At 70.8% G+C, this 55,512-nt stretch carries 55 protein-coding genes and 2 pseudogenes (2 of these 57 running past the window's edge); 32 read left to right on the top strand and 25 right to left on the bottom strand.

Annotated features, from left to right (window positions below; genetic code table 11):
- The 14 genes and pseudogenes from cpaB to ACZ32T_RS06905 form a co-directional block, all read left to right on the top strand.
- On the top strand, nucleotides 1-437 hold the 3' portion of the coding sequence (gene cpaB, locus ACZ32T_RS06970; protein WP_467268177.1) for a Flp pilus assembly protein CpaB. Its footprint begins 268 nt before the window's first position; the window shows 437 of its 705 coding nt (coding positions 269-705); its start codon lies beyond the left edge, outside the window; the stop codon is at nucleotides 435-437.
- 7 nt (nucleotides 438-444) lie between these two features.
- Nucleotides 445-1,719: an AAA family ATPase gene (locus ACZ32T_RS06965; RefSeq protein WP_467365764.1), complete on the top strand. Its 1,275-nt coding sequence runs from the start codon at nucleotides 445-447 to the stop codon at nucleotides 1,717-1,719.
- Complete coding sequence (locus ACZ32T_RS06960) at nucleotides 1,716-2,120, top strand: pilus assembly protein (RefSeq protein WP_467365762.1); 405 nt, start codon at nucleotides 1,716-1,718, stop codon at nucleotides 2,118-2,120. The genes ACZ32T_RS06965 and ACZ32T_RS06960 overlap by 4 nt, the downstream gene beginning before the upstream one ends.
- 6 nt (nucleotides 2,121-2,126) lie before the next feature.
- A complete protein-coding gene (locus ACZ32T_RS06955; protein ID WP_467365760.1) occupies nucleotides 2,127-2,534 on the top strand; it encodes a TadE/TadG family type IV pilus assembly protein in 408 nt (135 codons plus the stop codon).
- Nucleotides 2,535-2,565: 31 nt separating this feature from the next.
- Nucleotides 2,566-3,903 carry a CpaF family protein gene (locus ACZ32T_RS06950; RefSeq protein ID WP_203182205.1) on the top strand — a complete coding sequence of 446 codons (1,338 nt, stop codon included), beginning with the start codon at nucleotides 2,566-2,568 and terminating at the stop codon, nucleotides 3,901-3,903.
- Nucleotides 3,904-3,913: 10 nt separating this feature from the next.
- Nucleotides 3,914-4,849 (top strand): type II secretion system F family protein, encoded by a 936-nt coding sequence (locus tag ACZ32T_RS06945; RefSeq protein WP_467268168.1) that lies wholly within the window; start codon nucleotides 3,914-3,916, stop codon nucleotides 4,847-4,849.
- Between the two features lie 13 nt (nucleotides 4,850-4,862).
- Nucleotides 4,863-5,750, top strand: coding sequence for a DUF5936 domain-containing protein (locus tag ACZ32T_RS06940; RefSeq protein WP_467268166.1), 888 nt, complete (start codon nucleotides 4,863-4,865; stop codon nucleotides 5,748-5,750).
- Nucleotides 5,751-6,287: 537 nt separating this feature from the next.
- Nucleotides 6,288-6,515 (top strand): hypothetical protein, encoded by a 228-nt coding sequence (locus ACZ32T_RS06935; RefSeq protein WP_467365758.1) that lies wholly within the window; start codon nucleotides 6,288-6,290, stop codon nucleotides 6,513-6,515.
- A gap of 38 nt (nucleotides 6,516-6,553) precedes the next feature.
- A pseudogene (locus ACZ32T_RS06930) lies at nucleotides 6,554-7,162 on the top strand (pilus assembly protein TadG-related protein); the annotation flags it as partial.
- A complete protein-coding gene (locus tag ACZ32T_RS06925) occupies nucleotides 7,162-7,776 on the top strand; it encodes a hypothetical protein (protein WP_467365756.1) in 615 nt (204 codons plus the stop codon). The pseudogene ACZ32T_RS06930 and the gene ACZ32T_RS06925, both read left to right, overlap by 1 nt.
- On the top strand, nucleotides 7,776-8,435 hold the full coding sequence (locus ACZ32T_RS06920) for an OmpA family protein (protein ID WP_467365754.1): 660 nt from the start codon (nucleotides 7,776-7,778) through the stop codon (nucleotides 8,433-8,435). The genes ACZ32T_RS06925 and ACZ32T_RS06920 overlap by 1 nt, the downstream gene beginning before the upstream one ends.
- Nucleotides 8,436-8,585: 150 nt before the next feature.
- Nucleotides 8,586-9,851 (top strand): hypothetical protein, encoded by a 1,266-nt coding sequence (locus ACZ32T_RS06915; protein WP_467365752.1) that lies wholly within the window; start codon nucleotides 8,586-8,588, stop codon nucleotides 9,849-9,851.
- 37 nt (nucleotides 9,852-9,888) lie between these two features.
- The gene (locus ACZ32T_RS06910; protein WP_467365750.1) at nucleotides 9,889-10,485 is read left to right on the top strand and encodes a GNAT family N-acetyltransferase; all 597 of its coding nucleotides are present in this window, start codon (nucleotides 9,889-9,891) and stop codon (nucleotides 10,483-10,485) included.
- Nucleotides 10,486-10,528: 43 nt separating this feature from the next.
- A complete protein-coding gene (locus ACZ32T_RS06905; RefSeq protein WP_467365748.1) occupies nucleotides 10,529-11,818 on the top strand; it encodes a hypothetical protein in 1,290 nt (429 codons plus the stop codon).
- Here the strand turns inward: ACZ32T_RS06905 and ACZ32T_RS06900 are convergent.
- Nucleotides 11,806-11,997 carry a hypothetical protein gene (locus ACZ32T_RS06900; protein ID WP_467365747.1) on the bottom strand — a complete coding sequence of 64 codons (192 nt, stop codon included), beginning with the start codon at nucleotides 11,995-11,997 and terminating at the stop codon, nucleotides 11,806-11,808. The two genes, ACZ32T_RS06905 and ACZ32T_RS06900, sit on opposite strands and share 13 nt — an antisense overlap.
- A 10-nt stretch (nucleotides 11,998-12,007) precedes the next feature.
- Nucleotides 12,008-12,859 (bottom strand): DUF5753 domain-containing protein, encoded by an 852-nt coding sequence (locus ACZ32T_RS06895; RefSeq protein WP_467365745.1) that lies wholly within the window; start codon nucleotides 12,857-12,859, stop codon nucleotides 12,008-12,010.
- Between the two features lie 328 nt (nucleotides 12,860-13,187).
- Between ACZ32T_RS06895 and ACZ32T_RS06890 the strand changes: the two genes are divergently transcribed.
- Nucleotides 13,188-13,607 carry an ATP-binding protein gene (locus ACZ32T_RS06890; protein WP_467365744.1) on the top strand — a complete coding sequence of 140 codons (420 nt, stop codon included), beginning with the start codon at nucleotides 13,188-13,190 and terminating at the stop codon, nucleotides 13,605-13,607.
- A 357-nt stretch (nucleotides 13,608-13,964) separates the two neighbouring features.
- Here the strand turns inward: ACZ32T_RS06890 and ACZ32T_RS06885 are convergent, their stop codons facing one another.
- Nucleotides 13,965-14,189 (bottom strand): putative quinol monooxygenase, encoded by a 225-nt coding sequence (locus ACZ32T_RS06885; RefSeq protein WP_467365742.1) that lies wholly within the window; start codon nucleotides 14,187-14,189, stop codon nucleotides 13,965-13,967.
- Nucleotides 14,190-14,405: 216 nt separating this feature from the next.
- On the opposite strand from ACZ32T_RS06885, the pseudogene ACZ32T_RS06880 reads away from it, so the two are divergent.
- Nucleotides 14,406-14,543 (top strand): annotated as a pseudogene (locus tag ACZ32T_RS06880) (MmyB family transcriptional regulator); the annotation flags it as partial.
- 12 nt (nucleotides 14,544-14,555) lie between these two features.
- Here ACZ32T_RS06880 and ACZ32T_RS06875 read toward each other — a convergent pair.
- Entirely contained in the window at nucleotides 14,556-15,476 is a 921-nt protein-coding gene (locus ACZ32T_RS06875) for a hypothetical protein (protein WP_467365740.1), read from the bottom strand.
- Between the two features lie 334 nt (nucleotides 15,477-15,810).
- Nucleotides 15,811-17,055: a S1 RNA-binding domain-containing protein gene (locus ACZ32T_RS06870; RefSeq protein WP_467365738.1), complete on the bottom strand. Its 1,245-nt coding sequence runs from the start codon at nucleotides 17,053-17,055 to the stop codon at nucleotides 15,811-15,813.
- Between the two features lie 400 nt (nucleotides 17,056-17,455).
- On the opposite strand from ACZ32T_RS06870, the gene ACZ32T_RS06865 reads away from it, so the two are divergent.
- On the top strand, nucleotides 17,456-18,163 hold the full coding sequence (locus tag ACZ32T_RS06865; RefSeq protein ID WP_467268386.1) for a 2-phosphosulfolactate phosphatase: 708 nt from the start codon (nucleotides 17,456-17,458) through the stop codon (nucleotides 18,161-18,163).
- Between the two features lie 83 nt (nucleotides 18,164-18,246).
- Entirely contained in the window at nucleotides 18,247-18,681 is a 435-nt protein-coding gene (locus ACZ32T_RS06860; protein WP_467268141.1) for a VOC family protein, read from the top strand.
- 35 nt (nucleotides 18,682-18,716) lie between these two features.
- On the opposite strand, the gene ACZ32T_RS06855 is transcribed toward ACZ32T_RS06860, so the two are convergent.
- Entirely contained in the window at nucleotides 18,717-19,997 is a 1,281-nt protein-coding gene (locus ACZ32T_RS06855) for a benzoate/H(+) symporter BenE family transporter (RefSeq protein ID WP_467365736.1), read from the bottom strand.
- A gap of 417 nt (nucleotides 19,998-20,414) precedes the next feature.
- Between ACZ32T_RS06855 and ACZ32T_RS06850 the strand changes: the two genes are divergently transcribed.
- A complete protein-coding gene (locus ACZ32T_RS06850) occupies nucleotides 20,415-21,599 on the top strand; it encodes a hypothetical protein (protein WP_467268137.1) in 1,185 nt (394 codons plus the stop codon).
- A gap of 76 nt (nucleotides 21,600-21,675) precedes the next feature.
- Here the strand turns inward: ACZ32T_RS06850 and ACZ32T_RS06845 are convergent, their stop codons facing one another.
- Nucleotides 21,676-22,065: a DUF192 domain-containing protein gene (locus tag ACZ32T_RS06845; protein WP_467365735.1), complete on the bottom strand. Its 390-nt coding sequence runs from the start codon at nucleotides 22,063-22,065 to the stop codon at nucleotides 21,676-21,678.
- Between the two features lie 104 nt (nucleotides 22,066-22,169).
- Between ACZ32T_RS06845 and ACZ32T_RS06840 the strand changes: the two genes are divergently transcribed.
- The 3 genes from ACZ32T_RS06840 to ACZ32T_RS06830 all read left to right on the top strand — a co-directional run bounded on the left by ACZ32T_RS06840 (nucleotide 22,170) and on the right by ACZ32T_RS06830 (nucleotide 24,421).
- Entirely contained in the window at nucleotides 22,170-22,961 is a 792-nt protein-coding gene (locus ACZ32T_RS06840) for a prepilin peptidase (RefSeq protein WP_467268133.1), read from the top strand.
- Between the two features lie 81 nt (nucleotides 22,962-23,042).
- Nucleotides 23,043-23,861 carry a class I SAM-dependent methyltransferase gene (locus ACZ32T_RS06835; protein ID WP_467365733.1) on the top strand — a complete coding sequence of 273 codons (819 nt, stop codon included), beginning with the start codon at nucleotides 23,043-23,045 and terminating at the stop codon, nucleotides 23,859-23,861.
- Nucleotides 23,862-23,965: 104 nt separating this feature from the next.
- Nucleotides 23,966-24,421 carry a hypothetical protein gene (locus ACZ32T_RS06830; RefSeq protein WP_467268130.1) on the top strand — a complete coding sequence of 152 codons (456 nt, stop codon included), beginning with the start codon at nucleotides 23,966-23,968 and terminating at the stop codon, nucleotides 24,419-24,421.
- A gap of 10 nt (nucleotides 24,422-24,431) precedes the next feature.
- Here the strand turns inward: ACZ32T_RS06830 and ACZ32T_RS06825 are convergent, their stop codons facing one another.
- Nucleotides 24,432-25,607, bottom strand: coding sequence for a winged helix DNA-binding domain-containing protein (locus ACZ32T_RS06825; RefSeq protein ID WP_467365730.1), 1,176 nt, complete (start codon nucleotides 25,605-25,607; stop codon nucleotides 24,432-24,434).
- Nucleotides 25,608-25,950: 343 nt separating this feature from the next.
- Nucleotides 25,951-26,988 carry an L-glyceraldehyde 3-phosphate reductase gene (gene mgrA / locus ACZ32T_RS06820; protein ID WP_467268126.1) on the bottom strand — a complete coding sequence of 346 codons (1,038 nt, stop codon included), beginning with the start codon at nucleotides 26,986-26,988 and terminating at the stop codon, nucleotides 25,951-25,953.
- A gap of 231 nt (nucleotides 26,989-27,219) precedes the next feature.
- Between mgrA and ACZ32T_RS06815 the strand changes: the two genes are divergently transcribed.
- The 4 genes from ACZ32T_RS06815 to ACZ32T_RS06800 all read left to right on the top strand — a co-directional run bounded on the left by ACZ32T_RS06815 (nucleotide 27,220) and on the right by ACZ32T_RS06800 (nucleotide 32,237).
- A complete protein-coding gene (locus ACZ32T_RS06815) occupies nucleotides 27,220-27,981 on the top strand; it encodes an isoprenyl transferase (protein ID WP_250288137.1) in 762 nt (253 codons plus the stop codon).
- A gap of 309 nt (nucleotides 27,982-28,290) precedes the next feature.
- The gene (locus ACZ32T_RS06810; RefSeq protein ID WP_467268124.1) at nucleotides 28,291-29,613 is read left to right on the top strand and encodes a PhoH family protein; all 1,323 of its coding nucleotides are present in this window, start codon (nucleotides 28,291-28,293) and stop codon (nucleotides 29,611-29,613) included.
- Nucleotides 29,614-30,002: 389 nt separating this feature from the next.
- Nucleotides 30,003-30,713 carry an aggregation-promoting factor C-terminal-like domain-containing protein gene (locus ACZ32T_RS06805; protein ID WP_467268122.1) on the top strand — a complete coding sequence of 237 codons (711 nt, stop codon included), beginning with the start codon at nucleotides 30,003-30,005 and terminating at the stop codon, nucleotides 30,711-30,713.
- A gap of 132 nt (nucleotides 30,714-30,845) precedes the next feature.
- Nucleotides 30,846-32,237: an AI-2E family transporter gene (locus ACZ32T_RS06800; RefSeq protein WP_467268120.1), complete on the top strand. Its 1,392-nt coding sequence runs from the start codon at nucleotides 30,846-30,848 to the stop codon at nucleotides 32,235-32,237.
- A gap of 58 nt (nucleotides 32,238-32,295) precedes the next feature.
- Here ACZ32T_RS06800 and ACZ32T_RS06795 read toward each other — a convergent pair whose 3' ends face one another.
- Together ACZ32T_RS06795 and ACZ32T_RS06790 are read right to left on the bottom strand one after the other, a co-directional pair.
- Complete coding sequence (locus ACZ32T_RS06795; protein WP_393767293.1) at nucleotides 32,296-32,829, bottom strand: alkyl hydroperoxide reductase; 534 nt, start codon at nucleotides 32,827-32,829, stop codon at nucleotides 32,296-32,298.
- Nucleotides 32,830-32,841: 12 nt separating this feature from the next.
- On the bottom strand, nucleotides 32,842-33,396 hold the full coding sequence (locus tag ACZ32T_RS06790) for a peroxiredoxin (RefSeq protein WP_018100933.1): 555 nt from the start codon (nucleotides 33,394-33,396) through the stop codon (nucleotides 32,842-32,844).
- Nucleotides 33,397-33,528: 132 nt separating this feature from the next.
- Between ACZ32T_RS06790 and ACZ32T_RS06785 the strand changes: the two genes are divergently transcribed.
- On the top strand, nucleotides 33,529-34,488 hold the full coding sequence (locus tag ACZ32T_RS06785) for a LysR substrate-binding domain-containing protein (RefSeq protein WP_467365728.1): 960 nt from the start codon (nucleotides 33,529-33,531) through the stop codon (nucleotides 34,486-34,488).
- A 40-nt stretch (nucleotides 34,489-34,528) separates the two neighbouring features.
- Here ACZ32T_RS06785 and ACZ32T_RS06780 read toward each other — a convergent pair whose 3' ends face one another.
- The 5 genes from ACZ32T_RS06780 to ACZ32T_RS06760 form a co-directional block, all read right to left on the bottom strand.
- Nucleotides 34,529-36,862, bottom strand: a complete 2,334-nt coding sequence (locus ACZ32T_RS06780; protein WP_467268112.1) for an ABC transporter permease — start codon at nucleotides 36,860-36,862, stop codon at nucleotides 34,529-34,531.
- A complete protein-coding gene (locus tag ACZ32T_RS06775) occupies nucleotides 36,859-37,545 on the bottom strand; it encodes an ABC transporter ATP-binding protein (protein WP_467268110.1) in 687 nt (228 codons plus the stop codon). The genes ACZ32T_RS06780 and ACZ32T_RS06775 overlap by 4 nt, the downstream gene beginning before the upstream one ends.
- Nucleotides 37,542-38,066: a PadR family transcriptional regulator gene (locus ACZ32T_RS06770; RefSeq protein ID WP_467268109.1), complete on the bottom strand. Its 525-nt coding sequence runs from the start codon at nucleotides 38,064-38,066 to the stop codon at nucleotides 37,542-37,544. Before ACZ32T_RS06770 ends, ACZ32T_RS06775 begins: the two co-directional genes overlap by 4 nt.
- 235 nt (nucleotides 38,067-38,301) lie before the next feature.
- Complete coding sequence (locus tag ACZ32T_RS06765; RefSeq protein WP_467268107.1) at nucleotides 38,302-38,559, bottom strand: type II toxin-antitoxin system antitoxin; 258 nt, start codon at nucleotides 38,557-38,559, stop codon at nucleotides 38,302-38,304.
- Nucleotides 38,556-39,527 carry an SPFH domain-containing protein gene (locus ACZ32T_RS06760; RefSeq protein WP_467268105.1) on the bottom strand — a complete coding sequence of 324 codons (972 nt, stop codon included), beginning with the start codon at nucleotides 39,525-39,527 and terminating at the stop codon, nucleotides 38,556-38,558. Before ACZ32T_RS06760 ends, ACZ32T_RS06765 begins: the two co-directional genes overlap by 4 nt.
- Before the next feature lie 222 nt (nucleotides 39,528-39,749).
- Between ACZ32T_RS06760 and ACZ32T_RS06755 the strand changes: the two genes are divergently transcribed.
- Entirely contained in the window at nucleotides 39,750-41,984 is a 2,235-nt protein-coding gene (locus ACZ32T_RS06755; RefSeq protein ID WP_467268103.1) for a transglycosylase domain-containing protein, read from the top strand.
- A gap of 63 nt (nucleotides 41,985-42,047) precedes the next feature.
- Here ACZ32T_RS06755 and ACZ32T_RS06750 read toward each other — a convergent pair whose 3' ends face one another.
- From ACZ32T_RS06750 to ACZ32T_RS06735, 4 genes are all read right to left on the bottom strand, one after another.
- A complete protein-coding gene (locus ACZ32T_RS06750) occupies nucleotides 42,048-43,988 on the bottom strand; it encodes a SpoIIE family protein phosphatase (protein WP_467268101.1) in 1,941 nt (646 codons plus the stop codon).
- 380 nt (nucleotides 43,989-44,368) lie between these two features.
- A complete protein-coding gene (gene fomD, locus ACZ32T_RS06745; RefSeq protein ID WP_467268099.1) occupies nucleotides 44,369-45,088 on the bottom strand; it encodes a cytidylyl-2-hydroxypropylphosphonate hydrolase in 720 nt (239 codons plus the stop codon).
- A gap of 39 nt (nucleotides 45,089-45,127) precedes the next feature.
- Nucleotides 45,128-46,537: a class II fumarate hydratase gene (locus ACZ32T_RS06740; RefSeq protein WP_467268384.1), complete on the bottom strand. Its 1,410-nt coding sequence runs from the start codon at nucleotides 46,535-46,537 to the stop codon at nucleotides 45,128-45,130.
- Between the two features lie 180 nt (nucleotides 46,538-46,717).
- Nucleotides 46,718-48,382, bottom strand: a complete 1,665-nt coding sequence (locus ACZ32T_RS06735; RefSeq protein ID WP_467365726.1) for a fumarate hydratase — start codon at nucleotides 48,380-48,382, stop codon at nucleotides 46,718-46,720.
- 204 nt (nucleotides 48,383-48,586) lie between these two features.
- On the opposite strand from ACZ32T_RS06735, the gene ACZ32T_RS06730 reads away from it, so the two are divergent.
- The gene (locus ACZ32T_RS06730) at nucleotides 48,587-49,258 is read left to right on the top strand and encodes a DUF1707 SHOCT-like domain-containing protein (RefSeq protein WP_467365724.1); all 672 of its coding nucleotides are present in this window, start codon (nucleotides 48,587-48,589) and stop codon (nucleotides 49,256-49,258) included.
- A gap of 160 nt (nucleotides 49,259-49,418) precedes the next feature.
- Nucleotides 49,419-49,784: a WhiB family transcriptional regulator gene (locus ACZ32T_RS06725; protein WP_356713135.1), complete on the top strand. Its 366-nt coding sequence runs from the start codon at nucleotides 49,419-49,421 to the stop codon at nucleotides 49,782-49,784.
- 58 nt (nucleotides 49,785-49,842) lie between these two features.
- Here ACZ32T_RS06725 and glpX read toward each other — a convergent pair whose 3' ends face one another.
- On the bottom strand, nucleotides 49,843-50,874 hold the full coding sequence (glpX, locus tag ACZ32T_RS06720) for a class II fructose-bisphosphatase (RefSeq protein WP_467268092.1): 1,032 nt from the start codon (nucleotides 50,872-50,874) through the stop codon (nucleotides 49,843-49,845).
- A gap of 144 nt (nucleotides 50,875-51,018) precedes the next feature.
- On the opposite strand from glpX, the gene ACZ32T_RS06715 reads away from it, so the two are divergent.
- Nucleotides 51,019-51,573 (top strand): DUF4245 domain-containing protein, encoded by a 555-nt coding sequence (locus ACZ32T_RS06715; protein ID WP_467268090.1) that lies wholly within the window; start codon nucleotides 51,019-51,021, stop codon nucleotides 51,571-51,573.
- A 91-nt stretch (nucleotides 51,574-51,664) separates the two neighbouring features.
- Here ACZ32T_RS06715 and ACZ32T_RS06710 read toward each other — a convergent pair whose 3' ends face one another.
- The 4 genes from ACZ32T_RS06710 to ACZ32T_RS06695 form a co-directional block, all read right to left on the bottom strand.
- Nucleotides 51,665-52,255, bottom strand: coding sequence for a malonic semialdehyde reductase (locus ACZ32T_RS06710; protein WP_356716075.1), 591 nt, complete (start codon nucleotides 52,253-52,255; stop codon nucleotides 51,665-51,667).
- A 122-nt stretch (nucleotides 52,256-52,377) separates the two neighbouring features.
- Complete coding sequence (locus ACZ32T_RS06705; RefSeq protein WP_467268087.1) at nucleotides 52,378-52,632, bottom strand: exodeoxyribonuclease VII small subunit; 255 nt, start codon at nucleotides 52,630-52,632, stop codon at nucleotides 52,378-52,380.
- A gap of 61 nt (nucleotides 52,633-52,693) precedes the next feature.
- On the bottom strand, nucleotides 52,694-53,905 hold the full coding sequence (gene xseA, locus ACZ32T_RS06700) for an exodeoxyribonuclease VII large subunit (RefSeq protein WP_467365723.1): 1,212 nt from the start codon (nucleotides 53,903-53,905) through the stop codon (nucleotides 52,694-52,696).
- A 30-nt stretch (nucleotides 53,906-53,935) separates the two neighbouring features.
- Nucleotides 53,936-55,279: an APC family permease gene (locus ACZ32T_RS06695; RefSeq protein ID WP_467268085.1), complete on the bottom strand. Its 1,344-nt coding sequence runs from the start codon at nucleotides 55,277-55,279 to the stop codon at nucleotides 53,936-53,938.
- Nucleotides 55,280-55,356: 77 nt separating this feature from the next.
- Between ACZ32T_RS06695 and ACZ32T_RS06690 the strand changes: the two genes are divergently transcribed.
- Nucleotides 55,357-55,512, top strand: partial view of a 4-hydroxy-3-methylbut-2-enyl diphosphate reductase gene (locus tag ACZ32T_RS06690; protein ID WP_467268083.1) — the start only. 834 nt of this gene lie beyond the right edge of the window; the window shows 156 of its 990 coding nt (coding positions 1-156); the start codon lies at nucleotides 55,357-55,359; its stop codon lies beyond the right edge, outside the window.

Genomic DNA, 55,512 nt, shown 5'->3' with positions numbered 1-55,512 from the left:
AGCTGCAGAAGGGTTCCCTGATGCAGTCCGACATGATGGTGAGGAGCCCGGAGCTGAAGCCGGGCGAGCAGGAGATCGCCATCATGATCGACGCCGCGACGGGAGTCGCGGGCAAGATCCGGCCGAACGACAAGGTCAACATCTACGCCACGTTCGCGGGCGAGCGGGACGGCGAGGCATCCCAGTCCAAGGTCATCGTCTCCAACGCGAAGGTCCTCGACGTCGGTGAACTGACCGCCCTGGAACCGAGGAAGGACGACAGGAACCAGGCGACCGAGGCCGTCCCGATCACCTTCGCGCTCAACACGCTCGACACCCAGCGCGTCGCGTACGCGGAGTCCTTCGCCCAGCACGTACGTCTCGCACTGATCGCCCCCGGCAGCGACAGCACCATCCGCCCGGGCGACCGGACCTACACGCTCGACAAGGACAAGTGAGGATCGGATGACCACCAGAATCCTCCCGGCGGTCGGTGACCCCGACGCGGCCAGGTCCGTGACCACCCTGCTCAGCCAGCTCCCCGACGCGGAGCCCGCCGCTCCGGTCGGCGACTCGACGCAGCTCATCGACACCCTCGCCCGCCTCGCCGGCGAGGCCATCGAGGAACTGCCCGAGGTCGTCCTGGTCCACGAGGGCATCGGCCCTGTGCCCGCCCTGGAGCTGATCCGGGAGGTGTCCCTGCGCTTCCCCGCCGTGGGTGTCGTGCTGATCACCGCCGACGCGAGCCCGGGCCTCTTCGCCGCGGCCATGGACGCGGGAGCGCGGGGCCTGGGCACCCTTCCCCTGAGCTACGAGGAGCTCGCCAACCGCGTGCAGGCCGCCGCGCAGTGGTCCACCGGCGTGCGACGCCATCTCGGGGCGGGCGGCGATGTGTTCGCCGGCCCCGGCGGGACGGTCGTCACGGTGACCGGGGCCAAGGGCGGGGTCGGGACGACCGTCACCGCCGTACAGCTGGCCCTGGCCGCACAGGCGTCCGGGCACACCGCCGCGCTCGTCGACCTGGACCTCCAGACCGGTGACATCGCCGCCTACCTCGACGTGCAGTTCCGGCGTTCCGTCGTCGACCTCGCGGCCATCACCGACATATCACCGCGCGTCCTGTCCGACGCCGTGTTCTCCCACACCACCGGCCTGGCGCTGCTGCTGGCGCCCGGGGAGGGCGAACGCGGCGAAGAGGTCAGCGACCGGTCCGCCCGCCAGATCGTCAGCGCGCTGCGCTCGCGCTACGAGATCGTCGTCATCGACTGCGGAAGCCAGATGAACGGGGCCAACGCAGCGGCGGTCGAGATGGCCGACGCCGCCGTGCTGGTGACGACGCCCGACGTCGTCGCCGTGCGGGGCGCCAAACGCATCGTGCGGCTGTGGGACCGGCTCCAGGTCCGCAAGGCCGAGGAGACGGTGATCCTCGTCAACCGCTTCAACCGCAACACGGAGATCCAGCCCGCCCTGATCCAGCGGATCACCGGGACCCGGATGGCGGGCACGGCGGTCCCGGCGAACTTCAAGGAGCTCCAGGGCGTCGTGGATTCGGGCCGGATGCACGAGCTGGACCCACGCTCCACCGTGAAGCAGGCCCTCTGGGCCCTGGCGGGAGAGCTCGGACTCGTGAAGCCCCCGCAGGGGGCGGAGGCGCGCGGCGGCATGCCGCGCGGCGACCGGGGCTCGATCGGGGGCCGTAAGCGCAAGGGCGGCACGACCGGCGGGGGAGGCCGGCAGTGACGAGCGACGCGGGAGAACCCGGCCGGATACGGACACGGCTGAGACGCGACCGCGGGCAGCTGAGCGTCGAGTTCACCGGGATGGTGCCCATCATCCTGGTGACCCTGGTGCTGCTCTGGCAGGCGGTCCTGGTGGGCTACACGTTCACACTGGCGAGCGGGGCGGCGGACGAAGGCGTACGCGCAGCGGTCGGGGACAGCGCGGCCAGCTGCCGGGCCGCCGTGCTCGAACGGCTCCCGGGCGCCTGGGAAGGGAACCTGGACGTCGACTGCGGGCAACCAGGGGGGAGCGACGTGGTCAGGACCACCGTCAGGCTGGAGGCCCCCGTGCTCTTCCCGGGCTTCGCGAGCCTCCCCATCCCCGTCACGGCGACGGCCGGCGCGGCAGCGGAAGGGGAGTGACGCGTCATGGCACCCGTACGCATCCCCTGCGCGGCCGGACGGAGACCGGGACGGGCCAGGACCAGGGGGAGGGACCGCGGCTCGACCGCCATCGAGTACCTCGGCTTCCTCCCCGTCCTCATCCTCATCGGTCTCGCCGGCATCCAGCTCGGCCTGATCGCCTACACCGCCCAGCAGGCGGGCACCGCGGCCAGGGCAGCCGCGCGTACCGCCGCGCAGGAGGACGTGTCCGGGTCCTACGCGCAGGTCGGGAGGGCGTCCATGACCGGCTGGGTCGCCGAGCGGTCCAAGATCTCGCCGCCCGCGGGCGGCGACGCCGTCACGGTCACGGTCACCGTCAGGATCCCGGACATCCTGCTCGGCCTGCTCGGTGACCGGACGGTCGAGAAGTCCGCCACCATGCCGCGCGACTAGGCGCCCCCATCCCATCCGAGGAGTACCACCCATGAGCCTGCGGGCACGCATCACCGCCCCCGAGGAGCGCGGAGGGGGACGGGAGGACGGCCACCTGGTCGCGACGTACCGCGCGAAACTCCTCGAGGAGATCGACCTCGCGGAGATGTCGTCGCTGGCCACGGCGGACCGCCGCGCCCGGCTCGAACGCGTCCTCGGCCACATCATCAGCCGTGAGGGCCCGGTCCTCTCCACCCTCGAACGCGCCCAGCTCATCCGGCGCGTCGTCGACGAGGCACTCGGGCTCGGTGTCCTCGAACCGCTCCTGGAGGACGCCTCCATCACGGAGATCATGGTCAACGGACCCGACCAGATCTACGTCGAGCGGGCGGGCAGGGTCGAGCAGCTGCCCCTGCGCTTCGCCAGCCACGAGCAGCTGATGCAGACCATCGAGCGCATCGTCTCCACCGTCAACCGGCGGGTGGACGAGGCCAATCCGATGGTCGACGCCCGCCTCCCCAGCGGAGAGCGCGTCAACGTCATCATCCCGCCGCTCTCGCTCACCGGCGCGACGCTCACCATCCGGCGCTTCCCCCGGTCCTTCTCGCTCCAGGAGATGATCGGCTTCGGCTCGCTGGACCAGCACATGCTGCTGCTGCTCGCCGGACTCGTCCAGGCGAAGTTCAACGTGATCGTCTCCGGCGCGACCGGCACCGGGAAGACCACGCTGCTCAACGCGCTCTCCGGGCTCATCCCCGAGGGCGAGCGGATCGTCACCATCGAGGACTCCGCCGAACTCCAGCTCCAGCAGAAGCACGTGATCCGGCTGGAGTCGCGTCCCCCGAACGTGGAGGGGAAGGGCCAGATCACCATCCGCGACCTGGTCCGCAACTCCCTGCGCATGCGCCCCGACCGGATCGTCGTCGGTGAGGTCAGGGGCGGCGAATCGCTCGACATGCTTCAGGCGATGTCGACCGGCCACGACGGTTCGCTGGCCACCGTCCACGCCAACAGCGCCGAGGACGCGCTGATGCGGCTCCAGACCCTCGCCTCGATGTCCGAGATCAAGATCCCCTTCGAGGCCCTGCACGACCAGATCAACAGCGCCGTGGACGTGATCGTCCAGCTGACCCGGCACGCCGACGGCAGCAGGAGGGTCACCGAGATCGCGGTGCTCGACTCGCACGGCCGTGACCCGTACAGAATCGTCACCGTCGCCCGGTTCGACGCCCGGCCGATGGACACCGACGGCCGGATCCACGGCGACTTCCAGGCCCTCCCGCTCCCGCGTCGCATCGCCGACCGGCTCTACATGGCCGGCCAGCCGATCCCCCAGGCCTTCGGGGTCGCCCCGTCGGACGAATACCTCGCCACCCGAGAGGCCAGATAGGTACCCCGCCATGGACAACCTCGCACCGCTCACCCTCGGCGTCACGCTGCTGTGCTGCGTACTCGCCGTTCTGGGCCTGCACGCCTACACCTCGGGCAAGGCCCAGCGCGAAGCCCTCGTCGACCGGCTCTCCGCGACCGGCCAGATCGAGATGGGCCCGCAGCGCCGCTTCCGGGGGGTCGACCGCCGGCTGCGCCGCACGAGACTGGGCAAGAGGATCGAGCTGAAGCTCGCGGCCACCGGCCTCGACGTCACTCCGGGCGAGTACTTCCTCTACGTCGTGGCCGGGGTGGCGGCCGTCTGGCTGATCGCGGCCTCCGTCCTGGCCTCGTTCTTCGGCCCGCTCGCCGGACTCGCCGGGATCTGGGCCGCCGACACCTTCCTGAACTGGCACCGCACCAAGCGCACCGAAGCCTTCATCAGCCAGCTGCCGGAAATCTCCAGGGTGCTGGCCAACGCCACCCAGGCCGGGCTCTCCCTGCGCACCTCCATCGCCATGGCCGCCGACGAACTCGAAGCGCCGGCGGGTGACGAACTCCGCATCGTCGCCGACCAGCTGGGCGTGGGCCGCACACTCGACGACGCGCTGGACGAGCTCGCCACCCGCCTGCCCTCCCGCGAACTGGTCGTCCTCGTCGCCACCCTCATCCTCTCCAACCGGGCCGGCGGCCAGGTCGTGTCCTCGCTGCGCAACCTCACCATCACCCTGGAGGAGCGCAAGGAGACCCGGCGCGAGGTCCGCACCCAGCTCTCGCAGATCACCGCCACCGCATACGCCGTCCCCGCCATCGGCGTAGGCGCGATGCTCCTCATCAACTCGATCCTCCCCGGAGCACTCGACAGGATGACGGGAACGTTCCTCGGACAGGCCGCCGTCGTCCTCTCGCTCGGCCTGTACACCGTCGGGTTCATCGCCATCCGCCGCATTTCCAAGATCGATATCTGAGGAGGGGACCGATATGGAACTGCTGCTCGCTCTCGTCGTCGGCCTCAGTGTCCTCGGCGTGTTCAAGGGCGTACGGATGTACCGCGCCGAGGCCACCCTCCCCAGCGACCTCGCCCTGGCCCTGGAAGTGGGCTCGACCCGCACCACGGCGGTGGGCTCCGGCCTCGACCGGCTCGGAATGCGCTGGGCGCCGCTGGTCCTGCGGCTGATGGGGCCGAAGAAGGTCAGCGCGAAACGCCACAAGATCGATATGGCGGGCAACCCCGACGGCCTCACCATCGACCGCTACGCCGCCCGCCGAGCCGTGTACGGCGGCCTCGGCGCCTTCGCGGCCTTCGCGATGTTCGCCGGTGGCCAGTTCTTCATGGCGCTCCTCATGATCGCCTTCGGCCTCTTCTGGGGCGAGGTCGGCATCTGGGCCGCCATCCGTAAACGCAGGGACGACATCGACCGCACGCTTCCCGACTTCCTGGACGTCCTCGCCGTCGTCGTCTCCGCCGGACTCGGCTTCCGGCAGGCACTGGACCGGGTGTCGGAGAAGTACACAGGCCCCTGGGCCGACGAACTGCGCATCACCCTGCGCCAGATGGACATGGGCATCAGCCGCCGCAATGCCTTCGACGAACTGCGCAGGCGCAACGACTCCGAACAGGTCGCCATGTTCGTCACCGCACTCCAGCAGGGCGAGGAACTCGGCGCACCGATCGTCGACACCCTCATCGCCATCGCAAATGACATGCGCCGCACCGACGCGCAGAACGCCCGGCGCAGAGCGGCCAAGGCCGTCCCCAAGGCCACCCTGATGGTCACCACCTTCATGATCCCCGCGACCGTGATCCTCATGGGCGCCGCCATGCTGCTCGGATCTGGCACCGACTTCGGATCCCTGACGGGGGAGTGAGCGAGTGTTGACGACGAAGTTCCCGCACAGGGGCGGCCGGGCAGCCGAGCCCGCGTCACCGCACCGAAACCTTTCCCCGCCGCATCCGGGGGGAGGGACTCTTTCGCGACTGCAACCTGTTGTGGCACAGTCTTCGGCTGAAGGAATCCGTACCGGGGTAGGCATTCCCAACGGGTGGGAAACCAGCGTCAGTTCGAGGGAGGCGAGGGTCATGGAACTCAGCGAACCGATGGCCTGCCGGCGCGGTACGGCGCGCGTAACGGGGCTTGGGGCGCGGGGGACGGATCGCCATGGCTGAACGGGGGAGATCAGGCGCGAACGCGGCAACGCGAACCGGGTCGAGGCCGACACGATCGGGCCAACGCGCTTTCCGGTTCCGGCTTTGGGCCCGGACGGCCTGCGGCGGGCGGGGTATCCGCCTTAACGTTTCATACGTCGCAAACGGCACCGGCCTGGAGGAAGCCGGAAACGGGCGCGGCGCCACAGAGTCTTATGCATCGGCCGGCAACCGGCCGGCCGAACCCGGAGGGGAACACCATGAGCAAGCTGATGCTGAAGGCGTCCGTCAACGCCAAGGTCTGGGCGAACACGTCCGTCGAGCGCGTGAAGGCTCGGGCGGACCGGGACCGGGGGCAGAGCTCGGTGGAGTACCTGGGCATCATCGTGGTGGTTGTGGCGATCATTTTGGTGCTCATGACGACGAACCTCGGGACCACGATTGCGACTGCCATCACCGCCCAGGTCAACAAGATCACGGGTGGCTAGTAGCGGCCGGACGGGCTCGCGAGTCAGGTCAGGCCTTCCCCATCTACATCGCGGTGGTGGCAGGCCTACTCTTCCTTGCGTTCGCCTACTTCGCCGTCGGCCAGGCCTCGGTGAAGAAGAACGAGGCCCAGACCGCCGCGGATGCCGCGGCGCTCGCGGCGGCGATGGACGCGCGCGACCAACTGAGCTGGCCCGGAGTCTTCAACCTGGACGAGTGGGACGACCTGCTGACTGGGCAGGGAGCTTTCTCGGGCTCCTGTGACGCAGCCGCCAGGCTGGCTGCCGAGAACGATGCCCACCTGAGTGGGGCTGGGGACTGCCACGCGGTCGATTGGCCAGAGGTCTCGTACACCGTCACGGTCGAGACGAACGAGCCCGTCGGCGACTCGGTGATTCCCAGTACTACGACGACTCAGGCCAAGGCAACCGCACGAGCGGTGATCGAACCGCGCTGTCGTATCGAAGAGGACACACGTCCCGCGCCAAGCCCTCCGACGGATGACGACGACACGGACGAGTCCGAGGAGCAGAAGGCGTACAAAGCCGTCTGCGATGACGAAGACTTGGACTTCGATATCGACCCCAAGAACCTCCACCTGCTGCCGGACCTGGCAGACCTGTTCTCCGTCCACCTGGCCGACAAGTGATGAACGACATCGAGAGGACCACGCCGATGCGTGCAGCCATGACCCGGATTCGCTTCAAGGAGGCCGCTGTGGCGGCTGCCTCTGTAGCCATGGCTGTCGTGCTGACGGCATGTGGTGGCGACGGGGGTGCGGACAAGTCGGAGGGCAAGCCCAAGGAATCCTCCACCTTCCCCGACAGCCAGAAGAATGAGGCCCCAGAGCCCGAAGCGGTGGACGAAAGCCAGGTGTTGGCCACGATCAAGGGCAAGGACGGCGTAGAGGTCATCGTCAGCTCGGTCGAGCGTGAATCAGGCGGGTTCGTCACGGTCAAGGGGCGGGTGAAGAACGGGTCCGAGAAGATCTGGGCTGCTGTCGGATGGCAAGGGCTTGAGCAGGAGCTTGCGAGCAACGGCGCGTCCATGGCCGGCGCTGCATTGGTGGACCAGGCAGGCAAGAAGCGTTACTTGATCCTGCGCGACACTGACGGCCGGTGCCTGTGCACGAAGTTCGATGGACTCGAATCAGACGAAGAGGCACCCTTTTTCGCCCAGTTCCCCGCTCCGCCGGCAGAGGTCACCGACGTCGACTTCCAGATCCCCACCATGCCCACCGCGACGATCAAGATCTCGGGGTGATGACCGTGTTGCAGCCACCTACCCCCACGCGAGCCGCACCCCGAAGCGCACTCCGATTCCGCGTCGGGCTGTCCGCCGCTGCGGCAATGGTCCTCGGCACATCGACGCTCTGGGGAGCCACCCCCGCAACGGCCGACGACAACCCCACCGCTGTCCCCTCCGCCTCGCCGCCCGTCGAGGTCGACGCGAACGCGCCCGGCCTGATGCTCGGGGACGGTGCGACCCTCGGGGACGTCCGCGTCCTCGACATCAAGTCCGTCGTCGAGGACCTGGGCGGTGAGGAGCGCCGCGAGGACACCAACGTGGACATCACCTTCGCCCTCCAGGCCGAGGTGCTCTTCGGCAAGGACAGCGCGAAGCTGAGCGGTGAGGCCAATGCCCGCATCAGTGCGATCGCCCAGGAGATCAAGAACCAGAAGGCCACCAAGGTCCGTGTCTTCGGGTTCACCGACGACCTCGGCTCCGAGGCCCACGGTGATGTCCTCTCCAAAAAGCGGGCCGATGCCGTGTCCGGAGTGCTCTCCCCGGGGCTCCCGAACGTCACCTTCGAGATCCGCGGCTACGGGGAGGACTACCCGATCGCCGACAACACGACCGAAGAGGGCCGTAAGAAGAACCGCCGCGTCGAGGTCACCTTCCAGCGCGCCGGCGCGTCGTAGTAACCCACCGTCCCTCATGTCCCGCCGCGCTCACCGGACCTACCTCAAATGACCTTCACTCAGCGCTAGTTGAGGGAATTTTTGTCCACCGGTCGTATGATGTGCGTCTGCGCTGCGCGCGGCTGGGAGATCCGAATCGGGGGAGGTTCCGTGGATGCCCACGGTGCGACGGGGCTGAGGGTTCTCGTGCCCATCAAGTACGACCTCGGTGGGACGATCACCGACACCAGGCGTCTGATGGCGGTGATGGAGGCCCGGCACGGTTCCGTGGACGTAGACATGACGATGCTACGCAGCTGGAACTTATCGTATCTTGCCGGACACGCACCGGTTCTCTCGTGCGCACTGCCCGGTGGCGAGACGGTACTCGCCAGGGCCAAGTGGTCCTTCGACTGCCGGATGCGGATGTATCCGTGGCTCGGTGTGGTCTCGGTCGACTACATGTTCACCCTCACCGAGGGCGTGGCCGAGGTCGAGCGCTTCTACGACGACCTGGTCGAGTGGAAGAACCGGGACTACCTGCCCTATCTCGAGCACTGCCACGCGCTCAGCGAGAACCTGGATCTCCGGATCCCTCCAGGTGTGCGGTCCAGCGCCTCCGAGGCGCACGGATCCGCCGTGCGGGCGCTGCGGGCGGGGGTGTCCGCCATCATCGAGCCCAGGCCATTCTGCTACTCCTTCCACGACTTCCGCCTGTGCTTCATCGGCGACATCGACGACCTCCCCGACGCACGGGTGCGGGAATTGCTCTGGCTCTCCGACGGAGGCGCCGACCTCCCGGAGGACGGACTGGCCGCCCCACTCAAATTCCGGGGACTGGAGGTCGCCAGTTCCGGATGGTCCACGGTGATCAGGGCGGAGCCCGGCGCGACAGTCGCCGATGCCGAGACGGTCACCACCCTGCTGAACCTGGTCCACGCCCAGTGGTACGTCTGCCAGTTGTGGATCAACGCCCATGACCCGCGCGGACAGCAGGGCGGCGCGGGCAGGCGGCTGGCGGGCGCCCACGTCCTGTCCGCGAACCAGACCGCCCTCGTGCAGGACCTGTCGGAGATCGACAACCTCGATGTCATGCTCAAGGACCCTGCCCTGCTCCGGGTCGCGGAGTACCTGGAAACGAACCTGAAGGTCCGCAGGCACAAGGAGACCGCCATGGGCCTCCTGCACGCGCTCGAGAACCACTCCCGCCAGCTGGCCGACTTCAACAACGAGACCGAACTACGGCGCGTGCAGGTGCTGTTCGCCATCTCGGCTGCCGCCAGCATAGCCAGTCTCGTCCCCTCCCTCACCGATGTCGGGTTCACCCTGCTGCATGTGGCGGCCACGGTGATCCCCTTGCTTGGTTTCTGGGCCCTGTTCGCAGTAGATTTCACCCGTGTGCGCCGACGGTTCAGGACACGGCGCCGACGACCCTGAGCGGCCCGGCCCCGAGCCGGTCCGGCGAAGGAGTGGCGTGAGCGACATCAGCACAGGGTGGTACCGGCCAGGGGAGATCCCCGACGACCGGCTGCGTGAGCTGACGGAGATGTTCGCGGAGGTCGCCGGCGATTTCGTACCCCCCCTCACCCTGCGCGGCGGCACCGCCGTCTCCGATCTGCGTGAGCGCGAGCCGGAGGACGCGGACTCCGGCAGCGGCTACCTGGACGAGATGCTCCAGCAGGACCTGATCATGGCCTGGTACGAGGACCGGCCCGCCGGCTTCGTCTCCTTCCGCAGCAACCACCGGGACCCGCGCTTCGCCGACCTGAGTCCCTGCCTGTACGTGAGCACCATCGCCGTACGACACGACCACCGGCGGCACGGCATCGCGCGCGGCCTCTACCAGGAGATGTTCGACCTCCCGGCGTCCCTGCCCCCGTGGATCGTGCTGCGTACGTGGTCCACCAACACCGGCCATCTCGAACTCCTCGACCGCCTGGGCTTCTCCACGATCCTCCACCTCAAGGACGACCGTGCCGCCGGAGTGGACACCGTCTACCTCGCGGCCGACCGCACCTCGAAGTCACCCCTCCGCCGGACCACCGGATCCATGACCCCACCGGCCGGCTGATCACAGCCCGCCACCCGGCACGCGCCCACGTCGGAGCGAATCGATGTCGAGGCCAGGAGCCGGCGCCCCCGTCGGCGCGGCGGCAGTATTCTGCGCACTGCTTCTGACGGTCCCCGCTGCCGCCCACCCGCGTGCGGACGACACTCCGGGGAGCGGTGCCGCCTCGTACGGGCCGGCCGACGGGTCCGTGCCCGTCACCGGCACGGAGTCGAGCGCGGACGGGCCCCGGCTGGAACGGTCGAAGGTCTACTCGGACACCATCGGTCCGGGGCAGAAGAAGTACTACCGGGTCCGGCTGGACGACACCTCCGACGCGTTCGTCTCCACGGTGCTCGCCCCGCCCCCCGGCACCGGCAGCGGCATCCTCGACGGAATCCAGGTCGACCTGACCTCGGCCACCGGCACCCCGTGCGGTTCGAGTCCGGCCGCGTACTTCGGCGATGACACCACCCGTCCGATCGCCGGCTACGCGTCACGTCGCATCAAGAACGACGCGGGTGCCTGCCGGCAGGCCGGGGACTACCTCTACACAGTGACACGGGTGGGTACGAAGACCGGCGGCGGAGCCGAGTGGCCGATCGAGCTGACCTACATGGCGGAACCGGGACTCAAGCCCGGTACGGCCGCCCCCCAGACACCGACGTCCTGGAGCTCGAAAGCACCGTCCCCGCCCGACGGCACTCCGCAGAAGGTGAGCGGCGGCACGGGGTTCAACGACGCGGCAGCCGTCGACGAGGGCACCTGGCGGGACGACCTCAAGCCGGGGGACAGCCGCTTCTACAAGGTGCCGGTCGCCTGGGGACAGCAGCTCTTCCTACGGGCCCAACTGGCCAACGGACCCGCGGACGGCTCGTCCTTCACCGTCAACGGGCTGCGCCTCGCGCTGTACAACACGGCGCGTGGCCCGGTCTCCGACAAGAGCATCGCCTACGGGGGCGCCCCCGTAGGCGTCGACCTCGGTACGGCCCCGGCCGCCTACGCGAACCGGTTCGAGGGCGAGACGACCGCGGAATCGGCGATGAGGTTCCAGGGCTGGTACTACGTCCAGGTGACCCTCGACCCGAAGGTTTCCCGCGGTGTCCCCATGACGTTGAACGTCACCCGCAAGGGGGCGGCACAGCCGGGCCCGTCGTACGACGGTGACCCGGAAGCGGCAGGCTTCGGCATCGGCGACACGGGCCCCGGCAGCGGTGAGGACGTCACGATGCGAGCGATCGGGTTCGCCGGGATCGGCACCGGGACCGTGCTGGTCCTGGGCCTGGGCGCCTGGCAGCTCCTGAGCCGTCGCAGGCGCCCGGCCGAGGGGGGCGCGGGTGCCGCCTACAGCAGGTGATCGGCCTTGCCGGCCTTGATGTCCCGGATCATCTGCTGTAGGGCCTCGCGGCTGTCGGTGAGGTAACGATCCTCCGCCCCCACGAGGGCGACGTAGCCGTTGCCTTCGGTGTCCGTCCCGAGCCGGAAACAATTGTTTCCCTCACCGCAATAGGGCTCTTCCCAGTTGATCTCGACCATGGTGGACTCCTCAAAGTTGACGTGCGACGGCATGGATGAAGTCGCGTGATGCGGCTGCGCCCAGGGCCGCTTCCTCCATCCAGTCCAGGTGGGCCCGGTACTTGGTGAGCTGCGCCTCGGCGTGCATGAACTCCGGGCCGTGGGCGGAGTCCAGCTGCACCGTGTCCAGCTGAGATACGACACCGTGCGCGTAGAGAAGTGCGTGTCCCGCGCCAGGGAAAGCTCCCCTGTCCACTGGGATGACTCGGAGCTGGATGTTCCTGCGCTCTGACGCCTCGCAAAGGTGTACGAGCTGTTCCCTCATGACCTCGCGGCCACCGAACTGCATGCGCAGAGCGGCCTCGTGCACGAAGCCGACGTAGTCCGCCGGGTCCTCGCGGTCCAGCACCTGCTGTCTGTCCATGCGGTGGGTCACGCGCAGCTCGATCTCCAGCCGTGAGAGCGCGGGCAGTACGGCGCCGAACACGGCACGCGCGTACCCATCGGTGTGAAGGAGGCCCGGCAGGTGGACGGTCTGCGCGGTCCGGATGCGCCCGGCATGCCATTCAAGCTCGGCGATGTCCAGCAGCCCCGAAGGCAGAGTGCCCCGGTACTGCTCCCACCAGCCACGCTCGCGTTGCTCGGCCATCTCGACCAGAGCCTCTACGTAACGATCGTCGGAACATGCGAAGTTGCAGGCGAGAGTACGAACCCGCTCCGGCGCTACGGGCCGGACGCCGGCCTCCATGTTGGAGATCTTCGTCCTGTCGACGCCCAGCAAGCCTGCTGCGTACGCGGTCGTAGCTTCGGCGGCGGTGCGCATCTTTCGGAGCTCGGCGCCAAGACGCCGTTGCCGCTCGGTAGGTGTGGAACTGCTCGGCATGGGCCTCTTCTTCCTCCAACGGTAGGAACAGTCTGCCGCTGACGTGGAAACCAAGTCCACCCGTCCGGAGGCAATTGCCTCCAAGTTAGTGACACAGGTGCCACGCCTGATCTACGTTGAGTGACGCACCGCACACGCCGCGTAGAGCCGAAGTGCATCGCGCAGGCCTGCCCGAACCTCCTGCCCTGGGAGGGGCAGGCCCGCGCCAGGGAGACAGGCCACAGCTCAACCGCAGCGACGGTGACCCCGTCAACTCAGCTTGAGAACCAGGGAGTCAGCCATGCACCCGTACGCACCACCGCCCTCACCCGCCGCCGCGCTGTGCCCCGTGAGTGAGCCCCTTCCCGCCCCCGGGCTCGTCCTCAGCCTCACCCTGCCCGGCGACCCGCGCAGCGCGGCGGTCGGGCGGCGCGCTGTCGCCGCCTCGCTGCCGGCGTACGGGCTCCATTCGTACGCCTGGCCCGTCACGCTCGCCGTCACCGAACTCATCGCCGTGAACGCCGCGCTGACCCCCGGCCGTGAGCTCTACCTCTCCCTCCGCCACCGCGACGACGCCCTCCGCCTCGTCCTGTGGGACCAGCACCCCCGCCACGCCGACCCGGACACGCTCGCTCTCTGCGCGACCCGACGCCGCCGCGCCCTCTGGCTGCTGGCGGCGGTCGTCGACGACTGGGGCGGCGAGTGGGGCGTCAGTGAGGCGGGGCCGCCCCACCAGGGCATGAGGTCCTGGGCCCTCCTCCCGCAGTGACGTGGGGAGTCGCGGGGGCGGTTGCCCCGGTGGGCGGCGCCCGGCCCTGCCCCCCGCAACGGACGGCTCTCGGGCCGTCCCCTCGCGACGAGGAAGGGGGTGATGGGAGGTTACGGACGGATAGGTGTCCTCTATGTCTGGAATGGGTGTCCGTAACTTCCCACCGGTCGGCGACTGGTGAGGTTCAGGTGCTTGTCTGCGTCCTGCTCCCGAATCCGATGAGCAGGGGCAGGGTCCGCGAGGCCGTGTCCCGTAGGCCTCACGGGACACAACGTCGCGGACGGCCCGCTGAACCGGGGGTCGCAGTCCGGGATGTCGCTCAGGCGGCGCAGAGTAAACGGCTCGGCGAGGATCACGTCAAGTGCCTGCGCGACATGCTTGGTGGTCCAAGGCGGCGGTGCTGGCCCATTCCACGACGGTGATCATGCGGTCGTTACGGCTGGGGTCGGATAACGGCTGGTAACCGATGCAGCCCTCCTCCGCCATGTAGGGTGCAACCATCGCGTCCAGCTCGTCGCGCAGACGCTGCTCCTGGCCCGGCTTGGCGGTGAAGCTGGCGAAGATCGCGAGTGTGTTCGACATGGGATGACTCCTGGGCTGGCGCGGTTGGTGTTTTGGTTCGCCGGCGAACGAGGTCCATCCTGCGCACCCGGCCCGGGTCCACCCAGAGCTCCACCCAGCCCGGGCCCGCCCTGCCTAGGTCTGCCAGAGCCAGGCAGAGCGGCACGGCGGTGAAACCTTGCCGAACCCACCAGCGCACGCAAGCGCCCCAGCCGCTTGCAGCAGGTTGGCCCCGAGGTGAGTCAGGTCCTCCGGGCCCTCGTATCCGTTCCCGCTTACCTCATCGGACGCCGCCTGGACATCCTGGCCTGGAACGACCTGGCCCGGACCTTGATCGCAGACTCCCCGGGCGCAACGGCTCCCCCGGCCACGCCCGGCAGATCCGCCTCACGTGAACACCGAACTCGCCAGCGCCGCACGGATTTCGCTGAGCATGACGTCGGGATTTCGGAACACCGCCACGGCGGGGAAGCGGAGGATCAGCCGCACGCCGGGACAGGCGCTCAGCGCGTTGAAGCGGACCAGGTCGCGACGGTGGGCCTCGCGGCTGCCGTGATAGGCGTAGCCCTCGATCTCCACCACCACGCCCTCCCGGACGAAAAGGAAGTCGGTTCGGATGCGGCGGCCGTTGGGTGTCAGCAGCTCCGCCTGGCTGACCGGGTGCAGGCCGGCGTCGTGCATCCGCAACCGGGCGACCGTCTCGGCGGGTGAGTCGCTCCCCTCATCAGCCAGGGCCAGCCATTCCTCCGCCCGCAGTGCGAGGTGGCGACGGGTTTGGTGCGTCGTGCAGGCGGCGGTCAGCAGGTCGGCGGTGACCAGGCGCGGCCGGCGGACTCCTGCCACCACACGCGTGCCCAGAGCGGAGTCAACAGCGACCAGCGCCTCATCCCTCGGGCCGGACAGAAGCAGGTCGCGCAGGGCACGCAGCGGAGTGGTGACCCGCAGCCCGCGGCGTACGCAGATGTCGGCCGGGGCGAGAGGCATGCGGTGCACCACGAAACCATGGCGCCGACTGGCGGGGCTGCCGGGGTCTGTGAACTCCACCGTCTCCCGCAACAGTTGCACGTGATGGAGCGAGGCTGCGGCATGGTGGCTGAGGATCAGCTCCGGGTGGAGTATCTGCACGGCACGGGCCTTCACCCATGGTGTCAGTTCGATGCCCGGCGCGGCCCAGGCCCCTCGCGCGACACGCTGCCAATCCTCTGCGTTCAGCGCACGACTCAACTGCCGTGGTGTCACGCCGGCCGTGACGACCTCCCGGGTGAGCAGAATGCCCCGCCGGGCGAATGGATGAAGGCTTCCCGTCATGGAGAAGAGGATCCCGCGGTAACCGGGCTGTTGTATGTGGCCTGTGGACAACCTGGGTCGCCGTGAGGCCGGGTGCGGGCCCGCGGAAGGAATCGCGTTGATCGAGGCCGGTCAGGGCGCGAGAGTGGCGGCCGCCTGTGCATGCGTACGATGCGGCCGGCTCGCTGGTAATGAAGCCGGTCGGCCAGGCGGCGGCCGCTCCGCTCGCGGCCATCGTGGGGGGCCGTCCACTGTTGCACGTGTCGGCGTCCATGGCGCTCATCGCCTGCGCCCTGCTGCTGGCGATACCGGCTGTGCGCTGCCTGAGGCGTGTGGAGGGCCAGGGTTTTTTCATTCACCTCGTCGTTGCGGTCGGATCTCGGTGCAGGGCTTTGAGGGACATCGTCACCCGTTCGCGGGTCAGGTCGATGCCGAGGATCTCGGCGCTGATCTCCTGACCGAGGGACACCACCTCCGACGGGTGGTCGATGTGCCGCCAGGACAGCTCGGGGATGTTGATCAGCGCCGCGAAGCCGCCGATGTCCACGTAGATGCCGAAGTTGGCGATGCACGTCACCCGGCCGGTCACGACGTCACCTCGGTGCAGCGATGTGAGGAAGGCCCAGCGGCGGTCAGCCGGCGTCGGCTCGGTCCGCCATCGGGCGCGTACCACTCCGTCGCTGTCCGGCACGACAGCCGTGAACAGCGGCCCCGGGGCATCGGCGTCCACGGGCAGCAGCGTTGCCGCGTCGGCCCCGGAGACCCGCTGGACCAGCGCCGGGAAGTCCTCCTCGTCGGCGACCGCGCTCCGGATCCGGCCGCCCTTGTCCTGCCAGACGCACTCGACGAGGCCCTCGGCGGGCAGGTCGGCGAGGACCGCGCCGACGTCACAGGACAGGCCGGGCCACACGGCCAGCCGCGCACGGGGAGCGAGCCCGGCGCGAACCGTGTCGATGGTGCCGAGGCTGAGGCGGTGCCATCGGGAAGCGCCTTCGACGTACATCTCCTCCAGGACGCCGGCGCCACCCGTGACGACCGCCCGGCGCAGGGCGTCCCAGAAGTCGTCGTCGCCCGGCCGCTGGACGTCATGCCCGTCGGCCTCCACGTCGTACGGCGAGGCGTCCAGGCGCTCCGCGAACAGTCCGAGGGCACGGGTCCGGGCCAGCGGCTGCTCGCAGGGCCGGTCGCTGCCGATGTAGACGTACTGGTCCCGGCCCACGTGCACGGCGAACGCACCCTCCACCTCCAGCCGGCACCAGGCGCCCCCGTCGCGGAGCATGACCCGCACCAGCTCCAGTGCGACGCCGAGCGGCACCTCCGTACCGTCGCGGAAGCCGGCCAGGCCGCCGGGGAGGACACCGTCCAGCCCGAAGCCGTCCCTCGGCGGCTCGGCGCCGAAGTGCGTGAGGCACGGCACCTGCGGCTCACGTACGGTCAGTCGGTCGATGCCGGCGGCCAGGGCGAACGCCTCGACTGCCCGGAGGTAGGCGTCCTCGACCGGACCGTGGTCGCTGACGGTGTCCTCGGCGCCGGTGTAGTGGCCGTGTTGGTCACGGTCGGCAGGGTCGTATGTGGTGACGCGATGGACGTAGAGGAGCACGGTCCCCATCGTCCAGCACGGGCGGGCTCTGCCACGAGGTGTTTTCGACCGACCGAAGGCCCCCGTAGTGGCGAGGGCATGCCGCGCGGACCTGGATACTCGAACGCCCTCGACGCGCACCCTGTCGCCACAGAGCCTGAGCATGCAGTCGGAGTCCGAGGTGAGGATGATGCGCTGCCCTCGGTAGCTCATTGCGGTAGCGGCCACCACCGCGGATCTGCACCGACCGGTCGCCGACCGGGGGCGGTCCGCACCGGCGACCGACGCCGCCAGGGCGGCGCAGGAGGGTGGACATCGCCGCTCCCGCGACGGACAGCGGGAAGGGCAGCGTGCCGAACGGCTGATGTGATGCGCATCGCGATTCGGGTACGACGGCCCGGGCATGCGCGATCATGACCGGATGGACTCCCGCTTTCTCGGAATCGCTGATCTGGCCGAAGTCCCCTCCGTGGCGGTCGTGGTGGACGTCATGCGCGCCTACACCGTGGCCGCGTGGGCCTTCGCCCAGGGGGCGGAGAAGATCGTTCTCGCCGGGTCGCTCGACGAAGCCCTGGCGCTCAAGGCGCGCCACCCGGACTGGGTGGCGATCAAGGACGGTCCGTCCGCGCCCGGCTTCGACGCCGTCAACTCGCCCGGCCTGCTGCGGTCCGTCGACCTCGGCGGACGGACCGTCGTGCAGAAGACCACGGCAGGTACGGTCGGCGCCCTTGCCGTCCGGGACGCGTCGCTGGTGCTGTGCGCCGGCTTCGTCGTGGCGGGGGCGACGGCTCAGCTCCTGCGGACGCGGAAGAGCGACAGCGTCACGTTCGTGGTGACCGGCGAGGACGGGCAAGCCGACGAGGACCTGGCATGTGCCCAGTACATCGCACGCAGGGCCGTCGAAGCCGGGCCGACGGACGCCGCCGAGTACGTCCGCCGCGCCGCCGGGTCGCGCGCCGCCGCCGAACTGGCCGACGGGGTGCGCCAAGGAGTTCACCCCGATGACGTCGCGCTCTGTCTGGAGGTCGACCGGTTCCCCTTTGCCATGGTCGCGGCCTCGGAAGGCCCCCTCATGGTCCTGCGCCCCCACGCGATGCCTACGCCGGCCGGAGAAGGCCCGGCGGCCTGACCCCCGCACCGCGTGCTCCGGGGGCGGGCCCGGCGCTCGAAAAGACCGTGGACCGCGCGGGGCCTCGCCCTTAAGGTGGGCCGATGCCGACGATCAAACAGGTCCAGATCACCTTCGACTGCGCGGAACCCGAGCGCGTCGCCCGCTTCTGGTGCGAGGTGCTGGGATACGTCGTACCGCCGCCCCCGGAGGGGTTCGCGACGTGGGACGCGTACGACCGGACGCTGCCGCCCGAGCGTCAGGGGGCGGGGTTCGTCTGCATGGATCCCACGGGTGTGGGCCCGCGCATGTACTTCCAGCGCGTTCCCGAGGGCAAGGTCGTCAAGAACCGGGTGCACCTCGACGTCCGGGTCGGCACCGGGCTCGTGGGCGAAGAGCGTCTGGCCGCACTCGAGGCCGAGTGCGCGCGGCTGATCCCGCTCGGCGCGACGCGCGTGCGGCTGCTGGTCGCCGACGAGTTCAACGAGTCGTGCCTCTGGATGGAGGACATCGAGGGCAACGAGTTCTGCCTCGACTGAGCGGGTGGGGGCGGTCGGTGGGAGATCGGGGACGGTCACCGGCGCAGTGCGGGGTCCTCGGGAGGGGAACCGGCGCGGCGGAGGCGGCCGTTGAGCGCGAGGTGCGCGGCGACGCCGAACACCAGCCCCCAGAATGCCGAGCCGATGCCGAACAGGGTGACTCCGGAGGCCGTGGCCAGGAAGGTGATCAACGCGGCCTCCCGGTCCTTCTCCTCCCGCACGGCGCCCGTCAGCCCGCCGGACAGCGCACCGAGGAGCGCGACGCCGGCGAGTGCGGCGACCAGCTCCTTCGGCAGCCCCGCGAAGAACGCCACGAGGGTCGAGCCGAACGCGCCGACCACCAGGTACACCGCGCCGCAGGCCACCCCCGCGACGTAGCGGCGCCGGGGATCGCGGTGGGCCTCGGGCCCCGTGCAGATGGCGGCGGTGATGGCCGCGAGATTCACCGCGTGCGAGCCGAAAGGCGCGAGCACGGCCGAGACCAGGCCGGTGGAGCCGACCAGGAGACGGTCGTCGGGGTGGTAGCCGGACGCGGAGAGCACGCCGACCCCCGGCGCGTTCTGGGAGGCCAGCGTCGCCAGGGTCAGCGGGACCGCGATGCCGACCAGTGAGGCCACGGAGAACGCGGGGGTGGTGAACACCGGCTGCACCAGCCCGACATGGTCCAGCCGCACGTGCAGCTTCGCGCTCGCGGCGCTGCACGCCACCCCGGCGACCAGCGCCAGGAGCACGGCGTACCGGGGGAGCCACCGCTTGCCCAGCAGATAGGCCAGGAGCACGGACCCGGCGATGACCGGCGTGTGCTCCAGCGACGTGAACACATCCGCGCCGAAGGAGAAGAGGATGCCCGCGAGCATGGCGGAGACGACCGCGCCGGGCACGAGCCGCATCAGCCGCCCGAAGACACCGGTCACCCCGATCAGCGCGATCACGACCCCGGACACCACGAAGGCACCGATCACCTCGTCGTACGCGTACGAGCCGATGCTGGTGACCAGGAGCGCGGCGCCCGGGGTGGACCAGGCCGTGATCACCGGCATACGGGTGCGCAGGCTGAGGGCGATACAGGTCAGCCCGCTGCCGATGGAGATCGCCCAGATCCACGAACCTGTCTGCCCGGCGTCCAGATGTCCGGCGCGGGCGGCGGAGAGCACGATGACCAGCGGGCCGGAGTAGGAGACGACGACCGCGACGACACCGGCGAGCACGGCCGACAGGGAGAGGTCGCGGGCCAGCCGCGGGCGGGAGGAGGGCGTCACGGGCGGAGGCTGCTCCGCACGTTCCCCCGCCGTCGGTACCGATGAACCGGCCGTCATCCGCTGTCGCCCCTCTTCCGCGCCGTCCCACGCCCCGCCGCTCCACGGTCCGGGCCCCGTACAGGTCGTACGGACGCTCGAAACCCAAGCACGACGTGGTGCGCCCGCCTCACCGGGTCCGGTACGCGAGACGGGAAGCGACCGGGTGCGGGGCGCCGCCGTACCCCTGATGTCTGTGCCGCAGGTGATCGACGCCGGTCCCGGCGCACCCCCACGGCCCCGGGCCGGGCCCCGGACGGAAGGTGGACGCGTGCCCACGGCGTGATCCGCACGGCCGCCCCGCCCGCCGGCCGGGGACCCGCCGTCCGGGGACCCGCCGTCCGGTAGGCCCCGCCCGCCAGGGCCTGCGGGCCGGAGGGGGGTCGCCACCGGGCCCGGCTTGGCGCCCCCCTGAGCGGCGGGCCCATAATCGGCCGCATGCCCGATCAGCAGACGCGCGACCGCCCGGTGGCGCCCGGACCCCTCAGCACCCGGCCCCGCGCCACGGCCCTGCTCGCCACCGCCGCACCCGCTCTGGGCGCCTACGCGGCGGTAAGGGCCGTCGGGCTCCTCGTCTTCTGGGTTTCGGCGTCGGCCGCCGGGAAGGACGCCCCGCACCTGCTGGGCGGGCGCTGGGACTCCGTCTGGTACCAGCGGATCGCCCAGGACGGTTACGGCTACACCGTCACCCTCCCCGACGGCGGCGTCCACCCCGACCTGGCCTTCTTCCCGCTCCTGCCGGCCCTGGAACGGGCCGTCGCCGCGGTCACCCCGTTCACCGTCCAGGGCGCAGGGATCGCCGTCGCCTGGGTGGCCGGGCTCGTCGCCGCCTGGGGCATCTTCGCCGTCGGAGCGCGGCTGTACGGGCGCCGGACCGGAGTGGTGCTGGCCGCGCTCTGGGGCGCCTACCCGACGGCGTTCGTCCAGTCGATGGCGTACACCGAGACCCTGTTCACCGCGCTCGCCGCCTGGTCCCTGTACGCCGCGCTCAGAGACCGCTGGATCGCGGCGGGCGCGCTATGTGTGCTCGCCGGGCTGACCAGGCCCTCGGCCGCCGCGCTCATCGCGGCGCTCGCGATCGGCGCCGCCGTCGTCCTCGTACGGGAGTGGCGGGCCGGAGAACGGCGGGGATCGGCACGCCGGAACGCGCGCATGCTGCTGGGGGTCTGCCTGGCACCGCTGGGATGGCTGGCCTATGTGGTCTTCGTCGCCGTGCGGGAGGGCAGCCCGTTCGCGTACTTCGACGTCCAGGCGCAGTGGGGCAACAGCATCGACGGCGGCCGGGCACTGGCCGTGTTCATCGCCGGACTGCCGCTGCCCGCCGCGCTCGGGCTCTGTGCCGCCCTGGGACTGCTCGGGTGGCTGGTGTTCCTCTGCGTACGGCAGCGACAGCCGCTCCCCGTGCTGGTGTACGGCATCGCGACCGTCGTCATCTCGCTCATCGGCTCCGGCTACTTCGGCTCCCGCCCGCGGCTGATGATGCCCGCCTTCCCGCTGCTCCTGCCGCCCGCCGTCGCGCTGGCGCGACTGCGTACGGCACGCACGGGCACCGTCGTCGCCGTGCTCGCCGTCGGCTCCGCCGCGTACGGGGCATGGACGCTGCTGGGGCCGGGACCGCCGTGAGCCGGGCCCACGGACCCACGCGCCGCGGACACCCCGGGCGCCGGCGGGACAGCACCGGAGATTCCGGCTGCACCCGTCACCGCCCGGGCGGCGAGGCTTCCGTAGTGGCTACGGAGACCCGGACCCGCGTCCCGGGCCGCAGGCCCCACCGCTCCATCGTTCCGGCCTCCGCCTCCACCACATGACGGGCGCGGAGCCTGGGCCGACCGAGCCGGCCGGGCTTCATCGTGCGGACCGTCAGCACGTCCAGCTTCCGGTCCAGGTACGCCACATCGACGGCGAACCGCATCCGGAAGGTGTGCACGCCCCCGCACGGGGTGATCAGCAGCGCGCCGTCGACGCCGTCGACGCCGAGCAGTCCACGCGCCCGCGCCCGGTACGAGGCGGCGACCCTCAGCGGCACCTCCCGCGCCCCCGGGGCCGTCCCGACCGTCAGTGTCCCGCTGCCGTCACGCCATCTCCCCATGGGGACCGACCGTAGCCGCCCCGCCCCGCGTGTGGGTCCGGAACGGCCCCCGGTGGGCCCCGGGCCCAAGTCCCCGCCGCGCGGGCCGGATTAGGGTCGGACCCGTGGAAGCCACTCTGATTGCGGTCGCCGCGCTCTGGGGAGCCGCCGCCGGGCTGCTGCTCCCGCGCGCCGCGTACCGCTTCTCCGTCGAACCCGAGGAGCCCTGGAGGGACGCCTGCCCCGCCGGGCACGCACTCACGGGGCCCGCCCGGGGGTGGCTCGGCCGGACGAGATGCGCGGCGTGCGCCGTGGCCGTCCCCTCGCTCCGGGCAGGCGGCGCTCCGGGGCCCCCGGCACCGTCCGTACGGGACCGTTACGCCCCCGGCGTGCTGGCGCCCGTGGTCACCGTGCTCGCCTGCGCGGCCCTCGCCGCGGCCACCGGGACCCGCCCCGAGGCGGCCGTCTGGGTGCTGCTGGCGCCCGTCGCCGTGCTCCTCGCCGTCATCGACCGCCGTGTCCACCGGCTCCCCGACACGCTGACGCTGCCGCTGGCCGGTGCCACCGCCGTACTCCTGGGCGGTGCGGCCCTGCTGCCCGAGCACGGCGGGTCCTGGACCTCGGCGCTGCTCGGCGGCGCGGCGCTCGGCGGCTTCTACTTCCTGCTGTTCCTGATCAACCCGGCCGGCATGGGCTTCGGGGACGTGAAGCTCGCTCTCGCGCTCGGTGTGGCACTCGGCTGGTACGGCTGGGCGGCGCTCTGCGTGGGCGGCTTCGCAGGGTTCCTGTTCGGCGCGCTGTACGGGGCGGGGCTGATGCTGGTGCGCCGCGCCGGGCGCAAGACAGGCATCCCGTTCGGCCCGTTCATGATCGTCGGCGCCCTGACCGGCCTGCTGTTCGGGGGACTCGCTGCCTAGGCCCGTACGGCCTTCACCCCCCGCACGCGCGTACGGGATATCCGGTCGCGCCGGACCCCGGCGGACTGACACCCTTCCGGTATGACCGGATCGTCCTCACCCTTCGTCCCCTCTGCCTCCGACGAGCGCTTCGACACCCTCGTCGCGGAGGCCGCCGCCGTCTCCGTCGACGGCTGGGACTTCTCATGGCTCGACGGGCGGGCCACGGAGCAGCGTCCCTCCTGGGGGTACGCGCGCGCCATGGCGGACCGGCTGGCACGGGCCGGGGCGGCGCTCGACGTCCAGACCGGGGGAGGGGAGGTGCTCGCCTCCGCACCCGTGCTGGCACCGCTCACCGTGGCCACCGAGTCCTGGCCGCCGAACGTCGCCCGCGCCACGGCCCTGCTCCATCCGCGGGGCGCCGCGGTCGTCGCGGACTCGGACGAGCCACCGCTGCCCTTCGCCGACCGGGCCTTCGACCTGGTCGTCAGCCGTCACCCGGTGCGGGCCTGGTGGGACGAGATCGCCCGGGTCCTGGCACCCGGAGGCACGTACTTCTCCCAGCAGGTCGGCCCGGAGAGCGTGTTCGAGCTCGTCGAGTACTTCCTCGGCCCGCTCTCGCCCGAGCAGCGCGCCGCCCGCGATCCGCGGCGCGCGCGGGAGGAAGCGGAGGCCGCAGGGCTGGAGGTGACGGACCTGCGCTCCGAGCGGCTGCGCATCGAGTTCCTCGACATCGGCGCCGTCGTCTACTTCCTGCGCAAGGTCATCTGGATGGTCCCGGGATTCACCGTCGACGCCAATCTGCCGCAACTGCGCTCCCTCCACCGCCAGATCGAGGAGGAGGGTCCGTTCGTCGCGCACAGCGCCCGCTTCCTGATCGAGGCACGGAAACCGGAAAGCGCCCCAACGGCCCTACGCTGAGGGCGGCTTCACAGGCCCCGGATGCAACGGCAGCACCTGCCCCCCCCGTCCTACCCATGAGTAGTGCGACCCTGGTGGTTGAGCGCACAACGAAGGAGCAGGTCATGTCGGTGGGAAGGGAAATGCCCGGCGGAGAGATCAGCCCGCCGGCCGGCCGGCCGCGCCACGGTAAGGCCGACTGGCTCACGGGCGCGCGGATCATCGCCGTCCACGGCCTGTTCTACCGGCCGGAAGGGCGCGCGGGGGAGCCCGAAGCCGTCGAATTCGTGCTGGAGGGCGGGCAGTCGGTGCTGCTGACCTGCGCCTCCGACCACACGCTGAGCATCACCTCCGGGGCCTGGCCCGGCCTCCCCGACTGGTGTGTGCCCGCGGGTCAGTGGCAGTTCGAACAGCTGAGCCGGCTGCCTCCTCCTCCGTACGGCGGGGCCTGGACGGTCGTCGGCACGCAGGAGCGGCGCGACGAGTACGGCGAGGTGCGCGAGGCCGTGCTCCGGTGCGAGAACGGCGACTTCGTGATCGTCGGCGGTGACACGGTGGCGATCCGCTTCGTAGCCGCCTGAGCCCGGCGCCCTACGCGTGGCCGCCCACGGTCACCTTTCCCACCGTCAGCTCCGGGGCGCCCTCCAGCACCTCGCCCAGCCGTTCCACCTGCTCCTCCAGCTCCCGGGTGTGCGCGGTGCCCAGCGGGCTCAGGGGCTCCACGGTGACCGCGATCCGCTTCCCCGACCGGCGCTGGTGCCACACCCCGGCGACCGCACCGTCCACCAGCAGCACCGGGAAGTTGCCCGCCTGGCCGCCGGCCAGCGCCCGTGTGTACGCCGCGCCGGGGAAGAGCCGCTCGCGGGGCCGGGAGGCGATGGCGAACGCGTCGAAGTAGGGCAACAGCCGCACACCGTGAGGCGCCCCGGACGGGAACAGGGTGTCGCCCGCCGCGACCCAGGCCCCGGTCCCCTCGAACGCCACCTCCTCGATCGCTCCGGCCCCGGCCAGGTCCTCGAAGAGCCGCCCGGCCCAGCCGCGTGGCGCCGCGAGCCACTGGGCGAAGTGGACCGGCGTGGCGGGACCGTAGGCCCGCAGGTAGCGCCGCACGAGGGCGGCCGTCGCCTCCTGGGCGGGCATGGGGACGACCCCGGGGTTGGTGTACGTCGCCTTCCGGCCCCGGTTCGGCGCGTAGCACAGGGCGCCCCGGTGGCCCGCCAGGTGCAGCACCTGACGCCAGCGCGGCCACATGCCCTGGAACGCGGGCATCACCAGGTCACCCGCCCAGGGACCGGTGCGGGCGACGACCTCGTCGGAGAGCTCGTCGACCGTGAGCTCGGCGCCCGTCAGGGCGTCGGCCACCGCGGCCACGACCGCCTCGACCTGCTCGGGAGTCATCCGGGCCCCCTTCGGGAAGGGACTGCCGCCCGCCGGCACGGCCGAGAGGGCGCCCGTCCACATCGGCAGTTCACCGGCGGGCAGCAGGTGCACGGTGCCGCGCGGGCCGAACGTCTTGACCAGGCTCCGGCCGGACCACAGCGCCGTACGCACATCTGTGCGCGTCGTCCCCGGCGCGCGGAGACCGACCGAGTGTTCGGCGGCCGACAGCACCTGCGCGTGTGCCCCGAGCATCGCGGCGACGGCACCGGCGACGCCAGGCGTGGGACGGCCGGCCGGCGACGGGCCCCCGGAGAGGAACTGCCGGTCCAGGCGCCGGGCGTTCGCCTGGGGCCAGTTCACGGTCGTCGTGCGGGCTCGTGTCGTCATGGGCCGAATGTAGGACCCCTACAGGACAGAACCTGTCCTGTAGGCCCCGATCCGTGCCCCGCAGGAGCCCCTGGAGCCGTGCCCGCAGCGCAGTCCGGCGAACTCGGAGAGTGATTATTTCGTGGCGTGGCACGCAGCAGCACTTACGAAGGGTTATGGTGGAAACCCCCCCTCGGGCCGGTCCGTAACCCCCCCCCACGGACCGGCCCGTTTTTTGTGCCCGGACTGTGCCCGGACTGTGCCCGGACTGTGCGCCGGATGTGCGGCCCGTGTGCGGGGCCGCAGGCGGCGCCGGGCCGGGCCCCCGTCACGTACGGGGGATCCGGCGGCGGTAATCCCGCTCTCAGCCCCGGTTGGCCCAGATGTTGGTGCTCGCGGTGTCCACGGCGAAGGTGTCGATCTCCTTCAGCTCGTCGGCGGTCAGCGCCGGGGCCGACAGCGCGGCCACGTTCTCCTCCAGCTGCTTCACGCTCGACGCGCCGATCAGGGCCGACGTCATTCGGCTGTCTCGCAGGACCCAGTTGAGCGCCAGCTGGGCGAGGGACTGTCCACGGCCTCGCGCGATGCCGTTCAGCCCCCGCAGCCGGCGAACCATCTCCTCGGACAGCAGCCCCGGGTCCAGGGACTTGCCCTGGCTGGCGCGCGACCCCTCGGGGATGCCCGCGAGGTACTTGTCGGTGAGCAGCCCCTGCGCGAGCGGCGCGAAGGAGATGCAGCCCATGCCGGCCGTCTCCAGGGCGTCGAGCAGCCCGTCGGCCTCCACCCACCGGTTCACCATCGAGTAGGACGGCTGGTGGATCAGGGCGGGCACCCCCATCTCCTTGAGGATCCGCGCCGCCTCGGCGGTCTGTACCGCGTTGTAGGAGGACACGCCCGCGTACAGCGCCTTGCCCCGGCTCACGGCGGAGGCGAGCGCGCCCATCGTCTCCTCGAGCGGGGTGGCGGGGTCGAAGCGGTGGGAGTAGAAGATGTCGACGTGGTCGAGGCCCATCCGCTGCAACGAGGCGTCGAGCGAGGACAGCAGGTACTTACGGGACCCCCACTCGCCGTACGGGCCCGGGTGCATCCGGTAGCCGGCCTTGGTGGAGATGACGAGCTCGTCCCTGTACGGGGCGAAGTCCTGGCGGAAGAGCTTGCCGAAGTTCAGCTCGGCGGAGCCGGGCGGCGGGCCGTAGTTGTTGGCCAGGTCGAAGTGGGTCACACCGAGGTCGAAGGCGCGGCGCAGGATCGCCCGCTGGGATCCGAGGCCCCGGTCGTCGCCGAAGTTGTGCCAGAGGCCGAGCGAGACGGCCGGCAGCTTGAGCCCGCTGCGGCCGGTGCGGCGGTACTCCATGGAGTCGTAGCGCGACGCGTCGGCGAGGTAGGTAAGGGAATCAGTCACGTTTCACTCTAAGGCCGGCCGGCGCACGGCGGTCTTATCGCCGAGTTGTGACAGGCCGGGTTGGGCCCCCGTGCCCCCGCCGCAGTAATGTGGCGGCTTCGGGACATGCCGATCCGCGGCGCGGAAGCGCGGTGCGCGGACCGCACGGCGATCCCCCGGGGGGCGGCCCCGGACCCCCCGCGAGGGGGAGGACGGGCCTGAGGCCCGTACGGAACCGAGAGGGTGAACTCAGTGAACTTGCGCGACCTGGTGTACGGGCTCTACGCACGCCGGGTGGAAGGCCGCCTGGATCACGACCAGGTGCCCAAGCACATCGGAGTCATCCTCGACGGCAACCGGCGGTGGGCGAAGGCGTCCGGCGGCTCGGCCGTGCAGGGACACCAGGCCGGGGCGGACAAGATCTCGGAGCTTCTCGGCTGGTGCAGCGAGACGGATGTCGAGGTCGTCACCCTCTGGCTGCTGTCCACGGACAATTTCGACCGGCCGGAGGCGGAGCTCATCCCGCTCCTCGGCATCATCGAGAACACCGTCCGCCAGCTGGCCTCCGACGGACGGTGGCGCGTCCACCACGTCGGCACGCTCGACCTGCTGCCCGCCAGGACCCAGACCGTCCTCAAGGAGGCGGAGGAGGCCACGGCGGGCATCGACGGGATAATCGTCAACGTCGCCGTCGGCTACGGCGGGCGCCAGGAGATCGCGGACGCGGTCCGCTCCCTGCTCCTGGAGCACTCCTCCCGGGGCACGACCTTCGAGGAGCTCGCCGAGGTCGTCTCCACGGACCTGATCTCCGAGCACCTCTACACCCGCGGGCAGCCCGACCCGGACCTCGTGATCCGCACGAGCGGGGAGCAGCGGCTCTCGGGCTTCATGCTCTGGCAGAGCGCCCATTCGGAGTACTACTTCTGCGAGGTCTTCTGGCCGGCCTTCCGCAAGGTCGACTTCCTGCGCGCCCTGCGTGACTACGCGGCGCGGCACCGGCGCTACGGGGCCTGAACACCACGGGGCCGGAATCCGAACGGAAGGCCTTCTCGCAGGCAGGGGCATGGCTTCGCGCGTTCGAGGGAATACAGCTCTCAGGTCGACGTCCGGTCATCAACCAGGCGGACGTCGCAGCCAAGTGAGCGGCAGGCCCGCTCGCCCGGGAGGCCCTTTGCACACGAAGGACCGCACACCGTGCGGCCGACGCGGAGGGCCGGTGTTCGGCCCGCGCACGGGGTCCGAACCCGGTCCGTCCTCTCCCTTCGGGAAGTTGCGCGACGTCCGTCGCACTCCCCGACCTCGTCCGAGGGGGTACGTCCTTCCGTGGTGACCAGCAGCAAGCGCCGCATGCCCGACAGGCGCACCTACGTTCTCGACACCAGCGTCCTGCTGGCCGACCCCAAAGCCATGACCCGGTTCGACGAGCACGAAGTCGTCCTGCCGATCGTCGTGGTCACGGAGCTGGAGGCCAAAAGGCACCACCCCGAGCTCGGATACTTCGCCAGGCAGGCCCTGCGGCTGCTGGACGACTTCCGGGTCAGGTACGGCCGGCTGGACGCCCCGATCCCGCTCGGGGATCTGGGCGGGTCGCTCCGTGTCGAACTCAACCATTCCGACCCCGGCGTCCTTCCCGCCGGCTACCGGTTGGGGGACAACGACTCACGGATTCTCGCGGTCGCACGCAATCTCCAGGCCGAGGGGTACGACGTCACGGTCGTCTCCAAGGACCTGCCGCTCCGGATCAAGGCGTCCTCGGTCGGCCTCCTCGCCGAGGAGTACCGCGCCGAACTCGCCGTCACCGACTCCGGCTGGACCGGGATGGCCGAGCTCACCCTCGCGGCGGAGCAGGTCGACCTGCTCTTCGGCGAGGAGAGCCTCTACATCCCCGAAGCGGCCGAATACCCCGTGCACACGGGGCTGGTCCTCCAGTCCGAGCGCGGCAAGGCGCTCGGCAGGGTCACGGCCGAGGGCAACGTCCGTCTGGTGCGCGGCGACCGGGAGGCCTTCGGGATCCACGGCCGCAGTGCCGAGCAGCGCATCGCGCTCGAACTGCTCCTCGACCAGGACGTCGGCATCGTGTCCATGGGCGGCCGGGCGGGCACGGGCAAGTCGGCCCTGGCACTCTGCGCGGGCCTGGAAGCCGTGCTGGAGCGCCGTCAGCACCAGAAGGTGATGGTCTTCCGCCCGCTGTACGCGGTCGGCGGGCAGGAGCTCGGCTATCTCCCCGGCAGCGAGGCCGAGAAGATGAGCCCCTGGGCGCAGGCCGTCTTCGACACGCTGTCGGCGGTCGCCGGACGCGAGGTCATCGAAGAGGTGCTGGGGCGCGGGATGCTGGAGATCCTGCCGCTCACCCACATCCGGGGCCGTTCGCTCCACGACGCGTTCGTGATCGTCGACGAGGCGCAGTCACTCGAGCGGAACGTCCTGCTGACCGTGCTGTCCCGTATCGGCGCCAATTCGCGGGTGGTGCTCACGCACGACGTGGCGCAGCGGGACAACCTCAGGGTCGGCCGGTACGACGGAGTCGTCGCCGTGGTCGAGAAGCTGAAGGGTCATCCGCTCTTCGCGCATGTCACGCTCACACGCTCCGAGCGTTCACCGATCGCCGCGCTCGTGACCGAAATGCTGGAGGACGGCCACATCTGACACGTAACACCCCATAGATGCCGTCCGGCGAGCCAAGGAGCCTAGCCGGGCGGCATTGTGCTGCGCCGTCATTTCCGAAAAAGTCGTGCGCCAAACGAGGTGTGACCTTTCACACGCAACACAGAATTGCAACGGGCCGTGTCCGTCCGGCAGAGTCTTGCTTCCGTCAGGCCCCGCATACGGCACTTGGGCACCTCCAGAGGCGCCCCGCACCACACAACTCAACAATCGCCGTCCGTATGCCGCCCGCGAGCACCACGCGGCGCTTCCGCAAGGGAGTCGCCCACCGGGCCCGTGCCTCCCGTGACCCAAGCAGTAGGGAGGCCAGTGTCAGGGGCACGATTGCGCCCGCGAGGTCACCTAAGCGGGCGATGCTGGAAGGACACCGTGTGAGCCGGATCTCGGTCCGGGGGTTCGCCGTGGCGTCAGCCACCGCCGTAACCACCGTAGGCGCCGTCGTAGGCGTTGCGTCGGGCAGCACTCCCGCTGCTGACGACAACAACTTCGAGGCGGCCGCAGCCGACACCACGCTGCTCGCAGACATCCCCGCGGGCCAGCAGGCCCAGGTGCAGACCGCTTCGCTGACGCAGCAGGCCGACGCCCAGGCGTCCGCGGCCGACGCGGCGGCCAAGAAGTCCGCCGAGGAGACGGCCCGCATCCAGGCCGCCAAGGACGCCGAGTCGAAGAAGCAGGCGGCCGAGGACAAGCTGGAGGCGCAGCGCGAGGCCAAGAAGAAGGCGGACGCGGCCGAACGCGCGAGCCGTTCCTCGGTCCGTGACGCATCCTCCTTCTCGGCGCAGGGCTCCTACAGCGTGGCCGAAGTGCAGGCGATGGCCCGCCAGATGGTCCCCGCGGACCAGTTCCAGTGCTTCAGCAACATCGTGAACCACGAGTCGACCTGGAACTACCGGGCGAGCAACCCCTCTTCGGGTGCGTACGGACTCGTACAGGCGCTGCCCGGCTCCAAGATGTCGTCCGCCGGTGCCGACTGGCAGACCAACCCGGCCACCCAGATCAAGTGGGGCCTCAGCTACATGGACGGCCGCTACGGCAGCCCGTGCGGCGCCTGGTCCTTCTGGCAGGCCAACCACTGGTACTAGGAGCCCGCGAGGTTCCACGCTCAACCACGAGACGCCCCGCACCGTCCTACGGTGCGGGGCTTCTCGCGTGTACGGTCGATCCGGACAGCTCCAGGGGGCGTGCGGGGAGCGGACGGGGGAAAGGGAAGATCCATGTCTAAACTTCCGGGGTGGCTCGGCCGGGTGGGCGCCGAACTCACCGAGATCGGGGCGCGCCTGGAAGAACGCCGCGCCGAGGACGAGCGCCGAGCCGACGCGGACGCCGTGAGCGGCTCGTCGTCGACGCTCTCCACGGTCGCCGCCGAACAGGTTCCCGCCCCGCCCTCCTACGCCCCCTCCGTCGCCGCCAAGCCCGACCCGGTGGCCGCGATCCCCTGGGGGATGCGCGTGGCGGCCGAGGCAGGCTGGCGGCTGCTGGTCCTGGCCGGCACGCTCTGGGTGCTCATGCGCGTCATCAGCGCCGTCCAACTGGTCGTCCTCGCGTTCGTCGCGGCCCTGCTGGTGACCGCGATGCTCCAGCCCACCGTCGTACGGCTGAGACGGCTCGGGCTGCCGCGTGGTCTGGCCACCGCGGTCACCGCGGTGCTCGGCTTCGTCGTCATGGGGCTGGTCGGCTGGTTCGTCGTGTGGCAGGTGATGGACAATCTGGACGACCTCTCGGACCGGGTCCGTGACGGTATCGACGAGCTGAAGCGCTGGCTCCTGGACAGCCCGTTCCATGTCACCGAGTCGCAGATCAACGACATCGCGAAGAACCTCAGCGACACGATCGGCACCAACACGGAGGAGATCACCTCCGCCGGGCTCCAGGGCGTCACCGTGATGGTGGAGGTCCTCACCGGCCTGCTGCTGGCGATGTTCTCGACGCTCTTCCTGCTCTACGACGGGAAGCGCATCTGGCAGTGGGTGCTCAAGCTGGTGCCCTCCCAGGCACGGCCGGGCGTCGCCGGTGCCGGACCGCGCGCCTGGCGGACGCTGACCGCCTATGTGCGGGGCACGGTGATCGTGGCCCTGATCGACGCGATCTTCATCGGGCTCGGGATCTACTTCCTCGATGTGCCGATGGCGGTTCCGCTCGCCGTCTTCATCTTCCTCTTCGCCTTCATCCCGCTGGTCGGCGCCGTGGTCTCCGGTGCCCTCGCGGTGGTCGTCGCGCTCGTCACCCAGGGCGTGTTCACCGCGCTGATGGTGCTGATCGTGGTGCTCGCCGTGCAGCAGATCGAGGGCCACATCCTGCAGCCCTTCATCCTCGGCCGCGCCGTACGCGTCCACCCGTTGGCCGTCGTGCTGTCGGTCGCGGCGGGCGGCATGGTCGCGGGCATCGGCGGTGCGGTCGTGGCCGTGCCCCTGGTCGCCGTGACCAACACGGTGGTCGGCTATCTGCGCTCGTTCGGGCAGGATCCCGCCGTGCTCCACGGGTCAGGTCCGCACGGCGCCACGGCGCTCTCGGCCCTACCGCCGACGGAACCGCCCCCCGCCCGGCCGGCCGAGGAGCCGGCGGGCGGCGGCGAGCGGCCGGACCCGGTGGACGAGCCGGGAAAGTGACATAAGAAGGGCCCCAGGGACGGTCGGTCGTCCTCGGGGCCCTTCTCGTTCATGGGTACTACTCGGCGAGCACGGCCTCGGAATCGAGGGTCACGCCGACCGCCTGGATCACCGAAGCGATCTTGACGGCTTCCTGAATGGTCTCACGGTCCACGCCGGCCTTGCGCAGCACCTGCTCGTGGGAGTCCAGGCACTGGCCGCAGCCGTTGATCGCGGAGACGGCGAGCGACCACAGCTCGAAGTCGACCTTCTCCACGCCCGGCTTGCCGATGACGTTCATCCGCAGGCCGGCACGGAGGTTTCCGTACTCGGGGTCCGACAGCAGGTGCCGGGTGCGGTAGAAGACGTTGTTCATCGCCATGATGGCCGCGGCCGACTTCGCCGCGGTGTACGCCTCGGCGGAGAGGTTGGCCTTGGCCTCGGGCTCCAGCTCGCGCAGCACCTTCGGCGAGCGCGAGGCGATCGCGCAGGCCAGGACGGTGCCCCACAGCTGCTGCTGCGGGAGCTCGCTGTTGCCGATGACCGAGCCGAGGTTCAGCTTCAGGTCCTTGGCGAAGTCCGGTATGGCGGACTTCAGTTCATCGAGTGCCATGTCGGTATCAGCTCACTCGCCGGAGAGGAGGGCGACCGGGTCGAGGGTGTTCTCGCCCTTGGTCCAGTTGCAGGGGCAGAGCTCGTCGGTCTGCAGGGCGTCGAGGACCCGCAGGACCTCCTTGGGGTTACGGCCCACGGAACCGGCGGTCACCATCGTGAACTGGATCTCGTTGTTCTGGTCGACGATGAAGACGGCGCGCTGCGCGAAGCCGTCCTCGCCCTCGATGCCGAGGTCACGCATGAGCTCGTGCTTCGAGTCGGCGAGCATCGGGAAGGGCAGGTCGGTCAGGTCCGGGTGGTCCTTGCGCCAGGCGTGGTGCACGAACTCGGAGTCACCGGAGAAGCCGAGGATCTGCGCGTCACGGTCGGCGAACTCGTCGTTCAGCTTGCCGAAGGCGGCGATCTCGGTGGGGCACACGAAGGTGAAGTCCTTCGGCCACGCGAAAACGATCTTCCACTGACCCTCGTAGGTCTTGTGGTTGATCTGCTCGAACTCCTTGCCGCTCTCCAGCGACACGCAAGCGGTCAGGTCGAACTCGGGGAACTTGTCACCGACAGTGAGCACGCGCACTCCTTGCTGCGTAGGAAATCCCCTTTTGAGGGTGTTCCTGGGGGTTGGACAGTCCCCACCTTGGCACAGAGTGCATTGATCACGGAAATAGCTACACTCGGTCCGGATGATCGGAGGTGCCTATCAGTGGCGTATGTAAATCAGGCTATTAGGGTCAAGCAGCCAAGCCTCTCGCAGCTGCGCGCCTTCGCGGCCGTGGCGGAGCATCTGCACTTCCGGGACGCGGCGGCAGCAATCGGGATGAGTCAGCCCGCGCTCTCCGGGGCGGTGTCCGCGCTGGAGGTGGCACTGGGTGTCCAGCTCATCGAGCGTACGACGCGCAAGGTGCTGCTCTCGCCCGCGGGGGAGCGCCTCGCGGTGCGGAGCCGGGCGGTGCTGGAGGCACTCGGGGAGCTGATGGAGGAGGCCGAGGCGGTGCGCGCGCCCTTCACCGGGGTGCTCAGGCTCGGCGTGATCCCGACGGTCGCGCCGTATCTGCTGCCGGCCGTGCTCAGGCTGGTCCATGAGCACTACCCGGACCTGGATCTCCAGGTCCACGAGGAGCAGACCTCCTCGTTGCTGGAGGGGCTGGGGGCCGGCCGGCTGGACCTGCTGCTGCTCGCGGTGCCGCTGGGGGTGCCCGGCGTCACGGAACTGCCGCTGTTCGACGAGGACTTCGTGCTCGTCATGGAGAAGCGTCACGAGCTCGCCGGGCGCACCGGCCTGCCGCGCGGGACGTTGCGCGACCTGCCGCTGCTGCTGCTCGACGAGGGGCACTGCCTGCGTGACCAGGCGCTGGACATCTGCCGGGAGGCGGGGCGCACCCAGGGGGCGCCGGTGACGACGACCGCGGCCGGGCTCTCCACGCTGGTCCAGCTCGTCGCGGGCGGGCTCGGGGTGACGCTGCTTCCGCGTACGGCGGTGACGGTGGAGACCGGGCGGAACGAGGCGCTGGCCACCGGGTACTTCGAGGATCCGGCGCCCTCCCGTCGGGTGGCGCTGGCGTTGCGGGCGGGCTCGGCGAGGCAGGAGGAGTTCGAGGAGCTCGCGGCCGCGCTGCGCGGGGCGATGGGGACGCTGCCGGTACGGGTGCCCGAGGAGGGGTGAGCGCGCCCCCCCCGGCGCGCTCACCCCTCCCCGGCCGCGTTCACTCCGTGCGCAGGCCGTCCGGGCGCATCAGGCGCCACAGCAGGGGCAGGGAGAGCACGGTCACGGCCACGACGAGGGCCCCGCCCGCCCCCGCCATCGGCAGGAACACCCACCACCGGGTGACCGATTTGTCGAGCATCCAGGTCAGCAGGGTGCCCAGGCCCAGGCCGCCCGCCGTCGCGACGAGCAGGCCGAGTACCACAGGGACGGCGGTCTGCCAGAGCACCGACCAGCCGAGGGTGACCCGCCTGGTGCCGAAGGCGACCAGCACCGACAGGAGCCGCTTGCGCTCCCGGAGCTGTTCCAGCTGGGAGACCAGCATGGACGCGGCGATCAGCAGCAGAGTGACCACCGCGCCGAGCTGGAGCGCCGTCTGCACGCTGGCGTACTGGCGGTCGCGCGTCATGGAGGTGAGGCTGCCCACCCGCATCGAGGGGTCGATCCTGGCCGCCGTGTTCCGTACGTGTTCGGCGACGTCCTCCACGCCCTCGTCGACCCGGATCTGGGCGATGATCTGGGCGTTGGGCAGGATGCCCGGATCGACCGCGCCGGGCGTCGTCATGATGCCCCAGTGCTCCTTGCCGAGCGGATCGAGCCCGGCCCGCACGGTCCGGGCGTCGGCCGGCAGGGTCCAGAGCACCGACTTCGCGCCCGGCTCCTCGCCGTAGGAGGAGTTGAGCTCGATCTCCTCGCCCTTGCGGGCCGTCTCGTCGATCCAGTCGGCCATCTCCTTGTCGTGCTCCGGATGGACGACGAAGGCGTCGCCCTCCTCGCAGGAGCCGATCGCCGCCAGTTCCTTCAGCGTGGCGCAGTCGCCGACGGTCAGGGTGGTGATGGGCAGACTGTCCCCCTCGTGCGGCTCCGCCCTGGTCACGTACGTCTCGACCGTGCCGATGACGGCCTCGACCCCTTCGGTCGCCCGGAACTCCTCGATGGTCCTGGCCGCGGCCTCACCGCTGACGTCCTCGGAGTAGGTGGTGAACTGGGCCCGTGACGGGTCCTGGCCCGTCATCCGCTTGAAGTCGTCCCCCATGGCGCCGAACAGCATCTGCAGGGCGATCGCGCCCGCCACCGCCACCGTGATGCCGCTGACCGCGCGCGACGCCGCCCCGCTGCTGAGCTGGAGCCTGCGCACGGCGAGCTGCCAGGGCACCGGGCCGCCGTGGACGCGCTTCACGACTGCCTCGACCAGCCAGGGGAGCAGCAGGGCGAGCCCGATCAGGACCAGTGCGGCGCCGGCCGCGATCGGGAACGGCTTGACGGAGGTGAACTCGTCCACCCGCCCGGTCGACGCCAGTACGGCGATTCCCGCGACCGGTACGAGCAGCCGCCACCCGAGGCGGCGTCGCCGGCCGACGGACTTGCGTACGACGCCGAGGGGTTCGATGACCACTGAACGCAGAGCGGCCAGCGTGACGAACACCGCGGCGAGGGGCACGGCCACCGCGATGAGCGCGGCCGGCCACACGGCGGGGACCAGGTCCGAGGGGAAGGCGTTGTGGCCCCAGAGCTCCACCCCGCCGGCGAATCCGCGGCCGACGAAGAAGAGCGCCGCGCCCACCAGCAGTCCGAGCAGTGAGCCGAACAGGGCTTCACCCGCCGCGATCCTGCGGGTCGACCCGATGTCCGTACCGACCAGGCGCAGGGCGGCGAGCCGGCGGTCCCGCCGCTCACCGCCGAACCGTACGGCGGTGGCGATGAAGATCGCCACGGGGACGAGGAGCACCACGCAGATGAGGATGACCAGGACGGCCAGCTCGGGTGGCAGCTCCTCGCCCGACTCCCTGTTCCCGTAGCCGTCCACCCGGTGGCCGCCGGCGGCCGGGGTCAGGGTGTCGCTGCCGGCGTAGTAGTAGAGCTCGCCCGGTGAGAGAAGGCCCTCGTCACCGATCGTCGCGGAGATCCGGTACGGGAGGCGCTCCCTGAGGAGGCTGCCCTCCGGTGAGGCCAGCAGGTCCCGGAGCGCGGGGGAGACGACCATCTCGTCGGGGGCGGGGAGGGACGCGACGCCGGGAGGAGTGACCGGATGTGCGCCTTCGGGGCGCATCAGGAAGCCGTGGACGGCCTGTCCCCTGAACTCGGTCTGCGCGTCGATCCGCAGCACCGTGGTGTCGGACTTCCGGGCCTCCCCGTTCCACGAGGCCGCGTTCTCCGAGCGGGCCTGGTCGCGTGCGGAGCGCGCGTCCAGCAGGTGGGGGACGGACGAGGCGATCAGCAGGAACGCCACGCCGAGGCCCACCCCGACGGCGGTGAGCGCGGTCCGCGCCCAGCCCTCGCGCCCGCCCGCGGCGGCGAAACGTATGCCGAGGCCGAGATCCCTCAACCAGGTCATGCGACGTACTCCAGGTCACGGCACCGGCCGTCGCGTACGACGATGTCGCGGTCCGAGTAGGCGGCCACCCGGGCCTCGTGCGTCACGAGCACGACGGCCGCCCCCGCCGTCCGGGCGGACTCCGTCAGCAGCTCCATGACCCGCTCGCCGTTGAGGGAGTCCAGTGCCCCTGTCGGCTCGTCGGCGAAGACGACCTTGGGCGAGGCGGCCAGGGCGCGGGCCACGGCGACGCGCTGGCCCTGGCCGCCGGACACCTCGCCGGGGCGCTGGTCGGCGATGTCGTCGACCTCCAGACGCTCCAGCCACTCCCGGGCGGTGCGTTGGGCCTGCTTGCGCTTGCCGCCGTTGAGGCGGAGGGGCAGGGCGACGTTCTCCACGCAGGTCAGTTCGGGGACGAGCTGGCCGAACTGGAAGACGAAACCGAAGTCGCTGCGGCGCAGGGCGCTGCGCTCGGCGTCGGGCATCCCGGAGAGTTCGCGGCCGCCGTAGGTGATGGTGCCCGAGTCGGGGGTGACGATTCCGGCGAGGCAGTGCAGCAGCGTCGACTTGCCGGAGCCGGAGGGGCCCATGACGGCGACGACCTCGCCGGGGTGGACGGAGAAGGAGGCGCCGTCGAGCGCGGGGGTCGAACCGTAGGTCTTGTGGAGGTCGTGGGCGGCGAGCAGGGTGCCGGCGGGGGTCACGGGGCGATCACCTCGGCGAGCTTGCCGAGACGTGCGGAGGTGAGCTCCAGCCACCGCAGGTCGGCTTCCAGGTGGAAGAGGGCGTGGTCGCAGATCAGCTGGTCGGCGAGGTCGCCCTGGCGCTTGCGGTCGGTGAGGATCCGCATGAGGCGCAGGTGCTCGGAGCGCTGGGCGTCCAGGAGGTCGGCTGCGTCGCGGCCGGTGAGCAGTGCGAGGACGACCTTCGTGTACAGGGTCGACTGAAGATACGGCTCGGGCTTCTCGGGCTGGGCGAGCCAGGAGCTGACGTCGGTGATGCCCGCGTCGGTGATGGCGTACCGCTTGCGCTCGGGCCCGCCGCCCGTCTCGACGCCGTCGACCTCGACGAGCCCGTTCTTGAGCAGGCGGGACATGGTCGCGTAGACCTGGCCGTAGTGCAGGGGGCGATCCTGCCCGAACTTCTCGTCGAAGGCGCGCTTGAGGTCGTAGCCGTGGCGGGGGCCGGACTCCAGGAGCCCGAGGAGGGTGTGACCGATTGACATGCGCCGCACTGTACATGGCGTGTATACCCGCCATGTATACGACCCCGGGTGGAGGCCGGGCGGCACGGGTGTGGCCGCGCCACCAGGGGCTCCGCCGCCGGACCCCCGCGCCTCGATCGCCGGCGGGGCTTGATTCTGCGGGCCTGTGCCGGGTGGCGCGGGGGACGATGTCAAGCCCGTTGGGGGTCCCCCCGACGCAGCCTGAGGGACATTCAGGACAACGATTCGCCCCCGGTCACCCCTCCGTGTCGGGCGGGGTCTTCGGGGGCCGGCCCCGGCGGGCGATCGGGGCCGCGCCGCCCGGGAGCCGGCCCGCCTCCGCCAGCGCCCGCCGCAGCAGGAACTCGATCTGCGCGTTCGCACTGCGGAGCTCGTCCGAGGCCCAGCGGGCCAGCGCGTCGTGCACCGCCGGGTCGAGCCGCAGCAGCATCTGCTTGCGGGCGGGGCCGCGCCGGGCCGCCCGGCCGGGGGGAGGGGCCTCGTCGTCGGTCACTGGTAGAGCGTGCCCGTGTTCAGGACCGGCTGTGCCGCACGGTCACCGCACAGCACCACCATCAGGTTGCTCACCATCGCCGCCTTCCGCTCGGAGTCCAGCTCGACGATGTCCTGCTCCGCGATCCGCGTCAGCGCCATCTCGACCATGCCCACCGCGCCCTCGACGATCTGCTGGCGCGCCGCGACGACCGCCCCCGCCTGCTGCCGCTGGAGCATCGCCGAGGCGATCTCGGGGGCGTACGCGAGGTGGCTGAAGCGGGACTCGATGATGCGCACGCCCGCCGCCTGCACCCGCGCCGTGAGCTCGACCGCGAGCTTCTCGGTGATCTCCTCGGCGTTGCCCCGCAGGGAGAGCCCGCCCTCCTCGTGGGCGTCGTACGGGTACTCGATCGCGATGTGCCGGACCGCCGCCTCGGTCTGGGTGGCGACGAACTCCAGGAAGTCGTCGACCTCGAAGAGCGCCTGCGCGGTGTCCTCGACCTTCCAGACGACGATCGCGGCGAGTTCGATCGGGTTGCCGTAGGCGTCGTTGACCTTCAGGACGGCCGTCTCGTGGTTGCGGACCCGGGTGGAGATCTTGCGGCTGGAGGTCAGCGGGTTGATCCAGCGCAGGCCGTCCGCGCGGATCGTGCCGACGTAGCGGCCGAAGAGCTGGATGACCCGGGCCTCGCCCGGAGCGACCATCTTCACACCGCTCATGCAGAAGAAGGAGGCCACGGTCAGGAGCAGCCCGAGGATGAGCAGCGGGACGCCGGCTCCCTTGTGGCCGTCGGAGCTCAGGACGCCGCCGACGATGGCCAGGGCCACGCCGAGGAGCACTCCGAGGACGGTCAGGAGCAGGCCGAGCCCGCCAGGGATGGAGTGCGCCGTCACCTCCCTGACCTGGGGTGCGGGCATCTCGGGGGCGTCGGGCGTCAGGTCGGCGCCGGGGCCGGTGGCGCCGGGCAGGTCGTGTGGTGCGGACATGGGTCCCCCGTTTCGTACGGCATAGCGCCGCGCTAGCAATGTGATTACACATTAACGCTCCTCGCAACCTTGTGCACCCCTCGGGAGTCGGTTCCTACAGAAGTGGGTGCTGATTCTCACGTCCGGAAAAGACCGGATCGCTTGTCATTTGTCCAGGCTTTCAGTGTTAGCTGGCAGGTCTGACCGGATCGGCACGAGCAGAAGGACAGGAGCACCACAGCGATGGGTCGAGCGGATGCGCGACGAGCCCAGGGGCGGGGAGCGCGCCGGGCCGCCACGAGCGGCGGCGGCATACGCCGGCTCTTCACCTGGCGGAAGATCCTGGGCACCTTCTTCGGTCTCTGCCTGCTCGCGATGGGCGCCTTCGCCGCGCTCTACGTGTACGTCGACGTGCCTGAGGCCAACGCGCAGGCCCAGAAGCAGAGCAACGTCTACAAGTACAGCGACGGCACGCTCCTGGCCCGGAGCAACTCCGAGGTCAACCGGGAGATAGTCGACCTGGAGGTCGTGCCGAAGGCGGTCCAGCACGCCTTCGTCGCCGCCGAGAACAAGTCCTTCTACCGGGACCAGGGCGTCGACCTCAAGGGCACCGCGCGCGGCCTGCTCAACACGCTCTCCGGCAAGGGGAAGCAGGGTGGCTCCACGATCACCCAGCAGTACGTGAAGAACTACTACCTCACGCAGGACCAGACGGTCACCCGGAAGCTCAAGGAGCTGGTGATATCGCTCAAGGTCGACCAGCGCACGGAGAAGGACGACATCCTCGCCGGGTACCTCAACACGGTCTACTACGGCCGAGGCGCGAGCGGTATCCAGGCGGCGGCGCAGGCCTATTACGGCGTCGACGCGAAGGATCTCGACACCGCACAGGGCGCCTATCTCGCGGCCCTGCTCCAGGCCCCCAGCCAGTACGACTGGGCGAACGCCACCCCCGGCGGCAAGAAGCTCGTCAAGGAGCGCTGGGCCTACACGCTGAACAACATGGTGGACGAGGGCTGGCTGGACAAGGCCGAGCGGGACAAGCTGACCTTCCCCGTCCCGGACGCTCCCAAGGCGGCCCCCGGCATGGAGGGCCAGACCGGCTACCTCGTCGAGGCCGCGAACAACGAGATGAAGCGGCAGGGCGTCACCGAGGAAGAGCTGGACGCCGGCGGCTGGACGGTCACCCTCAACATCGACAAGAAGCGGCAGAAGCAGCTGGAGAAGTCCGTCGCCGACCAGCTGGAGAACCAGCTCGACCGTGAGAACAGCAAGGTCGACGCGACCGTCCAGGCCGGTGCCACCTCCGTGGACCCGAAGACGGGCAAGGTGGTCGCGCTGTACGGCGGTGTCGGCGCGACCGAGCACTACATCTCCAACGCCACCCGGCAGGACTACCAGCCGGCCTCCACCTTCAAGCCGCTCGTCCTCGCCTCGGCCCTGGAGAACGGGTCGACCACCCAGGACGGCGACCTGATCGGCCTGAACACGGTCTACGACGGCACCAGCAAGCGCCCGGTCGTCGGCAGCGACACCCCGTTCGCCCCGCAGAACGAGGACGACATCAGCTACGACAGTCCGACCGTCCGGACGGCGATGGACAAGTCGATCAACTCCGTCTTCGCGCAGATGGTCGTCGACGTCACCCCGAGCGCCGTGAAGAAGACCGCGCTGGACCTGGGCGTACCGGACAAGAACTTCCCGGAGCGTCCCGCGATCACGCTCGGCACGATGAACGCCTCGACGTGGGACATGGCCGGGGTGTACGCGACGCTCGACAACCACGGCAAGAAGGTCACCCCGACCATCGTGAAGTCCGCCGAGCACCGCGACCGCACCATGGAGCCCGTCGACGGCGTGGGCGGCCAGGTGATCAGCCGGGCGTCCGCCGACACCGTGACGAAGGCCCTGACCGAGGTCGTCGACGTCGGTTCGGGCCGGGAGGCCGACACCTCCGCCTACGACGCGGCCGGCAAGACCGGCACCTCCGAGGACAACAAGGCGGCCTGGTTCGCGGCCTACACCCCGGAGCTCACCACGGCTGTGGCTCTCTTCGGTGAGTCCACCGCCGAGGGCGGCGGCCAGGTCAGCCTCACCGGCACGGCCAACTCCGGCCGGGCCAACGGTGGCGGGTTCCCCGCCAGGATCTGGGCCGACTACACCCTGGGCGCGCTCGGAGGCGGCTCCGACGCCGCGTTCGACCTGCGGGGAGTCGAAAGGGGTGAGACGCCGGTGACCGAGATGCCCTCGGCGACCCCGTCCGAGACCGAGGAGCCGTCGAAGACCCCGTCGGAGGAGCCCGAGACGCCCAGCGAGACGCCGAGCGAGACCCCCAGCGAGGAGTCGCCCCCGGCCGAGACGCCGAGCGAGACGCCCTCGGAGACCCCGAGCGGGTCGCCCAGCACGCCGGAGGTCCCCGAGGACGGTGACCGTCCGCCGGGCGAGCGGCCCGGCGGCGAGGGCCTGCTGGGGCAGTAGCGACGTGTGAGGGGCGGGTGCCGATCCGGCACCCGCCCCTCACACATGTCTCCGGTGTCGTTCCTAGGGGGTGGCCATCTCGAACCAGACCACCTTGCCCGTCGACAGCCGGGTCGCCCCCCACCGTCTGGCCAGCCGGTTGACCAGGAACAGCCCGCGTCCGCCCTCGTCGGTCTCCCGGGCGCGCCGCTGCCGGGGCAGCTGCGGGGAGTCGTCGCCGACCTCGCAGCGCAGGATGTCCGTACGCAGCAGCCGCAGCGTCACCGGCCGCTCCGCGTAGCGCACCGCGTTGGTCACCACCTCGCTGACCAGCAGCTCCACCTCGTCCGACAGGTCGTCCAGACCCCACCGGCCGAGCGCCCTGCGGGCCAGCCTGCGGGCCCGGCCGGGCGCCGCGTCCTCCGGCTCCAGGAACCAGTACGCGACATCGCTCGGCGCGATCCCGTCGAACCGCGCGGCCAGCAGGGCGATGTCGTCGTCCCGGTCCCCGGGACCGAGCATGTCCAGCACGTCGTCGCAGAGCGCTTCCAGCGGCGGCGAATGGTCCGGGCCCGTCAGCTGGGCGGTGGCGGCGAGCCGCTCCCGCAGGATCTCGATGCCCGTCCACACGTCCCGCATCCGGGACTCCACCAGGCCGTCCGTGTACAGCAGCAGCGTGGCCCCGGCCGGGGCGTCCAGCTCGACGGCCTCGAAGTCGACGCCGCCGACACCGATCGGCGCGCCCGGCGGAACCCGCAGCACCTCCGCCCGGCCGCCCAGGTGGAGCAGCACCGGCGGCGGATGGCCGGCGTTGGCGATGGTGATGCGGTGCGCGACGGGGTCGTACACCGCGTAGAGGCAGGTCGCCATGCGGTCGCTGCCGAGCCGCTGCGCCTGCTCGTCCAGATGGTGCAGGACCTCCTGCGGAGGCAGGTCGAGGCCGGCCAGGGTCTGCGCGGTGGTGCGCAGCTGGCCCATGATCGCAGCGGACGTCATGGAGTGCCCCATCACGTCCCCGACGACCAGGGCGACCCTGCTGCCGGGCAGCGGGATCGCGTCGTACCAGTCGCCGCCGACCCGGGCCGTCTCCGCGGCCGGGAGGTAGCGCGAGGCCAGGCGCACGCCCGTGGGCTGCGGCAGCGAGTCGGGCAGCATCGTGCGCTGGAGCTCGTCGGCGATGTACGCCTCGCGGCCGTACAGCACGGCCTTGTCGATGCCGAGCGCGGTGTGCGTGGCCAGTTGGGCCGCGACCAGGAGGTCGTTCGCCTCGAACGGCGGACGGTCCGTGCCGCGCAGGAAGACGGCGGCGCCGATCACCCGGCGCCGGCCCCGCAGCGGAGCCAGGATCGCGCGGTGCCCGGTCGGCACCGTACTCCCGGCGCCCAGCAGTTCGGGCAGGGCGACGCGAGCCGCCGCGGAGTCCCCGAAGACGGGACGCACCCCGCGCAGCACCTCGGCGAGCGCGCCGCCCGCCCGGATCTCGCACAGGTCGGCGGCCGGCAGCAGCCCGGCCTGCGGGTCGGTGACGGACAGCCTCAGCCGCTCGCCCTCCGTCCCGCTCTCGCTCTCCTCGTCGGCCAGCCGCAGCCTGTCGGTGCGCCGCAGCCGCAGCACGAAGGGGTTGACGGGCCGCTCGTCACCCACCGGGAGCGGGTCGCGGAGGTAGACGAGTATGGCGTCGGAGAAGGTGGGCACGCTCGCCCGGCAGAGCCCCAGCACGATCTCGTCCAGGTCTATGCCCCGCGCGATCCGGCGGGTCGCCGCGCCGACGAACCGCAGCCGGTCCCCCTCGCGTCGCGAGAGCGTCTGGGTGTCGACGACGGGAGCGGCCCCGTCCGCGGCGGGCGCACCCGGCACGGCGTTCGCCGCCGGGCCCTTCGCCGGGTGCGGCACCGGGGAGGGGCCGGGAATCGCGGCGGTGGCAGCGGCGCCCGGCGGGGCCTCCTCCTGCCGGGGCCGGGCGCGTTCCTGCGGCCGGGCGGCGAGGGGCTGCCGGCCTTCGTGGGAGGTGGGATGCTCCGTCACGCGTGGGATTCCGTCCGTCCGGGCCGGTTGTATGAGGCAATCACCTTGTGGGGCGCCACTGTGCCCCGGCAAGAGCGGTGAGAACAACGGCTGTCACCGGATGCCCCTGGAAAAGGGGCCGAAACCGAACGGCCACGGGAGCGGCCGGTTCGGGGCGCTCGCATGGCTGGGCAGCGGACAGCGAACACGTCTCCACCCCTCGTAGTGGTTCGTGCGTCCGCACGCTCCACCCGGCTCCGTGGGCCGTGTGACTCATGCGGTGCGTTCGGTGACTGGTGGTCAGGCCCCTGGCCGATCCTGCCGGTTGTGGCGCGTCGGTCCGGCGGAGCGGTTCATGGAGGGTGATCCTACGTTTGCCCCCCTGGGGTGCATCAAGGGTCTCACGACGGTGTGGGGGCGGGGGAGCGGTCCCAGTCATCAGGCAGCGGCGGCACCTGCCACCTGGGGTCGGGCCGCCAGTGCTCCCAGCCGTCGCTGAACGGTGCGCCCCAGCGCTGGATCACCTCGACGGCCGCCAGTCCCGCCTCGCGTACCCGCCGGGCGGTGGCCTCGTCCATCAGCCCGACCCGCTGCGCCTGTGCGAACTCGTCCTCGTCGAGCCACTCCCAGCTGTGGTCGGGACGCACCGAGATGTCGAGGAAGTGGTCCTGCGAATCCACCCCGCCGGACCAGCGTGAGCGCGGCTCCTCGAGGTTGACGTACCAGTTCCGGAAGAGCCAGCCCCGGTCCCAGAACAGCCACACCGACCAGGGGTCACCCGGCTTGGCGAGCTTCAGCACACCCGAGCCGAACCACCGGGACCGCACCGTGGTGCGCGGGCGGGTGTAGCGGGTGGCGAGCGGTTCGGCGTGCACCTGGGTGCCGTCGGCGAGGACCGGCCTCACACACTCGGTGCCGGACGCCATCCACACGGCCAGGAGTTCGTCGGTGTCCTGGACGACCGTGACCGGCCGGCAGATGTGCACCGCGTGGCCCTCACCGTCGCCCGGTCTTCCGTTGTCCCGGTACCGCCAGAGGATCCGGTCCCCCGGCGACCAGCGCCCGCCGTCTCCCGCACCCGCCCCGGTGCCCGCTCCCGTACCCGCTTCCGTCGCTGTCATGAAGAGATCTTAGGGACGGCTCCCCGGCCGCGCGGTGCGTTACGCGTCAGGCCGGGTCATACGCAGCACGTCCAGGGCCTCGTCGAGCTGCGCCGCCGTCAGGTCACCACGCTCGACGTAGCCTTCGGCCAGCACCGTCTCCCGGATCGTCGTGCCGTCGGCCAGGGACTTCTTGGCGACCTTCGCCGCCTGCTCGTAGCCGATGTACTTGTTCAGCGGGGTCACGACCGAGGGCGAGGACTCCGCGTACTGCCGGGCCCGTCCGACGTTCGCGGTGATGCCGTCGACCGTGCGGTCGGCGAGCAGCCGGGAGGCGTTGGTGAGGAGCCGTACGGACTCCAGCAGGTTCTTCGCGATGACCGGAAGCATGACGTTGAGCTCGAAGTTGCCTGCCGCTCCGGCGGCGGCGACCGTGGCGTCGTTGCCCGTCACCTGGGCCGCGACCATCAGCACCGCCTCCGGGATGACCGGATTGACCTTCCCCGGCATGATCGAGGAGCCCGGCTGCAGGTCGGGCAGGTTGATCTCGGCGAGCCCGGTGCGGGGCCCGGAGGCCATCCAGCGGAGGTCGTTGGAGATCTTGGTGAGCGACACGCCGATCGTGCGGAGCTGGCCCGACGCCTCGACGAGCCCGTCCCTGGCGCCCTGCGCCTCGAAGTGGTTCCGGGCCTCGGTGAGCGGCAGTCCCGTCGTGCGGGCGACCTCCGCGATCACCGCTGCGGAGAACCCGGGCGGGGTGTTGATCCCCGTGCCCACCGCGGTGCCGCCCAGGGGGAGTTCGGCCAGGCGGGGCAGCGAGGCGCGCAGCCGCTCGACGCCGTACCGGATCTGCGCCGCGTAACCGCCGAACTCCTGCCCCAGGGTCACGGGTGTGGCGTCCATCAGGTGCGTACGGCCCGACTTCACGACCTCCGAGAATTCGGCCGATTTCCGCTCCAGGGAGACGGCCAGGTGTTCGAGCGCCGGGATCAGGTCGGCGGTGACGGCGGCGGTCGCGGCGATGTGGACCGACGACGGGAACACGTCGTTCGACGACTGGGACGCGTTGACGTGGTCGTTGGGGTGGACCTCGCGCCCGAGCCGCTCCGTGGCGAGTGTGGCCACGACCTCGTTGGTGTTCATGTTGGACGACGTGCCGGAACCCGTCTGGAAGACGTCGACGGGGAAGTGCTCGTCCCAGCGTCCGTCCACGACCTCCGCAGCGGCCTCCTGGATGGCGCCCGCGATGTCCGGATCCAGCACCTTCAGCTCGGCGTTGACCTTGGCCGCCGCGGCCTTGATCCGTGCCAGGGCCTCGATGTGGGCCCGCTCCAGCCGCTGCCCGGAGATGGGGAAGTTCTCCACCGCGCGCTGTGTCTGGGCCCGCCACTTCGCGTGGGCCGGCACCTTCACCTCGCCCATCGAGTCGTGCTCGACGCGGTACTGCGTGTCCTCGGCCGGTTCGCCCATGGTGTTCATACCTCCTGCAGGGGCGAGCGCGGTCCGCGCCCGCCGTATTCCCCGATACTCCTGCCCGGGCCCCCCGCACCGATCACACCCCCGCCCCGGTGTTCACGCGTCCACCGGACCGCCGTATACGCCGGAGGGGCGCGCCCGGCCACCGGGCGCGCCCCTCCGTCGGACGTGCGGTCAGCCGAGGCCGGGGCCGCGGACCGGGATGCTGGTGAAGGTCGGGGCCGGGGCGGGCTCGGTGAAGAAGTCGTTGCCCTTGTCGTCGACCACGATGAACGCGGGGAAGTCCTCGACCTCGATGCGCCAGACCGCCTCCATGCCGAGCTCCTCGTACTCGACGACCTCGACCTTCTTGATGCAGTCCTGCGCGAGGCGCGCGGCGGGGCCGCCGATCGAGCCGAGGTAGAAGCCGCCGTGGGCGTCGCAGGCGTCCGTGACCTGCTGGGAGCGGTTGCCCTTGGCGAGCATGACCTTGGAGCCGCCGGCCGCCTGGAACTGCGCGACGTAGCTGTCCATGCGGCCGGCCGTCGTCGGGCCGAAGGAGCCGGAGGCGTAGCCCTCGGGGGTCTTCGCCGGGCCCGCGTAGTAGACCGGGTGGTCCTTGAGGTACTGCGGCATCTCCTCGCCCGCGTCGAGCCGCTCCTTGATCTTGGCGTGTGCGATGTCGCGCGCCACGACCAGCGGGCCCGTCAGCGAGAGCCTGGTCTTGACCGGGTACTTGGTCAGCTCGGCGAGGATGTCGTCCATCGGCCGGTTCAGGTCGATCCGCACCACGTCGGACTCGTCCAGGTGCTCGTCCGTGGTGTCCGGGAGGAAGCGCGCCGGGTCCTTCTCCAGCTGCTCCAGGAAGACGCCCTCGGCGGTGATCTTCGCGGTGGCCTGGCGGTCGGCCGAGCACGACACGGCGATCGCGACGGGCAGCGAGGCGCCGTGCCGGGGGAGGCGGACCACGCGCACGTCGTGGCAGAAGTACTTCCCGCCGAACTGGGCGCCGATGCCGATCTTCTGCGTCAGCTCGAAGACCTTCTGCTCCAGGTCCTGGTCCCGGAAGCCGTGGCCGGTCGGGGAGCCCTCGGCGGGCAGCTCGTCGAGGTAGTGCGCGGAGGCGTACTTCGCGGTCTTCAGGGCGAACTCGGCCGAGGTGCCGCCGACGACGATCGCCAGGTGGTACGGCGGGCAGGCCGCCGTGCCCAGGGAGCGGATCTTCTCCTCCAGGAACTTCATCATGGAGGCCTCGTTGAGGACCGCCTTGGTCTCCTGGAAGAGGAACGACTTGTTGGCGGAGCCGCCGCCCTTCGCCATGAAGAGGAACTTGTACGCGCCGCCGTCCGTCGCGTACAGCTCGATCTGGGCCGGGAGGTTCGAGCCGGTGTTCTTCTCGTCCCACATCGTCAGCGGGGCCATCTGCGAATAGCGCAGATTCAGCTCGGTGTAGGCGTCGAAGATGCCGTGCGACAGGGCCTCCTCGTCACCGCCCTCGGTCAGGACGTTCTGCCCGCGCTTGCCCATGACGATCGCCGTGCCGGTGTCCTGGCACATCGGCAGCACACCCGCGGCGGCGATGTTCGCGTTCTTCAGGAGGTCCAGCGCGACGAACTTGTCGTTGGAGGACGCCTCGGGGTCGTCCACGATGCGGCGCAGCTGCGCCAGGTGGGCGGGGCGCAGATAGTGCGAGATGTCGTGCATGGCCTCGGCCGCGAGGGTGCGCAGGGCCTCCGGCGCCACCTTGAGGAACGTACGGCCGTCGGCCTCGAAGGTCGAGACGCCGTCGGCGGTCACCAGCCGGTACGGCGTGGTGTCCTCTCCCAGGGGGAGCAGATCGGAGTACGCAAACTCTGGCATTACGGCCATTCCTCACTCGGCGACAGCGGCTGACCACCCTTGGGCAGCGCATCCACCAGGGTAGAACGCCGCCGACGCGCCGGGCCTGTGAGGTAAGGCTCACCCCGCGGCGCTTGATCCCGTACCGCGGATCGGCGCACAGGGTTTCGGCGCGGGGCCGGAGAGGTGCTGTCGCGATCTATCGCGTTTCGGTACGCTGTTGCGGTGGACCTAGAGAAGCAGCCCCAGCAGCCCGTCGCTCCGGCCGGTCCCGCGCCCGCCGGAATCCGCGCGTCCGACGCGGACCGCGACCGGATCGCGGACATCCTGCGGGACGCCGTGGCCGAGGGCCGGCTGACGGCCGAGGAGCACGCGGAGCGGGTCGACCTGGTCTACCGGGCCAAGACCGTCGGCGAGCTCGAGCCGCTGGTCCAGGATCTCCCGGCAGCGGGCGACGCCCCCCGCCCGGCCGCCTCGCCCTACGGTTACGGCCCCGACGGGGCGACCGGGCCCGCCGAGAACATGGTGGCGGTCTTCAGCAGCACCACCCGCAGGGGCCGTTGGCGCGTCGGCGGCCGTACGAACGCCTTCTCGTTCTGCGGCAGTGTGGAGATCGACCTGACGGAGGCGCTGTTCGGCCAGCGTCTGACGGTCATCAACGCGACCTCCATCTTCGGCAGCGTCGAGATCAAGGTTCCCGAGAACATCTCGCTGCGCGGCAGCGGAACGGGCATTTTCGGCAATTTCGAGGTCGACACACTGGAATCCACCGACCCCGAGGCTCCGGTTGTCGTGGTGAACGGCTATTCCGTGTTCGGGAACGTCGAGGCGAAGCCCAAGCGGGGCAAGCTCATCGCCAACCTCCACAAGCACCTGCGCAAGCACCTCGGCCACTGAGCCGGCAGGGGTCCACGGCGAATTCCGGCCAGCGGGCGACGTGACGGCGGCGCGGGGAACGGGCGGCGGCGCCACTCAGTGCATAGGCGCGCGTACAGCGGGTAGGGAGTGCTGCATCGCCTCTCGCTCACGAAGCCGAAGCCGTCGTCAGGAGTGGACCGTGCTGCACATGCCGCATCAGCCCCTGCAGGTCGCCGCCGTGCCGTCCCAGCGCACACCCGCGCGGGAGGACCAGGCGGGGCCCTGGCACTCGGAGGCTGTGTGCCGCCGGGACGAAGCCGGGCTGTTCTTCGCCCCGTCGAAGGAGCCGACCGCTGCCCGGCTGGCCCGTGAGGAGGCCGCGAAACAGGTCTGTGCGAGGTGCCCGGTGATGGTGGAGTGCCAGGAGCACGCGCTCGTACAGCCCGAGCCCTACGGTGTGTGGGGCGGCCTCACCGCCGCCGAACGCCGCGTGGTGCTCGCCCGGCGCCGCAGGCGCGACGTGGAGCTCAAGGCCGCGGCCCCGACGGGACGCATAGCCGGCTGACGTTCCGCGCGGATGCGGGGCCGCCCGACCGGGCGGCCCCGCATCTTGCGCTTCGGGACTACTTGGCGCGGTCGAAGTCGATCGCGCTGTAGGCGCGCAGCTTCGACAGCCGGTGCGTCGAGTCGATCCTGCGGATCGTGCCCGACTTGGACCGCATCACCAGGGACTCCGTGCTCGCCGTCTCCCCGCGGTACCGCACACCGCGCAGGAGTTCGCCGTCGGTGATCCCGGTGGCGACGAAGAAGACGTTGTCCCCGCTGACGAGGTCGTCCGTGGACAGGACCCGGTCCAGGTCGTGGCCGGCGTCCAGCGCCCGCTGCCGTTCCGCCTCGTCCTTGGGCCAGAGCTTGCCCTGGATGACGCCGCCGAGACACTTTATGGCGCAGGCCGAGATGATGCCCTCCGGGGTGCCGCCGATGCCCATGAGCAGGTCGACGCCGGTCCCCTCACGGGCCGCCATGATCGACCCGGCGACGTCGCCGTCGGAGATGAACTTGATCCGGGCGCCGGTCTCCCGGATCTCCCTGACCACGTTCTCGTGCCGGGGCCGGTCCAGGATGACGACGGTGACGTCCTCCGGGGCCGAGCTCTTGGCCTTCGCGACGCGCCGGATGTTCACGGACACCGGTGCGTTGATGTCGACGAAGTCGGCGGCCTCGGGGCCGGTGACCAGCTTGTCCATGTAGAAGACGGCGGACGGGTCGAACATCGCGCCGCGGTCCGCGGCGGCCAGTACGGCGATCGCGTTGGGCATGCCCTTCGCGTTGAGCGTGGTGCCGTCGATCGGGTCGACGGCGATGTCGACCTCGGCCCCGGTGCCGTCGCCGACGCGCTCGCCGTTGAACAGCATGGGCGCTTCGTCCTTCTCGCCCTCACCGATGACGACCACGCCGTTCATCGACACGGTGGAGACGAGCGTGCGCATGGCTTTCACCGCGGCGCCGTCGGCGCCGATCTTGTCGCCGCGGCCGACCCAGCGCCCGGCGGCCATGGCGGCGGCCTCGGTGACCCGCACCAACTCCAGGGCCAGGTTGCGGTCGGGGGCCTCCGGGGAGACCTCGAGCTGGGACGGCAGATGATGCTCGGACATCGGAGCGCACCTTTCTGTACGACGACGACCGGAAAAGAGGGTGCTGTGACTCTATCGGTAGGTCGATAAAATGAGCAGAGCGGGTCACTTATGAGCGGGTGCCCGCCGACCGGGCCTCCGGCGGCCCATGCCACCATTGAGTCCGTGGCAAGCAAGCGAGGCAAGCAGACCGTCCGGGACATGATCCTGTCGATGCTCGTGATCACCGCAGTGGCGGGCGTCGTCTACCTCTTCATCCCGCACGACGAAAAGGCCGACCCCCTCAAGGCGGTCGACTACCGGGTCGAGCTCGCGACGGCCCGTCGCGCCGCGCCGTACCCCGTGGCCGCCCCGGCGGGGCTGCCCGAAGGCTGGAAGCCGACCTCCGTCTCGTACGAGGGGCAGAACGGCTCGGGATGGCACCTCGGCTTCCTCGACCCCGACAAGAGGTACGTGGCCGTCGAGCAGTCGACGGCCCCCGCGAAGAAGTACGTCTCCGAGGTCAGCCGGGACGCCGAGAACACCGGGCGCACGCGCGAGGTCTCGGGCCGTGAGTGGGAGATCTGGAACGGGCCGAAGTACGACGCGCTGGTGCTGCACGCCGAGGGTGTGACGACGGTGGTCACCGGCTCGGCCCCCGCGGACCGGCTGGCGGAGATGGCCGCCGCGCTGAAGACGGCTCCGGCCCCCGAGGCCTCCGGCGCACCTGCCGCCTCCTGAGACCCCCGTACCGACGGAAGAGCCCCACGACGCTCGGCGTCGTGGGGCTCTTGCGGTGTCCCGGGAGGCGGGCCGCCTCCCGGGAGGGAGATCAGACGGTCGTGATGACCTCGTCGTAGGACAGGCGCGGCAGGCGCGGGAACCAGGCGTCCTCGCCCGGCTTGCCGATGTTGACGGCCATGATCAGCTTGTGGTCGCCGTCCAGGAACTCCTTCTCGATGCCCGCGGCGTCGAAGCCGGTCATCGGGCCGGCGGCCAGGCCGGCGGCGCGGACGCCGATGATGAAGTAGGCGGCCTGCAGCGTGGCGTTGAGCGCGGCCGACTGCTCGCGGACCGGGCGCTCGGAGAAGAACGCGTCCTTGGCCTGCGGGAAGTGCGGCAGGAGCGCCGGGAGTTCCTCGTGGAACTCGTGGTCGGCGACGAGGAGCGCGACCAGCGGGGCGGTGGAGGTCTTCGGCCGGTTGCCCTCGGCCATGTGCTTCACGAGGCGCTCGCGGCCCTCCGGCGTACGGACCAGGACGACGCGCAGCGGCGACTGGTTGAAGGCCGTGGGGCCGTACTTGACCAGGTCGTAGATCGCCTGGACCTGCTCGTCGGTCACCGGCTCGTCGGTGAACGTGTTGGCAGTGCGGGCCTCACGGAAGAGGAGGTCCTGGGCGGCGGGGTCAAGAACGAGGGACATCTGGAGCGTTACCTTCCGGCCTGTACGGGTCAAGCGACACGATCACCGTAACCGAGGGATAGATTAAACTTCAACTAAATCTGTCCCGGAGTGATCCACCGCACAGGCGCCTCCCCTGGGTCCTACTCCGGGTCGCCGCCGGCCTCCGTGCGCTCCTCGGGGCGCGCCAGCGCCGCGTCCAGCCGGGCCCTCGCGCCCTCCAGCCAGTGCCGGCAGACCTTCGCCAGCTCCTCGCCGCGCTCCCACAGGGCCAGCGACTCCTCCAGCGTCGTGCCGCCCGCCTCCAGGCGGCGTACGACCTCGATCAGCTCGTCCCGCGCCTGCTCGTACCCGAGCGTGCCGGTCGCGGCAGCCGTCGTCGTCCCGTCGTCCGTCATGCCGACCACCCTATGCGCGGGGTCCGACAAACCCGGCCGCCCACGGCCTCACCGGAGACCGTCACTCCGCGACCCGCACGGTGAACTCGCCCTCGGATACCCGCGCCCGCAGCTCCTCGCCCGGCGCCCCGGCGTCCGCGGGGGAGCGCACCACATGGCCGTCCGGCCGCTGCAGCACCGCGTATCCCCGCTCCAGCGTCGCCGCCGGCGAGAGCGCCACGACCCGGGCCCGGGTGTGCGCGAGCTCCGAGTCCGCGCGGTCCAGCAGGTGCCCGAGGACCCTGCGGCTCCGCCCCACCAGGGCGTCGACCTCCGCCTCCCGCTCGTCCACCATCCGCTGCGGCCGCTCCATGGAGGACCTGCCCAGCGCATGCGTCAGGCCCCGCTCCTCCCGGTCGATCAGGCCCCGCACGGTCCGCAGCGCCCGGTCGCGGAGCTGCTGGACGCGGTCGAGCTCCTCACCCACGTCCGGCACGACCTTCTTCGCCGCGTCCGTCGGCGTCGACGCCCGCACATCGGCCACCAGGTCGAGCAGGGGCGAGTCCGGCTCGTGCCCGATCGCGGAGACCACCGGCGTGCGGCACGCCGCCACCGCCCGGATCAGCGCCTCGTCGGAGAACGGCAGCAGATCCTCCACGCTGCCGCCGCCACGGGCGACCACGATCACGTCGACCTCGGGCAGCCCGTCCAGCTCCTGGACCGCCTGGACCACCTGGTTCACGGCGTGCACACCCTGCACCGCGGTGTTGCGCACCTCGAAGCGCACCGCCGGCCAGCGCCGTCTGGCGTTCTCCAGCACATCGCGCTCCGCCGCCGACGCCCGGCCCGAGACGAGGCCGATCAGCTGCGGCAGGAAGGGCAGCGGCTTCTTCCGGTCCAGGGCGAAGAGCCCCTCGGCGGCCAGCGACTTCTTCAGCTGCTCCAGCCGCACCAGCAGCTCGCCGATGCCCACGGGCCGTATCTCCGTGGCCCGCAGGGACAGCTGCCCGCGCGGGGCGTACCACTCGGGCTTGGCGAGGACGACCACCCGCGCGCCCTCGGTCACCACATCGGCGATCCGGTCGAAGACCTGCCGGAAGCAGGTCACGCTCACCGAGATGTCGTGGGAGGGGTCGCGCAGCGTCAGGAACACCACCCCGGCGCCGGGCCGGCGTGACAGCTGGGTGATCTGCCCCTCCACCCAGACCGCGCCGAGCCGGTCGATCCAGCCGCCGATCAGCCGTGACACGTCGCCGACGGGCAGCGGGGCTTCCGGGGACGTAGTGAGAGCCATACGGGCGAGCGTATCGGCCGGTGCCGACAATCAGGCCGCCCGCCGCCCCCACTGCACCGCCAGCACCACCAGCCCGATCCCCAGCCAGCACACCCCCACGAGCTGGGCACTCGTCGTCGCCTCCAGGATCACCGCCACCAGCACGGCCGCGCCCACCACCGGCACCACGATGTGGCGCCACCAGTTCGGCGGCCCCTCCATCCGGCGTACGGCGAACCAGCCGACCACCGACGCGTGCAGCAGCACGAACGCGGTGAGCGCCCCCACGTTCACGACCGACACCAGGTGGTCGAGGCCGTCATCGCGCCGGGCCGCCCACACCGCCGCCACCAGCGTCACGACCGCCGCGCACGCGATCGCGACACGCGGCACCCCGGACCTGCTGTCGACCCGGGACAGGAACGACGGCAGCCGCCCCTCCCGGCCCATCGCGAACACCAGCCGGCCGGCCGCCGCCTGCCCCGCCAGCGCCGCGAAAGCCGCACCGATCGCCTTGCTCACGGCCACCAGATCGTGCAGCCAGGAGCCCACCGAGGCGTCCACCGCGTCGTAGAACGCGGACCCCTGCTTCACCGGATCCGCGGCCAGCTCCGCCGAACTCACCGGCTCCAGCAGCGCCGCCAGATACGACTGGACCACGAACAGCGCTCCCGCGAGCACCAGGCAGAACAGCACCGCCCGCGCCACCTTCGCCGAGCCCCCCGTCACCTCCTCCGCGAAGGAGGCGATCGCGTCGAACCCCAGATAGGACAGGACCGCTACGGACACCGCCCCCAGCACCGCCGTCAGCGAGAACCCGGTGTCACCGGTGAGCGGCGACAGCCAGCCGCGCTGCGCCCCGTCCCGGGCCAGCACCACCGCCGCCGCCACCACGAACACCAGCAGCACCACGATCTCCATGGCGAGCACCGCGAAGCCCACCCGGGCCGCCGCCCGTACGCCCCACAGGTTGAGCAGCGTCGTCACCACCACCGCGATCGCCGTCCACACCCACCGCGACACCTCGGGGACCAGCGCGTTCATCGCGATCCCGGAGAAGAGATAGGCGACGGCCGGGATGAGCAGGTAGTCGAGCATCGCCATCCAGCCGGCGATGAACCCCGGCCCCTCCCCGAGCCCCTTGCGGGCGTACGCGAAGACCGACCCGGCGAGCGGGGCCACCCGCACCATCTGGGCATAGCTGAACGCGGTGAAGGCCATCACCACGGTCGCCACGAGATACACGAGCGCCACGGCCCCGTCGGACTTGGCGTCCAGGGTGCCGAAGACCCCGACCGGGGCCATCGGCGCGATGAACAGCAACCCGTACACCACCAGGTCCCGGAACCCGAGTGTCCGCCGCAGCTTTCCCTCTTCCGTGCTGCTCCCCGCCATGAACCCTCCGTCGCTGGTTGCGTACGCATCAGTCTCGCGACCCCGCCGACCCGGCGCCTGTTCGGTACGGCCTTACGATGGGACGCATGACTGCTTCTCCTGCCCGCCGTGTCCTGCTCGCAGCCCCCCGTGGTTACTGCGCGGGCGTGGACCGCGCCGTGATCGCCGTCGAGAAAGCACTGGAGCAGTACGGTGCCCCGGTCTACGTCCGTCACGAGATCGTGCACAACAAG

Source organism: Streptomyces sp. NPDC023573, from assembly GCF_055559735.1.
The sequence above is the reverse complement of the archived record's forward strand: the minus strand, read 5'-3'. Positions and strand labels throughout refer to the sequence as shown.

Bases quoted from the DNA above. Each gene is read 5' to 3' on its own strand.
- ACZ32T_RS06770 (WP_467268109.1), bottom strand. From the start codon at position 38,066: ATGTCAATCGGTCACACCCTCCTCGGGCTCCTGGAGTCCGGCCCCCGC.
- ACZ32T_RS06735 (WP_467365726.1), bottom strand. From the start codon at position 48,382: ATGCCAGAGTTTGCGTACTCCGATCTGCTCCCCCTGGGAGAGGACACC.
- ACZ32T_RS06965 (WP_467365764.1), top strand. From the start codon at position 445: ATGACCACCAGAATCCTCCCGGCGGTCGGTGACCCCGACGCGGCCAGG.
- ACZ32T_RS06780 (WP_467268112.1), bottom strand. From the start codon at position 36,862: ATGACCTGGTTGAGGGATCTCGGCCTCGGCATACGTTTCGCCGCCGCG.
- ACZ32T_RS06950 (WP_203182205.1), top strand. From the start codon at position 2,566: ATGAGCCTGCGGGCACGCATCACCGCCCCCGAGGAGCGCGGAGGGGGA.
- ACZ32T_RS06895 (WP_467365745.1), bottom strand. From the start codon at position 12,859: ATGCCGAGCAGTTCCACACCTACCGAGCGGCAACGGCGTCTTGGCGCC.
- ACZ32T_RS06860 (WP_467268141.1), top strand. From the start codon at position 18,247: ATGCCGACGATCAAACAGGTCCAGATCACCTTCGACTGCGCGGAACCC.
- ACZ32T_RS06695 (WP_467268085.1), bottom strand. From the start codon at position 55,279: ATGGCGGGGAGCAGCACGGAAGAGGGAAAGCTGCGGCGGACACTCGGG.
- ACZ32T_RS06940 (WP_467268166.1), top strand. From the start codon at position 4,863: ATGGAACTGCTGCTCGCTCTCGTCGTCGGCCTCAGTGTCCTCGGCGTG.
- ACZ32T_RS06925 (WP_467365756.1), top strand. From the start codon at position 7,162: ATGAACGACATCGAGAGGACCACGCCGATGCGTGCAGCCATGACCCGG.
- ACZ32T_RS06825 (WP_467365730.1), bottom strand. From the start codon at position 25,607: ATGACGACACGAGCCCGCACGACGACCGTGAACTGGCCCCAGGCGAAC.
- ACZ32T_RS06855 (WP_467365736.1), bottom strand. From the start codon at position 19,997: ATGACGGCCGGTTCATCGGTACCGACGGCGGGGGAACGTGCGGAGCAG.
- xseA (WP_467365723.1), bottom strand. From the start codon at position 53,905: ATGGCTCTCACTACGTCCCCGGAAGCCCCGCTGCCCGTCGGCGACGTG.
- ACZ32T_RS06945 (WP_467268168.1), top strand. From the start codon at position 3,914: ATGGACAACCTCGCACCGCTCACCCTCGGCGTCACGCTGCTGTGCTGC.
- fomD (WP_467268099.1), bottom strand. From the start codon at position 45,088: ATGACAGCGACGGAAGCGGGTACGGGAGCGGGCACCGGGGCGGGTGCG.
- ACZ32T_RS06920 (WP_467365754.1), top strand. From the start codon at position 7,776: ATGACCGTGTTGCAGCCACCTACCCCCACGCGAGCCGCACCCCGAAGC.
- ACZ32T_RS06705 (WP_467268087.1), bottom strand. From the start codon at position 52,632: ATGACGGACGACGGGACGACGACGGCTGCCGCGACCGGCACGCTCGGG.
- ACZ32T_RS06845 (WP_467365735.1), bottom strand. From the start codon at position 22,065: ATGGGGAGATGGCGTGACGGCAGCGGGACACTGACGGTCGGGACGGCC.
- ACZ32T_RS06795 (WP_393767293.1), bottom strand. From the start codon at position 32,829: ATGGCACTCGATGAACTGAAGTCCGCCATACCGGACTTCGCCAAGGAC.
- ACZ32T_RS06710 (WP_356716075.1), bottom strand. From the start codon at position 52,255: ATGTCCCTCGTTCTTGACCCCGCCGCCCAGGACCTCCTCTTCCGTGAG.
- glpX (WP_467268092.1), bottom strand. From the start codon at position 50,874: ATGTCCGAGCATCATCTGCCGTCCCAGCTCGAGGTCTCCCCGGAGGCC.
- ACZ32T_RS06885 (WP_467365742.1), bottom strand. From the start codon at position 14,189: ATGTCGAACACACTCGCGATCTTCGCCAGCTTCACCGCCAAGCCGGGC.
- ACZ32T_RS06755 (WP_467268103.1), top strand. From the start codon at position 39,750: ATGGGTCGAGCGGATGCGCGACGAGCCCAGGGGCGGGGAGCGCGCCGG.
- ACZ32T_RS06760 (WP_467268105.1), bottom strand. From the start codon at position 39,527: ATGTCCGCACCACACGACCTGCCCGGCGCCACCGGCCCCGGCGCCGAC.
- ACZ32T_RS06850 (WP_467268137.1), top strand. From the start codon at position 20,415: ATGCCCGATCAGCAGACGCGCGACCGCCCGGTGGCGCCCGGACCCCTC.
- ACZ32T_RS06830 (WP_467268130.1), top strand. From the start codon at position 23,966: ATGTCGGTGGGAAGGGAAATGCCCGGCGGAGAGATCAGCCCGCCGGCC.
- ACZ32T_RS06875 (WP_467365740.1), bottom strand. From the start codon at position 15,476: ATGACGGGAAGCCTTCATCCATTCGCCCGGCGGGGCATTCTGCTCACC.
- ACZ32T_RS06800 (WP_467268120.1), top strand. From the start codon at position 30,846: ATGTCTAAACTTCCGGGGTGGCTCGGCCGGGTGGGCGCCGAACTCACC.
- ACZ32T_RS06835 (WP_467365733.1), top strand. From the start codon at position 23,043: ATGACCGGATCGTCCTCACCCTTCGTCCCCTCTGCCTCCGACGAGCGC.
- ACZ32T_RS06740 (WP_467268384.1), bottom strand. From the start codon at position 46,537: ATGGGCGAACCGGCCGAGGACACGCAGTACCGCGTCGAGCACGACTCG.
- ACZ32T_RS06900 (WP_467365747.1), bottom strand. From the start codon at position 11,997: ATGGTCGAGATCAACTGGGAAGAGCCCTATTGCGGTGAGGGAAACAAT.
- ACZ32T_RS06865 (WP_467268386.1), top strand. From the start codon at position 17,456: ATGGACTCCCGCTTTCTCGGAATCGCTGATCTGGCCGAAGTCCCCTCC.
- ACZ32T_RS06955 (WP_467365760.1), top strand. From the start codon at position 2,127: ATGGCACCCGTACGCATCCCCTGCGCGGCCGGACGGAGACCGGGACGG.
- ACZ32T_RS06935 (WP_467365758.1), top strand. From the start codon at position 6,288: ATGAGCAAGCTGATGCTGAAGGCGTCCGTCAACGCCAAGGTCTGGGCG.
- ACZ32T_RS06905 (WP_467365748.1), top strand. From the start codon at position 10,529: ATGTCGAGGCCAGGAGCCGGCGCCCCCGTCGGCGCGGCGGCAGTATTC.